Consider the following 57,671-nt stretch of genomic DNA (forward strand, 5'->3'; position numbering starts at 1 on the left):
TCGAGCGCGATGACGTCCCAGTCGCCCGCGAGCAGTCGTGCCAGCGCCACCCGGCAGCGGATGGGCTTCGGCGGGTCGGCCGCGAACACCGCGGTGATGCTGTCGAGGCTCGGCATCCGCTCGGCGATGATCGCCTGCGTCGGCGACGACGCCTGGGGCGCGCAGGCGATCGCCGGACTGGCGGCCGAGGGCGTGGATGCCGCCCTCGTGCGGCGCTGCGCCACCGAGCCCACCTCGCTGAACGTGATCACGGTCACCCCCGACGGCGAGCGGACCATGTTCGCGTACCGCGGGGCGAGCGCCGAGCTGGGTCCGGACGCGGTGCCGGCGGATCTCCGCGGCGCGAGGCACCTGCACATCTCGGGTTACGCCCTGCTCGCGGATCCGCAGCGCTCCGCTGCGATCGCGGCCGCGCAGCACGCCCGTCGCGCGGGTATGACGGTGTCGCTGGACGTCCCTGTCGACCCGGTGAACGCGGTGCCCGAGGTGCTGCTGGGCTTCCTCTCTTCGGTCGACGTCGTGATCGTCGGAGCAGGCGACGCGCGCCGGCTCACCGCGGAGCCCGACGACGAGCGGGCGGCGGATGCGATCGCGAGCCGCGGTCCGGCGACCGTGGCGCTGACCGGCGGCGCGGCCGGATCCCTGCTCCGCACCGACGCGGGGTTCGTACGCGCGCCGGTGCCCGAGGTGAAGGCTGTCGACACGACGGGGGCGGGCGACTCGTTCGGCGCCGGCATCATCTTCGGAGTGGTGCGCGGCATGCACGATGCGATGGGGATCGCCGCGCTCGCGAACGCGTGCGGGGCCGCGGCGGTCGGTGTTCCCGGCGCCGGTGCGGGGCTGCCCGGAGCCGACGGCATCCTCGCGGCTGTGTCGGGGCTGCCCGAGCAGCTGAGAGCCGAGCTCACCTCGGTCCTCGCCGCGCAGTAGACCTCGGCACGGGTACATCACGGCACGGGGCGTCCTCAGCCCGCGCGGCCTAGAATCTCCTGGTGCCCACCCCCAAGATCGTGCTGTTCTACGCGTTCGCGCCGCTCGCCGACCCGGATGCCATCCGGCTGTGGCAGCGCGACCTCGGCGAGGCGCTGCGCCTGCGCGGCCGCATCATCATCTCGAAGGACGGCATCAACGGCACGCTCGGCGGTGATCTTCCCGCGCTGAAGAAATGGGTGCGCCGGTTCCGCGACCACGCGGCGTTCAAGGACGCCGACATCAAGTGGAGCGAGGGCACAGGGATCGACGCCGACGGCTTCAGCGTCGACTTCCCGAGGCTCAGCGTGAAGGTGCGGGACGAGATCGTCTCGTTCGGCGCCCCCGGCGAGCTGCGGGTCGACGAGCACGGCGTGGTCGGCGGCGGCGAGCGGCTCACCCCGGCGCAGCTGCACGAGCTGATGGACGAGCGCGGCGACGAGGTGGTCTTCTTCGACGGGCGCAATGCGCTCGAGGCGGAGATCGGCCGGTTCCGGAACGCGATCGTGCCCGACACCGAGACCACCCGCGACTTCGTGCGCCTGCTGGACTCCGGGGAGTACGACGACCTGAAGGGCAAGCCGGTCGTCACCTACTGCACCGGCGGAATCCGCTGCGAGGTGCTGTCCAGCCTGATGGTGTCGCGCGGCTTCGGAGAGGTGTACCAGCTCGAGGGCGGCATCGTCCGCTATGGCGAGGCCTACGGCGACGACGGGCTGTGGGAGGGCTCGCTGTACGTGTTCGACAAGCGCGGCTCGGTCGACTTCTCCGACCACGCCGCGATCATCGGCGAATGCGTCGGGTGCGGGGCATCCACCAGTCGCACGGCGAACTGCCCGGACGCGTCGTGCCGTCGGCAGTTCGTGGTCTGCGCGGACTGCGGTGCCGTGCCCTGCTCCGAGCACGCAGCCGCAGCCCCGCTCAGCGCCTCCGCGTGAACAGCGACGCGGGCAGCAGCCTGGCCAGCACGCGCTGACGCGAGTCGACGCTCACCGCCAGCTGCGCGAGCACGATCTTCAGCGGGTTCGCCAGATTCCCGGCATCCGGCCTCGACTGCGCGTAGCTGATGTGCTCGACCGCCCGCACCAGCGGCGCGAGGGCCGCAGGGTCCACCCCGCGGGTCATGGCGAGCACGTCGGCGCGCACGCGCGCGGTCTGCGCCGCGGGCGCCGCCAGCCCCAGATCCACGAGCGTGTCGCTCAGCTCCCGCCACGCGGCCATCGCATCCCCGCCCCGCGCCTGTCCCACGCGTGCGGCGCGGCGCAGCTCGCGCACCAGCATCGGCAGCAGCAGCACGATCAGGATGCCGAACACGGTCAGCGTCACCGGGGTCGGATCCAGCCTCTGCAGCGGGACCGCCCCGGACGAACCGGGGTCCCGCTCCTCGGCCGGGCCGCCGGTCGGGGTAGGGGTGGCGCCGGATGTCGGCCCGGCGCTCGGCTGCGGCGCATCGGGTCCTTCGCCGCTGCCGCCACCCGCCGAGTCGGACTGGAAGTCGGTGGGGACGCCGAGCGTCGCAGTGGGCTCGAAGGGCACCCAGCCGATGCCGCCGAAATGCACCTCAGGCCAGGAGTGCAGCTGGTCGCTCGAGACCGAGTAGACGATGTCATCGCCGCGCCTCTCGTCGGTCGTCGTGCCCGGCAGGTAGCCGACCACGATGCGCACTGGCATGCCGAGTGACGAGGCCATCAGTGCGAAGGCGCCGGCGAAGTGGATGCAGTAGCCGGTGCGCTTCTCGAGGAAGGTCGCCACGGCATCCGCTCCCGTGCCGTCGAAGCCCTCGGTCACGGGCGCCTCGAGCGAGTAGGTGAAGTCGGTGCGGAACCAGTCCTGCAGGGCGACCAGCCTGTCGTAGTCGGTGTCGGCGTCCGCGGTGACCTGATGGGCGAGCTGCGAGATGATCGGCGGGAGGTCCGCGGGGAGATCTGCCATGGGACCGGTCGCCGAGGATGCGCGGATCTGCTCCAGTGTGGGCGCGGCGGTCGCGACCTGCACGGTGTAGTCGGCGCCGGCGGCGTCCTGCGTGCGGCTGACGACGGTGCGGTTCCCGGGCATCGCCGACCAGCCGCTGCCGACGTCGGTCACCCGCTGCGGGGCGTACGGCACGGGCAGACGGTCGCTGGAGACGCCGGTCACCCGGATGGACACGGTGGTGTCGACCGTCTTGATCGGGTCCGCCCAGTCGCGCTCGCCGAATCCGTCGCCCAGCGGCACCCGGTCGCCGCTGTCCGGCCGCCACACGTCGCCGTCGAAGCGGGACAGCGTCGCCATGCGCAGGTACGGCGGCAGTGCGGCCGAGGTCACCAGGGTCAGCGCCTCGATTCCCTCCGGGCGGCGCAGATCCTCGCCGAGCCGCAGGTCGGCGTTGACCGTCAGCATCGGCCCGGTGCCGGGAAGAGCGGATGCCACCGGTAGGACCGGCGCGAGCACGAGCGCGAGCACCACTGCGACGACGCCCGCCGAGGTGGCCACCGAGTAGGAGACGCCCTGCGGCGCGCGCCGGTCGTGGCTGGCGCCGAACCGCAGCAGCAGCAGGGTGACGATGGCCTGCATCAGGAACCAGGCGATGTTCACGGAGCCGAAGGAGATCAGCATCGGCATGACGCCGACCACCGAGGTGAACAGCACGGCCAGCATGACCTGCCGGTGCGCGACCAGCTGGTCGAGCAGGATCACGACCACCGCGAAGGCCAGGCCCAGCAGGGTCGCCATCGGCATGGACGCCGCGATCGGGGCGACGCCGTTCATGATCTCGTCGACGCTCTGCTGCAGCCGCAGCCCGATCAGGCGCACGGACTGGTCGGTGGGGATGAGACCCATCAGGGCGGTCTCGCCGGCGAGCATGGCGGTGAGCGCCACGACCGCCGCGATGATCTGCGCGACCAGAACGACGACGGCGCGGAGGCCGGGGCGCACGCGCACGGTCGCGAGGCGCAGGAGGACGCCCGTGAGCACGATCACGACGATGAGCGCGCCGAGCACGAACGTCCACACACCGGGAAGCACGGCGCCGGTGTACGACCACACCGTGACGAAGGCGGCCAGCGCCGTCAGCGCGCCCGCGCCGGCTGGGCTGACCGGTCGGCGCTCGGAGTCGCGTTCCCGGGTCCGGTCAGACATGCGGCACCGCCTGGAAGGGGAGGACGGATGCCCAGGTGTCGGCGAGGTCCACGGCCGAAGACGGCAGCGGGGCGGGACGCCAGCCGTGCTCGCGCACGGTGGACATCGCGTCGTCGGAGGCCTCGGCCGCGAACAGCAGCGGGGCGGCCGCGCCGGCGGTGCTGAGCTTCTCGGCGTCCTCGTCGGGCAGGCGCCCGGTGATCAGCACGAGCGGGCCGGGGGGAGTGCTGCCGACCACCGACCGCAGATCGTGGGTCTCGCCGCGCGGGGCGACCATCGCGAGGGCGATCATGAGATCGTCGCGGTCCTCCTCGTGGCCGCGCAGCGCTCCCAGCGCGTTGCCGGAGCTGTCGACCACGTCGACGCTGTAGCCGTCCTGCGCCAGGCGCAGTGCGACGGAGGCGCACAGCGTGACCGCGCTCTCGAACAGCGGATCGGGCTCGTCGCCCGGTCGGTCCCAGCGGTCGGCCGCGCGGTCGAGCACGACCATGGCATCCGGGCTCGCCTCTTCCTCCTCCTGCCGCACCATCAGGGATCCGCGGTGCGCGGTGGCCCGCCAGTGGATGCGGCGACGCGAGTCGCCGGCGGAGTACGGGCGGGGGATGAGGTTGTCGGCGCCCTGCCCGATCCGCGTGGAACGGGTCTGGGCCGTACCTCCGGCCGCGCCCACCTTGGTGGGCAGGGGGTCGAGCGCGACGGTCTGCGGGATGACGGTGATCGTGCGCGTGTCGCCGAAGGCCTGCTCGCGCTGCGCGAGGCCGAACGGGTCGGTGGTGCGCAGCATCAGCGGGCCGAGCACGGAGATCCCGCGGCGGACGCCCTCCAGGTCGTAGCGCAGGGCGTCCTGCGGGTAGGCGCCGGTCGCCTCGCCGCGCACCGCGGGCGGGAGCGTGTCGCGCCAGATGCCGTTGGGGACGCCGAAGGCCCACAGATCGAAGCGCACCTGCACCCGGGAGGTCTCGCCGACAGCGAGCAGGTCGGTGGAGATCTGCCGGCGCACCTCGCCGCGCCGCCGCGGCACGCGCACGATCATCAGGCAGATCAGCGGCAGCGCCACGAGCAGCACGCCGAGGTAGAGCAGGGGTCGCGCGGAGACGATGTTCGCCGCGATCATCAGCAGGATGCCCGAGAGCAGGCATCCCCACCCCCGACCGGTCAGCGGACGGCGCTTCATGGGGCTCAGCGGCGTGCGCCGGCGAAGGGCACCGGCACGCGGGAGATGATCTGGGTCAGCGCGGCCTCGACCGGCTGGGTGCCTGCGCGGTGCACGCCGCGGGCGGCGAGCAGGCGGTGCGCGAACACCGGGATCACGAGGTCGGCGATGTCGTCGGGCACGACGAACTCGCGCCCGTCGAGCGCGGCGCGCACCTTCGCGGCGCGCACCAGCTGCAGCGTCGCACGGGGGCTCGCGCCCAGGTGCAGGCCCGGGTCCTGACGGGTTGCCTGCGCGAGCGCGACCGCGTACTCCTCGAGGGATTCGGCCACGTGCACGCGCCGCGTCCAGGCGATCAGGGCGCCGATGGTGGCGGCATCCGTCACGGGCGAGATCGCGGCGAGCGGGTTGGAGGTCTCGCGCTGACGCAGCATCTGCGTCTCGGCAGCGGCATCCGGGTAGCCCATCGAGATGCGCATCATGAACCGGTCGCGCTGGGCCTCGGGCAGCGGGTAGGTGCCCTCCATCTCGAGCGGGTTCTGCGTCGCGACGACGAGGAACGGCGCGGGCAGGTGATGGGTGGAGCCGTCGACGGTGACCTGCCCCTCCTCCATGGCCTCGAGCAAGGCGGACTGGGTCTTGGGCGATGCGCGGTTGATCTCGTCGGCGATCACGATGTTGGCGAACACGGCGCCGCGCTTGAACTCGAACTCGCGCGCCACCGGGTCGTACACGGCGACGCCGGTCACGTCGCCGGGGAGCAGATCGGGGGTGAACTGGATGCGGCGGACCGTCGCGTCCACGCTGGCCGCGAGGGCCCGCGCGAGCATGGTCTTGCCGACGCCAGGGACGTCTTCGATGAGCAGGTGGCCCTCGGCGAACAGGCAGGTCAGCGCACTGCGCACGGCCTCAGGCTTGCCGTCGATGACGGAGGAGACCGAGGCGATGATCTGCGAGGTGTGCTCGGCGAACCGCTCGGCGGTGATCTGGGCGGTGCTCTGCTCGGTCATCTGCTCTGGCATGCGGTGGCTCCCCTGCGCGACGGTGCGAACTCTGATCGTAACGCGGGGAGGTGAACGGGGGGAGCGTTCAGCCCCACAGAACCGTGCGCGGTACCTCGTCCAGCCGGCCGGGCTGGGCGCGGGCGGCGCGCAGGGTCACCAGGCCCGCCTCGCCCTGCAGCTCGATGAGCTCGCAGGGGCCGAGCGCCTGGGCCCACAGGTCGCGGAAGTGCTCGGCATCCGCTCGTCGCCGGGCGATCTGCGTCGGGACCGGAAGGAGCGCCGGGGAGCGGCGGCCGGGGAGGCGCAGCAGGAAGCGCGGCGTGCGCACCGGGCCGAACAGCTCCTGCACGGCATCGGCCAGCATCCGCCGGGTGCGAGCCTCACCCTGGAAGGCCAGCCGCAGACGTGAGGAGCCGTCGAGAAGGCGCTGCAGCTCGACCTCGATGGCGCCCTCCGGCAGCGGCGGGATGCGACCGGCATCCTGCAGCGCCTGGCCGACCGCCTGCGCCGCCGCGCGATACGCCTGTGCGGGATCGAGCCGCTGCCGCACCGCCCTCGTGATCGCGCCCAGCCGAAGGCTGGCGGGGAAGAGCGCGCCGAGCACGGCGCCGATGCCGAACGCGAGCGGCGGATCCCAGCCCAGGAAGCCGCTGGCCATGCCGACCGCGCCGCCTCCGATCAGCGCGCTGTACAGCAGCGATCCGCTCGCGCCCGCGGCCACCGCGGGCAGGGTCTGCACCAGTTCGGAGCGACGGATGCTGCGCATGGCCACGACGTCGCGCTCCCTCGCCTCATACGGCTCGCCGACGCGCCAGTCCGCGAGCGTCTGCGCGCGCGACCGCATCCCGGACTTCACAACCTCGTTCAACTGCGCGATCGTGGTGGTGGTGTCCTTCGCGACGATGCGATCGAGAAGCGCCTGGGCAGGGGCATCCAGCGCGGCACCGAGACCGGTGATCACGCGGGTGTGGTCGTCGGCGCTCAGACCCCACAGGTGATCGTGGCGGCGGCGCAGCCGGTTCAGCTCGGCGGCGTCATCCAGTTCCACGTGCGGAGGGATCAGGCAGACGACCGACCAGTTGTGGGCGACCTTCCCGGGCCAGGCCGGGTCCAGGCGCAGCGTGCGTCCGCGCAACTGCTGCGTCCCGACGCTCGTCGCCACGCTGGTCAGATCGATCAGCGTGTTCACGGCCGGGCAGTCCCAGCCCTCGCCGAGCAGTCCGCGCGTGCCCACCAGCAGCCGGACCGTGCCGCCCGTCACGAGCCGCGACACGGCGGCGACCAGACGCCCGCCGCCGAAGCCGGGCACGCGTAGCACCCGGGTGGGGCCGAAGCCGTCCTCGACCTCGACCGCGGCGCCGAGCATCACCCGCAGCGCGCGGGCGATGCGCTCGGCGTCCGCGGCGGTCGTGCGCAGGTGCTGAGCCGTGAGCAGCACCGGCGTGAGCGCGGCGGTCTCCGGCTCGGATGCGAGCAGATCGAACACGCGCAGAGCGCCGGGCGCAGCATCCCCGGTGAGGCCGCGATTGTCGCCGGACTCCACCACATCCGTCACGACCACCGCGCGGATGCGCTCGCCGTCGGGGGAGCGCAGCTCGTCCCGCAGGATGTCGACCGCCGTGTGGTCCTTCGCGACCGACGTCGACAGCGTGGCCTCGAGCGGGTTGCGTCCTCGGCGGATGCCGCGATCCGTCAGATGCAGCCCGAAGTCGGCCAGTGCGCCCTTCACGTACCGCCACTGATCGCGCGCGGCGGGGTCGGGCAGCAGCCGCGTGAGGGCGAAGCGGGACAGCACCAGCAGCAGATCGTCCGTGCTCGCCCGGCCGAACAGCCGCGGATCCAGGAACGCGACGAGCGGATGCTCGGGTGCGATCGCCCTCAGCACGGCGCCGCAGGTGCGGGCGAGGGCGAAATCGTCGCTGAGGGCGCGGTCGATGCCGCGGCGGGCGGTCTCCTCCGGCGGGAGCGGATGCTGATCGGCATCCGTCTCCGCTTCCTGCACGGGCGCGGGAGGCTGCAGCTGCCGCTGGAGGTAGGCGATGCCGTCGGCAGAGGCGAGCACCTGCACCATGAGCTCGTGCAGCCGCGCCTCGCTCTGGCGGATGAAGAGCGCCTCCTGCGGGACGGGCTCGGTGAACCGGACGTGCGACCGGTACGGCGCGAGGTGCCCCTCCTTCACGACCGCCGGGGTCGGCACCTCGTAGTCGACCTCCCCGAGCAGGCCGGTGTAGTTCTCGAAGCCGGTCCCGTCATCGGGGGAGGGGAGCGTCGCGGTCAGCCCGATCAGCAGGCCGGTCCCGCCGCGCTCGCGGATCCGCGCCCGCAGATAGGCGACGACGATGGCCCAGTGATCCAGCAGGTGGTGGCACTCGTCGAGCACGATCGTGTCGACGCCGGCCTCGACGATGCGCTCGATCAGCCTCAGCGCGTTCGGATGCAGCACGCGGGCGAGCAGGTCCGGTCGCGCCTGCGCGAAGCGGCGGCGGAGCGACGCTGCGCGCTTGCGGATGCCGCGCAGGTACTGCGCCCGGTTGTCGACTGCGATCGTGGCCAGCCAGGTCTCGGCATCCGCGTCCGTGCGTCCCGCCGCGGTCAGTTCGTCCGCCCACTGCGCCCGGGCGAGGTCGTCGAAAGGCGAGCTGTCGCCGGTGACGCTCAGCAGCTGATAGGTGAGCACCGTGAGATCGGCGAGGGATGCCGGATCGTCGCCGACCCGGGAGGCGTCGGCGGTGAGGGTGCGGGCGGTCCGCAGCCACTGCTCTCGGATCGTGACGGTGGGGGCGAGCACCAGCGTACGGTGCTGCTCGCGCGCGGCCAGCAGCAGGCCGAGCAGCGTCTTGCCGGAGCCGGGCGGCGCGACGATGTGCATCGCGCCGTCGGCCGGAGAGGGCGGGATCTGCGCCAGCACCTCGGACTGGTAGGTGCGCAGCCCGCCGTCGTACCGCCAGTCGGCGAGCGGTCCGGGCTGCGGTGTCATCGTGATCGAGCGTAGCGGGGAGCCCCGGCCCGCTCGGACCTAGGGCTGTCCAAGGCGGCCCTCCCCGTCGGGTAGACTCGTGGACGGCTCTCCGCGTGACGGCATCCAGGCCAATTCCCCCAGGACGGAAACGTAGCAAGGGTAACCGGGCTCTGTCGGGTGCGCGGAGGGTCTTTTCTTTTGTCCGGGCGCATGCTTCGCGGGTACAAGTACCTGATCAAGTGCGGTATATTTCCCCGTCGACGTGTTGATCTCAACAGCCGATCCTGCGCTCCTCATGGCTCACGGGGGCGACCGCAGCTTCTTATATGGCGCATCAGGCGATGTTGTGACATATGGATTCTCTGTGTTCTGGGATCTTGTTGGGAGTGTCTCGCCGCCGATAGCTTGCGGCCATGATCTCTCGTTTCGTGCGTGCTTCCGTCGCGCTCTCATGCGCTGCAGCCGTGGTGTGGGCCGGTGCTGTTCCCGCTGCAGCGTCGTCTGCCGTACCGGCTTCTGGCGGTCTGGTGTCGACGGTCGTGCAGTCGGCCGCAGCGGCACAGGCCAAGGCTGATGCTGCGGTGTCAGCCGCACAGCAGCAGGCGGCGGAATCGGGCGCACCGGTTGTCGTCGAGGAGCTGACCAGCCCGACCGAGCTGACGACGGCGATGCCGGACGGATCCACGCAACTCGAGCAGTGGACCGTCCCGGTGAGAGTCCCCCGCGAGGGCGGCTGGGTGCCGGTTGACACCACGCTGCAACGAGAGGGCGACTGGTATTCGCCGGCGGCCTCGGTGTCGGGTGTGCGGTTCTCCGCCGGCGGCTCAGGTGCTCTCTCGCAGACGCAGACTGCGTCAGGTGAGTGGATCTCGGAGACCTGGACGCACGGCGATCTTCCGGCACCGACGATCGAGGGAGATACGGCGACATATGCCGAGGTGTTGCCGGGCGTTGATCTCAAGCTGACTGCGACGGCGTCCGGTATGGCTTCGGTGTACGTCGTCAAGTCGGAGCAGGCGGCACGCAGCAGCGAGCTGAGCGAGTTGGGCGTTGCGGTCGAGGGCGCCACGCTCAGCACTCCGGAACGAGGGCTGGTGAAGGCGCGCGCCGCGGACGGCTCATCGCTGCTGGCGAACCAGCCCTTGTGGTGGGACTCGTCCGGAGGCGGCACGTTCGATGCTCCAGGCGCGGGGATGCCCCCGACGCCGGTGGAGCACGCGGTGACCGCTGATGAGGTGACTCTTGACGTGGGTGCTTCGGTGGATGCGCAGCTGAAGCGCGAAGGATCGGTGACGTATCCGATCTTCGTGGATCCCGACTGGGCACCGGGGATGACGGCGTCGTGGGACACCGACAGGGCATACCCGAACGCTCGGCATCTGACGACGGATCCGCTGTACGTCGGAAATTACAGCACGTGGCACTCGGACATGTTCTTCCGATTCCCGATCGGATCGGTTGCCGGCAAGCAGATCCTGAACGCCGTGCTCGGCACTACTCTGACGAATGTTGCTGCGTGCCCGCCGGGCCCGATCAGCAGTCATTACATCAACTACACCAGCATCCCGAATCCCGGCTTCACGTGGAACGAAGAGTCGGCGATGAAGGCGTCCGGTCAGATGGCCTGGTCGGGACCGATGCAGAGCTGGACGGGGCCGAGCACGTGCGGTGCGAAGTGGGAAAGCGTCGGATGGACGGTGACGACGGCGATCACGACTCAGCTCGCGGCGTCGAAGCCCAGCGTGGACATCGCGTTCACGGGCAACAACTCGACCTCGAGGAAGCATTTCGCGAAGGCGGCTTCGCTGACGATCTCCTACAACACGCCTCCGAGCACTCCCACAGGTGCGAAGTTCTCCTCGCCGGATCGGCCGTGCGGCACCGCAGCTGCTCCGGCGATGATCGGGCAGACCGATGTCACTGTGGTCGTGGATCAGCGCGATCCGGACGGCGGTAACGTCGACGTCAACTTCGACCTGGTCGAGGCGGCGAACCTCGGTGTGGTGGTTCAGCACACCACCGGCGGACTCGCCGCGCAGGGGCTGAAGTACGGGACGTTCACGGGGCTGACGAACGGCAAGACGTATGCCTGGCGCGCCCGCGGCAGCGATTGGCTGATCGACGGAGTCGGCTACAGCCCGTGGTGCTACTTCACCGTCGACACGACGCCGCCCGCTTTTCCCGCGGTCAGCGTCCCTTCCAGCGGTTTGACGGTGGGCGGGACGTCGTCCGCCACGATCACAGTCAACCCGTCGGATGGCGTGGACTTCGTCGCCTACACCGTGAATGCGGCTCCGATCTCAGAAGCGTTCGTCTTCGACAGATTCGCCAGCCGGCCGACGTGCGGGGCTGTGCTGGGGTTGGTGCACATCGCGTGCCCGTCGGCGACGGGGACTGTGTCCGTGCCGTTCTCCCCTGCTGACAGCGCTTCGACGATCTGGGCGGTGTCCTATGACAAGGCGGGCAATCCGTCAGTCGTCCCCGGACAACCGTCGTCTGAAGCCGGGCGGCGCGGAGTGGGCGTGCAGGTCACGGCATCGAACAGCGGGGCCGTGAGCTTCGCTGCGGGTCATGTGTGGCGTACGCAATCGCAGCCATCGCCGTTGGGTGCGTCGATCCCGGATTCCCACGCGTCGTCTCCGGTACCGCTGACCCTCGGCCGAGACACCATCCGGACGCTGAAGGCCAACCCGGTTTCGCCGGGCAGTTCCCTGCTCAAATCCGTTCTCGGGTTCGCGGACCCGGCAACGACCGGGCTCACGGGACCCGACTTCAGTGCGTCGTCGTCTGCGGTGTCTGCCTTCGCGGGCTCCTATTCGGTGGCGGCATGGCTGAAGCCGGGGGCGTCGGGAACGGGTACTGCAGTGTCGATGGGCGCCGGCTCCGCATCGCGGATCGCTGTCACCGCCGGGAACTGGGAGTTCTGCGCTGCGACATCGACGGGTTCCAGCTGCGTGAGCGCAGCTCGCCCGACGGGTGATCAGTGGGTGCATGTGGCGGGTGTGGCTGACGTCGTCAACGGTCAGCTGCGCCTCTATCTCGATGGTGCGCTGGCTGCGACGGCACCTCGCCCGGATACCGCTCAGAACTTGGGCAGCAGCGTGGTCGATGTCGGGGTCGCCCGCAGTGCGGGCGCAGTCGCGGCCCGATGGCCAGGGCAGCTCGCCGATGTCGCCGTCTTCGGCGGCGTCCCCACTTCAAGCCAGCTGGCAGCGCTCCGGCTGGGCACGGACCCCGCACAAGGATGACGCAGATGGTCGGTTCTTCACGCTCAAGGCGTTCGAGTCAGCAGCGGATCTCGGTCGCAGTTCTCGCGACGGCCACTCTCGTCATTTCGCTCCTGACGGCGACGGTGCCGGCCGAAGCGGCATCCCGTTCAGGCTTCCCCGACGCGCCGAAAGACCCGGTCGTGAAGGGGCAGCTGGCATCAGCTCTGCCAGCCTCGGAAAAGAGCAAGGCGAGCCCGTCGCCTGTGCTGCCCGGTCTCCCGGAGGCGACCTTCACCGTGCCTGTCACGGAGAACGGATCGGGGACGAAGGAATCCAAAGCCACGGGCATCGACGTGCGCCTGCCGAAAGGACAGAAGAACGCGGCCACAGCGGACAAGTACGAGATCCAGGTTCTCGGCGCCAAGCGGCGCGCGCAGATCGGGGCATCCGGGCTGGCTATCCAGGTTGCCCCGTCGTCGCCTTCGAAGGGGCAGGTCGAGCTTTCGGTGGCTGAAGCCGCGGTGCGCGGCCTGTTCGGCGGCGACTACGCTTCCCGGCTGAAGTGGGTGATGGTCCCCGAAGCGAGCGTCGACTCCACGAAGCTCGATGACGCCGAGACGGTCGCCCCGACGCGCACCGCCGACGCCCTGACCTTCGCGGTCCCCAGTGCGGAGACGATGGTGCTCGCCGCGGTGTCCTCGGCCTCCAGCTCCGACGGGTCGGGCACCTACGCCGCCACTCCGCTCAAGCCGGCCAGCACCTGGGATGTGTCAGCCCAGACCGGCGCCTTCTCATGGAGTTACCCGATCGCGGTGCCCCCGGCTCCTGCCGGAGCATCCCCAGCGGTTTCGCTCACCTACAACTCGCAGCTGGTGGACGGCTCGACGTCTTCGACGAACAATCAGACGTCGGCCATCGGTGAGGGCTGGACGCTCTCGGGTAGCGGCTTCATCGAGCGCCGCTACGTCCCCTGTCGCTCCGAACAGGCTCCGGGAACTCCGGTGGCGGGATCGAACGATCTGTGCTGGTCGACGGACAATGCGACGATCTCGTTCGGGTCGCGGTCCGGAACCATCGTGAGGGACACGACGACAGGGAAGTGGCGGCTGGAGGGAGACGACAACTCTCGCGTCGAGAAGCTGGCCGGCACGGCGCAGGGGTGCGCTGCCAACGGCACCTACAACACCGAGTGCTGGCGTCTGACGACGACGGACGGAACCCAGTACTTCTTCGGCCTGAACCGCCTCCCCGGCTGGACCGCGGGCAAGGCGGAGACGAAGTCAGCATGGACGGTTCCCGTCTTCGGCAATGACGCTGCTGACCCCTGTCATGCTGCGACATTCGCCGCATCTTCGTGCCAGCAGGGCTGGCGCTGGAACCTCGACTACGTCGTCGACGTCAACGGCAATGCTCAGGCGTTGTACTACGCGCCCGAGACGAACAAGTACCGCCTCAACAACACCACGATCACCGGTTACGTGCGAGGCGGTCAGCTGGCACGCATCGAGTACGGGATGACTTCCGCCGGGGTGTATGCGCCCAATGCCGCGACCGGACGCGTGATCTTCGACTACGACGCGAAGGGACGCTGCAACGCGGCAGCGGCATCCTGTGCGACGCTCCCTCTGGGCGGAGACGTCACGACGCCCGCGACGACGAGCGTCTACCCGGATGTCCCGTTCGATCTGAACTGCACGACGGGCACGTGCACAGGGATGACCGGTCCCTCGTTCTGGAGCACCGCGCGACTGTCGAAGATCACGACGCAGGTGTTCACGGCCGGTGCGTACAAGGACGCCGACTCGTTTGCGCTCACGCATCTGTTCCCCGACCCGGGCGACGGCGAGTCTCCGGCACTGTGGCTGGACCGCATCACCCGGACTGCGACGGCGGGACAGACGGCGATCACGGAGCAGCCGACCATCTTCCAGCGCGTCCCGATGCAGAACCGGGTGTGGGTGGTCGATGGACTGGCACCCCTGGACAAGTTCCGCGTCTCCAGCGTGCAGCTGCCCACGGGCGCACGGATCTCGGTGAACTACTCGGGCCAGGAGTGCACGCCCGCGATGGCGCCCGCGATCCTCGCGTCGCTCTGGAGCAATGACAAGCGCTGCTTCCCGATGTGGTGGACTCCCGATCTGGATATCCCGACCACAGCCCGACAGGACCTATTTCACAAGTACGTGGTCACGTCCATGATCGAGGATCCGTACACCGGGGGAGCCGGCTCGCCGGCGGTGCAGACCTCGTACGTGTACACGGGCAAGCCCGCGTGGCGGTACGTCGATGATCGTCTGATCCCCGCCGATCGGCGCACCTGGTCGGACTACGCCGGATACGACAAGGTGGAGATCCGGGTCGGCGATCCCGCGACGCCGGCGCAGCAGGAGACCACGCAGTATCTCTTCTATCGGGGCCTCAACGGCGACCGCGCCAATGCGTCGGGCGGCGCCAAGTCCGTCACCGTGACCGGAACGACCATCGCCGACGACCGATGGTTCGCGGGTCAGGTGCGCTCCGCGAAGACGCTGAACGGCGTCGGCGGAGCGGCGGTGTCCGAGACGGTCACCACGCCGTGGGCATCCGCTGTCACCGCGAACGATGGTGTTCACACTGCTCGCGTGCTCGGCACGAGCAGAGAAGACACGATCGCGCCGGTATCGACCGGCGGAACGCGCACGTCCAGCATGATCTACACGCTCACCTCCCGAGGATTCGTGAGCGCCGTTGAGGCGTCCGCCGGTGCGGGGCAGCAGGCGACCTGCACGAAGACCGACTATGCCGCAGACAATGCCACCGCGTGGATCATCGGTCTGCCGAGCACGGTCACGAAGTACGGCGTCACATGCGGTGCTGTGTCGACGGCGCCGATCCCTGCGAGCGTGCTCTCGTATCAGCGCACGTCCTACGACGGAGGAGCCGTGGGAGCGGCGCCGATCAAGGGCGCTGTCTCCGAGACTTCCGAGGCTTCGGGCTTCACCGGCACGTCTCTCAGCACTGCCCAATGGGTGATCACTGGACAGTTCTCATACGACGCGCGCGGTCGCGTCACCAGTGCCAAGAACGCAGCGGGGCAGATCACGCAGACGGCGTACACCCCCTCGGCCACCGCTGCAGCCGGGTCCGGGCCGCTCACCTCGACGACGGTCACCAACCCGGCCGGGTGGACCTCGAGCGCGACGGTCGATCCGTACCGTGGCCAGCCGTTGACCGCGGTGGATGAGAACGGCAAGGCGACCACCACCGAGTACGATGCGCTCGGCCGGTTGACGAAGGTGTGGCTCACTGACCGGCCCAAGGCGTCGTTCCCGACCTCGCCGTCGATCGCGTACGAGTACACGGTGTCTGCGACGGCACCGTCGAGCGTGAAGCAGACGACACTGACGGCGACGAGCACTATCAGCAGTTTCGCGCTGGTCGATGGCCTCGGCCGGCCGCTTCAGTCTCAGGCTCCGGCGCCCGGTGGTGGCGCGGTGATCACTGACACCGTGTATGACAAGGTGGGGCGCACCGCGGCGGTCAACGACAAGTACTGGGCGCCGACGGTCACTCCCGGGACGACGTTGTTCATTCCGTCGAGCACGTCGCAGATCCCGGCTCGGAGCGAGACGGTCTATGACGGCGCTGGTCGGGTCACGGCGACCCTGCTGCGCTCCACAGGCACGGAGCTGCGCCGGACGACGACGTCGTATCCGGGTGCGGATCGTGTCGATGTGACGCCTCCCAGCGGGGGTGTGCCCACGTCGACGTGGACAGATGCGTGGGGGCGCACGACGCGGGTCTCTCAGTGGCACGGGGCCATCGGCGGCGCGGGTGTCGGATCGACGTCGCTCGCGTATGAGTACAACGGGCGTGATCAGCTCACGCGCATGGTCGACGATGCCGGAAACGCGTGGACGTGGACGTTCGATCTGCGAGGACGTCAGACTGCGAGTGTCGACCCGGATGCGGGCGCCGCGAGCCGCACCTATGACGCACTCGGGAACGTCGTGACCAGCACGGATGCCCGCAGCAAGACGCTGGCGTACACCTACGACGTGCTGAACCGGAAGACGACAGAGCGGTCTGGTTCGGTGACGGGCACGGTGCTCGCATCCTGGGCGTACGACACCCTTGCCAAAGGGCAGGTGACCTCGTCCTCGAGGTTCGTGGACGGTAAGGAGTACAAGACACAGGTCACCGGGTACGACGACGCCTATCGCCCGACCGGGTCCAGCGTGAGCATCCCGACAGGGGCGCCCGCGTTCGGCGGTACGACGTACGCAACCGAGAGCTATTACAACCAGGATGGCTCGATCAACGCGCAGGTTCTGCCCGCCATCGCCGGCCTCCCCTACGAGGAGATGTACAGCTCGTACGACACCCTCGGGAACCAGAACAGCCTCGCCGGTGCATCCATCTACTCCAGCCAGGTCAGCTACCTCGCCAGCGGCCAGCCCGGCCAGATCGTGCGGCCAGGTACGGCGTGGAGTGCGCTCACGTTGACGTATGAGGCGGGCACGCGGGAGCTGAAGTCGCTGGAGGAGACCACCAGGCGCAATGGGACGGTCTTCACTCGTGAGGCGTTGCGTGAGTACTCGCGTAACACGGCGGGGGTGATCACGAAGGCGGTCACCAGCGCTGATGGGCAGCCGACCGATACGCAGTGCTTCACCTATGACGCTCTGCAGGCGTTGACGGCGGCATGGTCGCCGGCGGGGGATTGCACGGCGGGGCCGGGCGGGAGCCTGGGTGGGCCTGCCCCGTATTCGGTGACGTACACGGTGGACAAGACCACGGGGAACCGGACCGGGAGCACGGTGCGGGTCGGCCTGGCCGGCACGCCGACGACCTCGGTGTTCTCGTATCCGGCGGCGGGGCAGGCGCGCCCGCACGCGGTGTCGCAGGTGCAGGCGACGACCGGGTCTTCGACGATGACGACCGCGTTCCAGTACGACGCATCGGGCGGGATGAGCAAGCGCGGCGCCCAGGTGCTCGGGTATGACGACTCCGGTCGGCTCGCCTCGGTCGTGGACGGGTCGAGTGCGGAGAAGAGCATCTACACCGCTGATGGTGACCTGCTGCTGCGGTACGGCGGCAGTGACGGTGCGTCCCTGTTCCTGGGATCGACCATCGTTCGCGATGTGGCCGGGGTGAAGTCGGGTGTGCGGTCGTATGCGATCGCGGGGTTGACGGTCGCGGAGCGGACCTCGGGGTCCGGGGGTGAGTTGTGGTGGCTCTCTCCGGATCCGGTGGGGACGGTGGGGATGCAGATCAACGCCGCCACGGGTGCGGTGACGCGTCGGTGGATGGACCCGTACGGGGTGCCGCGGGGCGGGTCGTCGACGTGGTCGTCGAACCTCGGGTACCTGAATGCGCCTCGCAGCGCGACCGGTCTGACTCAGTTGGGTGCGCGGGCGTATGACCCCGGGTTGGGCCGGTTCGTGAGCGTGGACCCGGTGCTGGATGCGGGAGACCCGCGTGGGGTGGGGGCGTACGCGTACTCGCTGAACTCCCCGGTTTCGTACTCCGACCCGACCGGGTTGTTCCGGACGGTGGAATCCGCCGACGGCACCCAACACATCACCCCTGCCGTGAGCCGGGCCGCTGGTGTCAGCAACAAAGCCAAAAGCACGCGGGCAGGTAAGAGCAGCGCAGGGAACAAGGGGCGCGGCGGCTTCCAGATCGCACCAGCAGCCCCCGGCAACACCCCAGCATCCACCGGCGGAGTCAGCGCATTCGACCCGCCACTCACGCCTGGGGACCAAGGATGGAGCGATGCGCTCGAGAGTGCGAAGGAGACCTGCAGCGACTTCGACGAGTCCACGCCGTGCGGATTCGACTGGATGACAGAGCAAGCCAGCAACACGTATGATCTTGTTTCGGAAATTGTTCCATTATTCCGGATGCTGAGAGGTGCAACTTTTGGTCTTCCCGCTTCAGGCGGGTCAAAGAAGCCCAGATTCCTCACCACACGGATGGGGGTCACAATTGATCGCAACAGTATCAACTCTTCGATAAGTGTGCAACGTCAAAACAGGCATGTCATCGATGCGAAGGAATATGGAGGCGGGAGTTATTTCAAGTCAGTTGATGACGCCCAACGCGTCCTAGACGATTTCCATAGTGGTCGGGCTCAAGTGCTGGGAGTCAAGAAGAATGGCGATATTGTTGTGAAGACTTCGAGCGTTACGGGGTACAACAACAACCCTCGTGCGGGATTCGTCGACCAGGCCACAGATGTCTTCTTCATCAAAGGAACCCGCTCCCCAAGCGTGGTCCCGTACACTCCAGGATGGACGCCGTGAGTAAGAGTCAGATTGTGGTTCCCGATAGCGCGCCGAAAGTCGAGAACTACGTTATGGTGCAAGCTGTGCAAGCATCCCTAGGTGGGATTCCGGAACACGCGCTAGCTGTCGGCGTTTCGACTGATGGTGTTCAGATTGTTCTCCACTTTCAACTCTCGTTGTTGACTGAAAGTGATATGGAGGATATGGAGGATATGGTCAGCGAGCTCGGCGGCCTATTCGATCATGTTGACGTTGACCTGAGTTACGAGATTCGTGAGGAGAGGAGGATTTCGCATTCCGATGGTGTGTGCTGGATATTTCTCGCGCGTCATTGACTTCTGCGGTCTTCACTCGTGAGGCGTTGCGTGAGTACTCGCGTAACACGGCGGGGGTGATCACGAAGGCGGTGGCGAGCGCTGATGGGCAGCCGACCGATACGCAGTGCTTCACTTATGACGCGTTGCAGGCGTTGACGGGGGCGTGGTCGCCGGCGGGGGATTGCACGGCGGGGCCGGGCGGCAGCTTGGGTGGGCCTGCCCCGTATTCGGCGACGTACACGGTGGACAAGACCACGGGGAACCGGACGGGGAGCACGGTGCGGGTCGGCCTGGCCGGTACTCCGACGACCTCGGTGTTCTCGTATCCGGCGGCGGGGCAGGCCCGCCCGCACGCGGTGTCGCAGGTGCAGGCCACCACGGGGAGTTCGACGGTGACGACCGCGTTCCAGTACGACGCATCGGGCGGGATGAGCAAGCGCGGCGGGCAGGTGCTCGGGTATGACGACTCAGGTCGGCTTGCCTCGGTGGTGGACGGGTCGAGTGCGGAGAAGAGCATCTACACCGCGGACGGTGATCTGCTGCTGCGGTACGGCGGCAGTGACGGGGCATCATTGTTCCTGGGATCCACAATCGTTCGCGATGTGGCCGGGGTGAAGTCGGGGGTGCGGTCGTACGCGATCGCGGGTCTCACGATCGCGGAGCGGACCTCGGGAACCGGGGGCGGGCTGTGGTGGCTCTCTCCGGACCCCGTGGGGACGGTGGGGATGCAGATCAACGCCGCGTCGGGTGCGGTGACGCGTCGGTGGATGGACCCGTATGGGGTGTCCCGGGGCGGGTCGTTGACGTGGTCGTCGAACCTCGGCTACCTGAATGCACCTCGCAGCGCGACCGGGCTGACGCAGCTGGGAGCGCGGGCATACGACGCGGGGCTGGGCCGGTTCGTGAGTGTGGACCCGGTGCTGGATGCGGGAGACCCGCGCGGTGTGAGCGCGTACGCGTACTCACTGAACTCACCGATCTCGTACTCCGACCCGACCGGGTTGTTCCGGACGGTGGAATCCGCCGACGGCACACAACGCATCAGCCCCGCCGTGAGCCGGGCCACCGGTGCCAGCAACAAGGCCAAGAGTTCGGGTGCAGGTTGGGTGCGGACGCCGATCAAGGTGCCTTCGGCGGGGAACCTGGGCAAGGTGCCGACCAATCATCCTCCGGCCAACGTGTGGTGGGACCCGTTCTCCTGGGACCAGGACACGTGGCATCAGGTCGGGGCTGCGGCCTCGGGTATCGCCGTATCCGTCGGAATAGGCGCCGCTCTTGCAGGCACGATTGTGTGCGGCGCCTTGACCGCGGGAATGTGCGCCATCCTGGTCGGATCGATCGCAGGATCGGCAGGCGGCGTCCTGACCTACGAACTCACTACCAAAGTCGAAGACCGCACCCTCACTGGATTCGCGACCGCCGCTGACCACGGAGCCACCTTCGGCGCCCTCGGCGCAGGAGCCGGAGTCATAGCGGGCAAGGGTGTCGGCGCGCTACTCGCCAAACGCGCGGGAGTAGGAACAGCCGAAGCTTCCGAAGCACTTCTGGGTAAACTCCCGGGGTTGCCGTCAACCGCACCTAAGCCGCTCGGACTCGGGTCGACTGGTAGAACGGCTCCGAGTAATCTGACTGAACAGTTGGCTATGACGGAAGTCCGTTCCGCTCCCGGAGGGGCTCCGATCCAGAGGATTATCCTCAAAGACATGAGGTGGCCCGCGGAGGATGGTTGGGTGAAAATGCAACAGAGCGTCAATGGCGTGACTGTTCACTATGTCCGCAACACGGTGACCGGTGCCGTCGATGATTTCAAGTTTGTGGGTTGATGATGAGGGCTTTGTGTATCGAAAATGACCCACAGAATGTTGCGGAGCAGCAGAAAAGCCGTAGCTCAAGATTTGAAACTACATTTCCGCTAACAGTTGGTCGGTTCTATGTAGTCGTGGGGATGGTCCTGTCCGAGGGGACTCTATATTTTCTAGTTTCAGACGACCTTAATCGACCCTGCTTTGCGTATGCTGGCTTCTTTGATCTATTCGATTCTCCCATACCTGCAGACTGGAAGTTTAAGCTTGAGCCAGGAATAAGTTTGGATGGAACAGAGCTTTGGAAGCATCCAACGATGGGAGTATGGGGTTTTGACTGCTTTGTGAATGATTTGAACTACGTCGAGAGTTTAGTCAACCTTGACCGCGATGCCTTGCGAATATTTGCGGAAGAAGTTGAGAAGGGATAGATCAATCCAGACGGGACGACTGGAAAGGTCCACATCAGGCTATGAAAGGCGCGATCGGACCCTGGCGGAAGATCTGCTCGCGAGGGCCGCGGAGGATTGGGTGTCGGCGGCAGAAGTCATAGATATGGCTCGTGAATCTGGCCTGACAGAGCCTGCGGACCTGCGAGACCTCTCGGTGGGCTTGATCGCACGGCTCCTGATACAGGAATTCTTGCTGGTCGGTGATCTCTCAGATGACGGGCACGTTCCATGGCCGTTGGCGCCAGCTGAGGCGGTAGCACGGATAGCAGCCGAATGGGCGAACGCGGAGGACCCGTTCGTAATGCCGGGGCAAGTATTTTGGCTTGATACGACGGCAAGCGGCCAGCAGCTCGGCGAAGCAGTCTGGCTGCGTGAGGAAGGTCGGTGACTGCTGTGTCGGCGGATCTGAGTGACGCAGTGGTCACCCCGTTCATGGTGGAGCTCACGCTTGCGGATGGAACTCTGATCCAGATTGAGTCTCGATGGTCACTGTGGGAATCAGGGCGCAACGTCGTGGATGGGCGAATCAAGGATTTCGAGGCCACAAAAGGGCATATTCTTGCCTTGGTCGGAACTGTGGTAGTGGGAATCCTTGTCGAGGAGCAAGCCGGAAGCATGACGATTCAGTTCGAGAATGGCATGCTCTTGGAGGTTCTCGCTGATCCTCATTTTGAAGCATGGAACCTGCGTCGAAAGGACGGGATGCTGTTGGTTTCGCTCCCAGGTGGAGGGGTGAATAGATGGCGGCCGAAAGAGTGACCGAGATTGAAGAGAATCATGGGTGCACAGAAGCACGCACAGCTGTTTTAGTTGCGCAAATAGTTCGTCGCGAGTTGGATGACGACTATGTGGGTCTCTGGGTCCTCCCGTGGCACATCAGGCGTATTATCCCGAGTGTCGACGACGCTGAGGTGCAGAGGATCTCTGCTGCGATTCTGGAAGCCTTGATGGCAGATAATGCCGTACTCGGAGAGTTGGACTCCGAAGCGGGGGTCTTTATTCCCTGGTCAGTAACAGGTGCCGTTGAACGCGCGATGACTGCTTGGCGAAGCCTTGATCGAGATCCGACGATAGGTGAGGTTGCATGGCTGGGGCTATCGGATTAGCGATCCGGGCGGGAATTTCTCGTTTGAATCTATCGACTGGACGTCAAGAGTCCTGGCCGTCGCCATGGAGGGGGTCGGCGCCGTGAACAGCAAACGGGACCAGTTCCTGACTCACAAAGCCGCTGTGTGGCGAGATCGATCAGACTTTGTCATCCACGCCGCGCTCCCAGATGATGGGGCGCTCGAACAGCTGTGGGTGAGAAGAGTCAGTGAAGATGAGTTTGAGCTCTGCTGTATCCCCTTCTTCATATATGACGTCGCGCTTGGTGATGTAGTTCAGACCGTCGCGCAAGGTGGGATGAAATACATCTTTGATCATGTTGTGACGAAATCTGGTAGGTATGTCTTCCGGGCATTCTTTGAGCGTAAGCAATATCGATATCGAGATTCCGTTATTGGCGACCTCGTCGGAATCGGCTCACTCTTCGAGTGGTCGTCACCGAGTCTCGTCGCGATTGATGTCCACGAGAATGCGGCGCAAGAAGTGGCTGACTATCTTCATCGAAAAGAACAATCGGGGCATCTGATGTACGAGACTGGTAAGACCGGGTTGCGCTAGCTTCGGTGATGGTATGCGTGAGTTGGTTATCGGTTGTACACGCAGCACGCGGGTTCACGAACTCTCTCGGTCAGAAGACGAAGCTGACCCAGTACCTGTCCGGAACGCCTATCGGCACCGGCCAGTCCACCACGTATGCGTATGACGGTGGTGGCCGGATGACGAAGATGACCGATCCTACGGGCAACAAGTGGACATGGTCCTTCGACACGCTCGGTCACCGCACGGGTCAGTCCGATCCGGATTCGGGGGCTTCTACGGCGACGTACGATCTGGCCGGGAACATGACGTCGGCGACGGATGCTCGTGGGGTGACGGTGACGACCACCAACGAGGCGGAGCGGGACCGCAAGCGCAGCGGCTGCACCCGCGGCCGCAGCCCAATCAGAGGCTGTGGTGGCAGCCACGTTGAAGGATGCATTGCGGCGCATCAAGTTGGATCATGTCTTCGAACCAAAACACAATTTTGCCCCGCTTGTGGAGCAATATGGTTCGCGGGAGAATGCCATGGAGCAAATCGTGCGGAGCCTGACGGGAGCCGAGTTGCCGGAGAAGGGTGTGCTCGAGGTTAGTCGGACGGTTGGTGATCAAACGGTGATAATCAGAGGCGCCGTGGTCGACGGGATGACACGGATAGGAACAGCATTTATGCCATGAATGATCAGCCGCTATCAAAGAATATCTTGCAGTTGATTTCTGCAGTGACTGTTCAGCTTCCGGAGCAAGTTCGTCAAATAATTGTTGATCAGATCCATGAAGCCACTGTGCTTAATGAGGTGCCGGGTCGGGTTATCAATTTTGCAATACCGCAGAACGTCGTGAAGACATCGCTGCCAGATGGCCCAATGTATCCAATCCCGGCAGTAATTGGAAGTGGCGGCGAAGTCGAAGGAGAACTAATCCTGTGGATCAAGGACGGTTACGCCGTTGGCTTGGAGCATCCGTGGTTTACGGATGAGCCCCCCGAAACATGGCCCGACGTTGCGCGCATCAGTTTCAGCTAGTCCAGACGCAGCGGGACGGTGTTCACTCGTGTGAAGCGCCCTGGGTCTGATGGAGACTCGCGCTATTTGATTCCGACCAGCAGATTGCGGTCGTTGGGGACAGCATAGAACGCGGCCTCGAACTCGGCGGGCGGGACGTCACCGAGGTAGCCGTGGAGGCGCTCGGTGTTGTGCCAGTGCACCCATCCGAGGGTGGCGAGCTCGAGGTCTTCGACCGTCTTCCACGGCCCTGGCCGGGCCGGTCCGCGGACGGGTTCTGCCTTGTAGTAGCCGTTCACCGTCTCGGCGAGGGCGTTGTCATAGCTGTCGCCAACGGTCCCAATCGACGGCGTGGCACCGATCTCTGCGAGGCGTTCGCCATAGCGAATCGAGGTGAATTGAGAGCCGGCGTCGCTGTGACACCGCAGAGCCTCGTGCCGGGCGCCGCGGGACCAGCGGGCCATCTCGACCGCGTCGAGGACGATCTCGGTTCGCATGTGCGACGCGACCCGCCAACCCACGATCATCCTGCTGAACGCGTCGATGATGAAGCACACGTAGGCGACGCCGGTCCAGGTCGGCACAAATGTCAGGTCGGTGACCCAGAGCCGGTTCGGGGCGCTCGCGGTGAACTCCCGCTTCACCAGGTCCGGGTGCCGCGCCGACGCCGGATCCGGCCTCGTCGTCTTGACCCGCTTCGAACGCCTCGCGCCCTCGATCCCCGCGGCGCGCATCAGCCTGGCGGTCTGGTCTCGGCCGATCATGATCCCCGCGCGGCGGGCAGCCCTCCAGAGCTTGCGGACCCCATAAACGCGGTAGTTGGACTCCCAGAGTTCGACCAGTTGCGGGACCAATGCTTCGTCCCGCAGCGCGCGAGCGGAGGGCGGGCGGGTCTTGGCGGCATAGTAACTACTCGGAGCCACCTGCAGCAGCCTGCAGATGAGCTCGACTCCGAGCCGGCGACCGTCCACAAGATCGTCCTTGTTCGCGTCGAGGAACGCGACTACTTCCGGTAGTGGCGGTCGAGCTCCGCCCCGAAGAAAGACGCCGCCCGCTTCAGCACCTCGTTGGCCCGCCGCAACTCCCGGTTCTCCTGCTCGAGCTCACGCATCCGCTGCGCCTCCGCGCTGCTCACGCCGGCAGTGACGCCGTCGTCGACGTCGGCCTGCTTCACCCACATCCGCACGGACTCAACACCGTAACCGAGTTGCGTCGCGACGCGCTGGACCGTCCCTTGCGTGACACCGAGCTCAGCGCGCAGCGTCCTCACCATCCGCACCGCGGCGGCCTTCTCCTCGACCGAGTACCGACGCGTCGTCGGCTTCCCATTCGCCAGTTCCTTCGGCATAACTCCATCCTCGTTTCCAAAGTCAGGAGCCTCCAACAAACTCAGGGCGCTTCACTCGGACGTATGACCCGGTGTTGGGGAAGTTCCTCTCCGTCGATCCGGTGATCGATACGAACCTGCCCCAGCAGAACACTGGATACACGTACTCCGGCAACAACCCCACCACCTACTCGGACCCCACCGGCCTGCAATTCAACATCATCGCCAACGAAGCCACCGGTGGACGGCTGCCAACGAAGACATCAGCCAAGGGGCAGAAATCGGTGCCCAAGAAGGCTGCGGCAGGCGCGGCGGAGGATCAGGAACTGAGCACAATTGGAGACATCGATGGACAGTTCAACTGAGAATTGCGACGCGATGATCACAGGGCGGCAAGCCTTCCTGGCGATGGCTGACTTCGTGTGGGAATTCGGTCAGCGGGCCGGTGACGACTTGCTCACCCTCATTGGAGACATCAGCCCTCTACCTGACGGAGCGTTCATGGATCCGGCGGCATGGACGGATTGGCTCGCGAGCGTCGAGAGGATCAAGTCTGGGCTGCCGCCTCGCGGCTAACGCGGTCAGCTCACACAGCGTACGTTCGTGACCGTGCCGAAGACGTTCGCCGATGCGCCGGCGTTCGCGGTCGCCACGACGGTGGTTCCGTTGCGCGCCTGCAGGTAGCCGGAGGAACGGGCATCCGCGATCGACCGAACTGTGAACGCGCTGATCGTGAATGTGCTGCAGGTCGACCAGCTGAGCTTCGATCCGCTGAGGTTCGCCCCAGAGAAGGCACAGACGCTGCCTGTCGCACAGGAGCCGACGGAGAAGACACCAGCGGCTTCTGCCGACGTCATCTCCATCCCGATGCTCGGCCAGACGGCGTGGTCTGCATCGACCAGCACGCCGCCGGGAACGGCATCCATCACCGCCGCGACATCGTCGCGGGCGACCTGAGCCTCCGAGGCGGAAGCCGACGGCGCCGACAACACCACGGCGATGATGATCATGGCGCCCGTGGCCAGACTCGCTCCCCAACGCTTCATGTCACTGCCTCTCACTTCGGATCCCACATCCGGTACTCGACCACGGTACCCGCCGGAATCGACTTGTCAGCGTCAGCCCGCTGCGTCTCGACTCCGACGATACGCCCGGTCTTCGCGGAGATCAGCACGGTGTGCGTCAGTCCGCTGGTTGACGAATCGACTCGCAGTCCCGTCACCGTGCGACCGAGCCGGTCGACGGTGCTCCCGAGCGACTGCGCGTCGCCCTTCCTGTCGATCATCTCCAGCAGCAGTGCTTCCTGCGCATCGCTCAGGGTCCAGTAGTCCATCACCGTCACCATCGACTCCACCAGTTGACCGGTGGTCGGACTCTCTGGCAAGCCGAACATCGTCAGCAGATCACTCACCCCTGACTCGGTCGCAGGGGGCGAGTCGGCACTCGGCACTCCGAACTCTCCAGGAGCGTAGTCCTGCTCAGAGACGACCTTCGTCGTGGGTGCCACGCGGCCTACATCACCGTCGACGGGATCCTCTGTTCGCCCCTCGACGATCGACGATCGTCCGGACAGGTCGGCGTTCCATTGGAGGTTGACGACCTGCGGGATCACGGGCCCCATCAGCTTGCCGTCTTCGATGCTGATCGCCCACGAGATTGTTCGGACCGATCTGCTCGGTTCGGCGACACCGTCGGGCTCTGACAATCGGGCGATCGCATCGCTGATCACCTGGTGTTCGGTAGCAGGGGAATGGAAGGTCAGGGGCGTCGGTGTTGATGCTTCTGCGGCGGGCGTCAGGAGCACAGACGATACGGCGACGGCCGCGACGATCGCCAACGATGCCAGGGAAGCGGCCCAGACCAGGCGGACGCGGCGCCGCCGCCGAACTCGAGCACGTCGCTCAGCAGCATCCTTCGAAGCGGTCCGTTCGCCTTGGAGGCGCTCCCCGAGCGCCATCAAGAATGCAGGTGGCTCGGCGTCCACAGGCGTGCGGGCGGTGTCCATCTCGCGCAGCCAGCGCGCGACGAGATCGTCCTGAGAGTCAGAAGACACGCTGATCACCCACTTTCAGCCCGATTCCGGCCGCGATGAGGAGGTGCTGGAGCTTCCGGTGGACGCGCTCGTGCCGCTTGCGCACGGCCGCCTGCTTGATGCCGAGTTTTTCCGCCGTCTCTCCAGCGGAGCATCCGTCGAGGTCCATGAGCTCGACCAGCTCCCGCTCGGCAGGAGTGAGGGCGCTCAGCACGCGTTTCAGATCGATCCGCAGATCCATGTCGGGGTACCGTTCGGAGTCGCTCATCGCACGGTTGACGAGATCGTTCCACGCGGCCTTTCGAGTGCGTTCACGACGATCACGATCCTTGAAGCGGTTGTCGATGATGCCGACGAGGTATCGCTCGTTGACGAAGCCGCCGGAGTGGATGACCTGCCACGCGCGGGTGAAGGCGTCGCTGACGGCATCCTCCGCATCATGCGGATCCTCGTAGAAGCGCTCGGCATGACGGAGTACGCGGGTGCCGGATTCGCGAACCAGACTGTCGAACACAGCCTTGTACAAGTCAGGGGATTGCCGGCTCAACCAACCTCACCCCACTTTCCTCACGCACGCTGGGCTGTCGACGCCGAATCGAATCCTCCCACACCGGGTGGCTTCGGAGCATCCGTATCGATGCCGTCCTCGGTTCGCTCACCGGTTCTCCTGGGAGGATCGTCGTGTGACAGCATCCGCTCCTCCCGTCGCGCGCTCGCCGAAGGCGACGCGCTTCCTCGCCCCGATCGGCCTGCTCGCCCTGATGTGGGCGATCCAGCTCGCGGATGCCGTGCTGCCGGGCACCTTCGTCGGCTGGGGGCTGCGGTCGTGGGACCTCGGCAGCCTGCAGGGTCTCGTGCTGGGCCCGCTGCTGCACGCGAGCTGGGCGCATCTGATCGGCAACTCCGTGCCGTTCCTCATCCTCGGATGCCTCGTCGCCGTCGAGGGCGCGAGGCGGTTCTGGCTGGTGACGGCGGTCGTCGCGCTGGTCGGAGGCGCGGGGACCTGGCTGCTCAACGCTCCGGGGACGCTCACGGTCGGGGCATCCGTGCTGGTGTTCGGCTACTTCGGTTATGTGGTCCTGCGCGTCATCGCACCGGGCCGTCTGGCCCATCGCATCGCGTACGCGGGCATCGCGCTGATCGTCATCGTGCTCTACGGCACCACGGTGCTGACCGGCATCTTCAGCGCCGGGCCCGGCATCTCCTGGCAGGCGCACCTGTTCGGCGCGATCGGCGGCGGGCTCGTCGCACTCACCGGCAGGCGGAGGGAACCGGCCGCGTGAGCCAGCGCCGATCCCGCGCCACCGTGCTGCGGCGCCGCGCTCGTCGTCGCCGCGAGCGGAAGCGGATGCTGCGGATCGCCGCGATCACGATCTCCGTCGCTCTGGCCATCTCCGCCGTGTTCGCCGGGGTGGGGCTGCTCACCGCCCCGCGGGGCGAGCGGTACTGCGCCGAACGGCCGCAGACGTTCCCCGATCAGGGGGTGGCCGGTTGGAGCGGGGACCAGCTCGTGAACGCGGCGATCATCGTGGGCGCCGCACGCGATCTGGGCTTCGGGCGCGACGGCCAGGTGCTGGGCGTCATGGCGGCGATGGGGGAGAGCTCGCTGCACAACATCGGCTACGGCGACTGGGAGACCTCGGGCGTCAGGAATCCCGACGGCAGCCGTACCTCCAGCATCGGGCTGTTCCAGCAGCAGAAGTGGTGGGGGAGCGTCGAGGAGCGGATGGACCCCGCGACCGCCGCGTCGAAGTTCTACGTGCGTCTGGGGAAGGTAGCGGGCTGGCAGCAGATGCCGCCTTCGCACGCGATCCACCGGGTGCAGATCAACGCCGACCAGGAGCACTACGCGCGCTTCCAGGACGACGCGACGGCAGTGGTGGATGCCCTGTCGGGGCCGTGCCCGGGGTAGGAGCCTCGCGATCCCGGTCGGGCCTCGCGGTCCTCGGACAGACCTCGCGTCCCTTGTCAGAAGGGCGATCCGGCGTCCTCCAGTGTCAGGGGCGTGTCCGGCCAGATACTCCGAAGCGAGTCGGTCGGGACGAACATCACGCGCGGCCGTTCGACGTCGTGGTGGGTGCGGCCGTCGGGGTCTGTCCACTGCACGGTCCGGTCAGGGGTCTGGCGCGCGGTCCAGCGGGCGAAGTCGGGGAGGTCCGGATGCTCGAGCGCGTGGTGGGTCCGGCAGAAGTGGGCGAGGTTGTCGATCGACGTCGAACCGCCGAGCGCCCAGTCCTCGTTGTGATCCCGCTCGCACCGGTGGATCGGCTGGCGGCAGCCGGGGAACCGGCAGTGCTGGTCCCTCGCGCGCAGGAACCTGACCATCGGTTCGGTCGGGGTGTAGGTGTCGGTCCGGGTGACGAATCCTTCGGAGTCGAGGAACAGCCGGGTCCACCCCTTCGTGCTGCCGGCGAGGGTTCGAGCGACCTCGGGGCGGATCGGCCCGTGCCCGTCCAGCTCGCCGGGCCGGTCATCCAGGCCGATCAGGGTCGTGGCGGACACGGTGACCTGGAGGGTCGCCCGGATGCCGTCCAGCCCCGCCCCGTGCGCCTCCGACGGGTCGCCGGCCAGGAGAAGGTCGGTGAGCAGGTCGGCGCGCAGCTGATCGAAGGTGCGGGATTCGTCGGGGAGGCGGGTGATGCAGGGACTGTCCGGATCGAGTTGCGGATCCGTCCAGTAGTCCAGGTCCGGTTCAGGCGGCGGACCGCCGGGATCAGGATCGTCATCGTCAGCCCAGAAGCCATCCGCGTCCAGATGACGGGCGATCAGCTCCCGGAAGGCGGCTTCGGTTTCGGCATCCGCGTCACTGAGGGAGGAGTCCGCGGCCGCAGCATCGGCGCCGTGGCTCATGGGGCCGTCAGTGGACCGTTCGCGGGTGGTTTCCTGCCCCTCAACTCCGGCCGCGGCGGCGTCTGACTCAGCGGCGGCGATGCGGGCGATCTCCTCGAACAGGGCCTGCTCGGAACGCTCGGCGCTGGCCCATTCGGCTTCCCACGCCGCCCATTGCGCCTCGGTCGGTTCCTCAGGCGGCAGGTCACGGTCTTCGGGGTGACCGCACAGGTGCTGGGCCATCTTGGTGAGCCGGTCGTGGATCGCGACGGCGAGATGCTCGGGAAGCACGGCCTGCAGCAGTGCGAGGCCGTCGCCGACGGACCGGACGGTGACGGTCCGTTCGGAGAACGCCCTCTGCTGCTGCTCGGTGACGGTCAGCCCGGCCAGTGCCGCGGCGACCTGCCGAGCATGCGCTCTGGTGCGCGCCGCGGTGTCGCGTTCGGCGACCTCCAGACACGCCTGCTCGTACAGCGCGAGCGTGTCGGGGGTGGTCTCGCCGGTGTCGATCGCTTCACGCACCGGCTGCGATTCGCGGATGATCTCGCGGACATGCGACGGCGTGACTCTCCCGTCGGCGAACGCGGCGCGCACGGCAGGGAACCGGTGCAGCATCCGCGCGTCGGTGAATGCGAACTCCATCGACCCCTTCGACAGGTGCCCGGTGGCCGCGAACTGCGCCAGCATCGACCTCTCTATGGATCGCGCGTGCACGGGCTCCACCTGGAGCTCCTGCTCGAACAGCTCCCATCGGTCCGCGAGGATCTCCGCCGCCTCGGCCTGCAGCCGGGCGATCTCCCGCTGCTTCGACGCCCACGCATCCAGCAGCGCGACCCGCTGCCGGTGGAGTGCATCGAAGTCCTGGGCCATGCTCACAGTGTAGTATATATGTTCGAGAATTGGAAGGGGAATCAGGACTTGCTTTTCCGATGTGAACTGGATCTTTCCGGCTTTCGGTCTTGCTGGGATGACCGGCGGGGCGCGACCGCCGGAACGCGCCGACCGCAACGGGCCCTCGCTAGGCTGAGGGCATGTCGCCGGCAGCCGCAGTCATCACGGTCTCGGACCGCTCCGCCCGTGGTGAGCGCGCAGATGCATCCGGGCCCATCGGGGTCGCAGCGCTCCGCGCGGCCGGTTTCGACTGCGACGACGCGATCGTCATCCCGGACGGCGCCGACGAGGTCGAGCGCGCACTGCACGAGGCGGTGCAGCGCGGCATCCGCCTGATCGTCACGACAGGCGGCACCGGCATCGGCCCGCGTGACCGCACCCCCGAGGGAACCGCCCGCGTGCTCGACCGCGAGCTGCCGGGCATCGCCGAGGAGCTGCGCCGCCGAGGCGCAGCCGAGAAGCCTGCGGCCCTGCTCTCCCGCGGACTCGCAGGCGTCGCCGGGAACGCGCTCATCGTCAACCTCCCCGGTTCCACCGCAGCCGTCACCGACGGCATCCGACTCGTGCTCGAGATCGCGCGCCACGCGCTCGGGCAGCTCGAAGGGGAGGACCATCGATGACCATCCGCCTCGCGCAGATCAGCACCGAGCCGCTCGACGTCGACGCCCACCGTGCCGCCGTCGACGACCCCCGCATGGGCGCCGAGATCACCTTCGTGGGCCGCGTCCGCGACAACGACGAGGACGCCGCGACCCCCGTCGTCGCACTGGAGTACTCGGCCCACCCCGACGCCGAGAAGACCCTGCGCGCGCTCATCGCCGACGCCGTCGGCGAGACGGATGCCATCGTCGCCGCCAGCCACCGCATCGGGCGCCTGGAGGTCGGCGAGGCCGCTGTCGTGGTGTCGGTCGTATCGGGCCATCGCGGTGTCGCCTACGAGGTGTCCCGCGCGCTGATCGAGGCCATCAAGCACAGTCTTCCCATCTGGAAGCGGCAGATCGAAGCCGACGGCGCCACCGTCTGGAAGGGGCTCGGCGGCTGACCCTTCTGCAGGAGGTGCTCAGCCGCCGGCGAACGGCGGCAGCACGTCGACCACCGCGTCGGCGGTCAGCGGCCACGACTCGTCGACGCGCGCGCCGTCGACCAGCACGGAGCAGCGCGGCAGGATCTCCGCGAGCGCCGGGTGATCGTCGCGCAGACGCGCGGTCAGGGCGGCCAGCGTCGCGGCATCCACGATCAGCTCGGAGCTGCCGACGGCCTCCTCGGCCGCGGCGAAGAACCGCACCCTGACCACGTCAGGCCTGCCAGTCGCCGGCGAGCCTCGACACGTCCGCCACGGCCGCGCGGATGTCGTCCGGCGAGCCGCCACGGCGACCCGCGACCAGTCCCGCCACGAAGGCGCTGAACGGCGCGGCCGGCCGTGCGACGCCGTTCGCGACGTCCTTCGCCAGGTCGAGGATCAGCGAGATCGGCACGTCGTCGGCGCTCAGATCGAAGTGTTCCCGCAGGGCATCCGCCCAGTCGTCCAGCGCCTCGGGTGGCAGATGCTCGCTCATGGATGCTCCTTCGTCAGCTGCTCGTAATCCTCCCACGTGTCCACATCCAGGGCCGCGGCGCCCGGGTCGGCGAGGAGCTTCACGGACAGGCCCGCGAGCAGCGCGCGCACGGGTCGGTCGCGCCCGCCGTCCGGCAGAGCGGATGCCGCACTCACCAGCGCCGGCGTGCGATACACACCCGTGAGCCACTGCGCCCGCCCGGTTGCGTCGACCAGGCACGCGCCGTCGGTCTCCGGTGCGAGATGAGGGATGCCGGCGAGCAGCCGGGCGACGGCGAGATCCGGATGCGGGAGGTCGCAGGCCAGCAGAATCGTCCACGCCGTGGCATCCGCGCCCGGAGCCCCCAGCGCGGTCACGACCGCGGCCGCCGGTCCCGAGAAGGGCGGGTCCTCCCGCATCCAGCGCACGGCGTCCTGCGAAGCTCTGGATGCCGCCGGTTCCGGCCCCACGACGATCACCGGCGATGCGCCGACGGAGACCACCGCGTCGATGGCCCGATCGCGCATGCTCACCCCGTCGACGAGCAGGCCCGGCTTGTCGATGCCGCCCATGCGCGAGGCGCGACCGCCGGCCAGCAGCGCCGCCCCGAACCGCACGACCATGATCAGGCGGGCTCGCCCGGCCGGCGCCAGTCGCCGGACTTGCCGCCGGTCTTCGCCACGATGCGCACGTTCGCGATCGAGGTGCCCTTGTCGAGCCCCTTCACCATGTCGACCACGGTGAGCGCGGCGACCGAGACGGCCGTCAGCGCCTCCATCTCCACGCCGGTGCGGTCGGCCGTGCGCACGGTCGCCTCCACCTCAACGCCCTCGTCGGTGATCCGCAGGTCCACCACCGCGCCGTGCACGCCGATCACGTGCGCCAGTGGCAGCAGCTCGGGAGTGCGCTTGGCCCCGGCGATGCCCGCGATGCGCGCCACAGCCAGCACGTCGCCCTTCGGCACAGTGTCATCCCGCAGCGCCGCCACGACGTGCGGGGCGCAGTGCACGAACCCGCGCGCTGTCGCCGAGCGCACCGTCGGCTGCTTCTCGGTGACATCCACCATCCGGGCGTGACCAGAGGAATCCAGGTGCGTGAAGCTCATGGCACCAGCATGACATCGACGACGTCGCCGATCCCGACGCGGTCGACGTCGGCGGGGACGATCGCGTAGGCCTCCGCACGCCCCAGGCTCGCAGCCAGGTGGGACCCGCCGGACGACGCCGGCGCCACCCCGTCGCTCGTGACGAGCACCGGGCGGTACTGGCGGCGGCCGGGAGGGGTGCGCCACGCCTCGACGACCGGCAGCCGCACGATCAGGCGGTCCAGGTCGGCGGCGCCCTGCAGCGCCCGCAGCGCGGGTCGCACGAACACCTCGAACGACACGGCGACGCTCACCGGGTTGCCGGGCAGACCGAACAGCAGCGGTCCGCCGTCGTCCGAGCCGTCGCCGAAACCCTGCGGCTTGCCCGGCTGCATGGCGACCTTGTCGAACCGCATCCGGGCGACGCTCTTGACCACCTCGTACGCGCCCTCGCTGACGCCCCCGGAGGTGATCACGACATCCGCGCCGAGGGCCGCGGCATCCGCCAGCGCGGCGCGCAGGCCGTCGCCGTCGTCGCTGACCGACGTCATCAGCACAACCTCGGCGCCGTTCTCGCGGCACAGTCCGTCCAGCAGCGTGCCGTTGGACTCCGGGATCTGCCCGCGCTCCAGCGGCGCACCCGGTGGACGCAGCTCGTCACCGGTCGAGATCACCGCGACGCGCGGCACGCGCGAGACGACGACCTCGTGCACGCCGGCCGCGGCGATCCCCGCCAGCTGCCGGCCGCCCAGCTCGGCGCCGGCAGGCAGGATCACGTCGCCCGCACGGCAGTCCTCGCCCTGCGGCCGGATGTGCGCCCCGCGGGCGCGCGGGGCGGCGAGCACCCGGATGCTTCCCAGCGAGTCCGCAAGGCCACCGGCGGTGTCCTCGAAGGGCACGATCGCGTCGGCGTCGTGCGGCACCGGGGCCCCGGTCATGATCCGCACGGCCTGACCGGGCCCGAACGACGGGTCCTCGGCGCTGCCGGCCGGCACGTCGGCGACAACCTCGAGGTCCACGGGCGCGTCTGCTGCGGCATCCGCCACATCGTCGAACCGCACCGCGAAACCGTCCATCGCGGAATTGTCGAACAGGGGCAGGTCCATGGCCGAGCGCACCGGCTCCCGCAGGATGCGTCCGAGCGCCCCCGGCAGCGGCATCCGCACGGCCTCGAGGGGCCGCACGGCCGCGAGGATCCGCGCGCGATGCTCCTCCACGGTGATCAGGTGCGAGGTCATGCCGGCTGCCTCCTGCGCTCGTACCCGTCCATGCCGCCGCGCAGCACCACGGCGTCGACGCCCCGCCCGCGCAGCGCCTGCGCGGCGCGTCGTGCGCGAGCGCCCACCTGGCACACCATCACGACCTCGCTGCCGGCCAGCTCGGCCGCCGTGGAGTCGAGCGACCCCAGCAGGGTCGCCAGCGGCACGTGCCTCGCGCCGGGGAGCATCCCGCGGGCGACCTCCTCGGCCTCGCGCACGTCGATCACGACGGCCCCGTCGGCCGGGTGGTCGACCTCGTCAACGGCGTCGGACGGGGGAGCGGATGCCGTCGCGCGCGACGCCTGCAGCGGTGCCTCGCGCACGCTGCCCGCCAGGGCGTCGATCATCGCGATCCGTCCCAGCAGCGGCCGTCCGATGCCGGTGATCAGCTTGAGCGCCTCGGATGCCATCATCGAGCCCGCCTGGATGCACAGCGGGCCGAAGACGCCCACGGCCGAGCACGCCGGCGCCTCACTGCCCGGCGGGTACAGGTCGTGCAGCCGGACCGCATCGGCGGGCACGGGAGGTGCCGACCAGAACACCGTCACGAGGCCCGCGAACTCCTGCACGGTGCCCCACACCAGCGGCACCGCCAGCCGCTCGCAGGCGGCGGCGACGACCTCGCGGCTCTCGAACGAATCCGTGCCGTCCAGCACCAGGTCGACGCCGGAGATCAGTTCGGCCGCGTTCTCGTGCGTGAGCCGGGTGGTCACCACCCTGACCTCGGTCTCGGACAGGTCGGCGGCGACGCGCACCACGCTGTCGGTCTTGGGTCGGCCGACGTCCTGCAGTCGGTGGATCACCTGCCGCTGCAGGTTGGACAGCTCGACGTCGTCGTCGTCGAACACCACGACGGTGCCGACTCCGGCGGCCGACAGCGCCAGCACGACCGGCGCACCCAGGCCGCCCGCGCCGATGACGCCGACACTGGCCGCGGCGATGCGGCGCTGTCCGTCGGAGCCCAGCCCGGCAAGGCGCTGATGCCGCGCTGTGCGCAGCTGCTCCCGGCTGCTGAGCGCATCGACGGGTTCGACCAGCGGGGGGAGGGACATGCCTTCAGGGTAGTCCTCGCCTCGCGAACGGGTCCTTCCGCAGATACGGAGAATACCCGGGTGATCATCCGCATGCGCGGTGATAGCCTGCGATCATGTCCGCAAGCTACAAGATCGCGCAGGCAGCGGATCTGCTCGGGGTCAGCGACGACACGGTGCGCCGCTGGGTGGATCAGGGCGTGCTGTCGGTCACCGACGCCAGCCCGGCCGAGATCCCGGGCGACGCGCTCGCCCGGCACGCGATCGCCCTGGCGAAGTCGGCGGAGGACCCCACCGGCGTGCGCTCCAGCGCGCGCAACCGCTTCACCGGGCTGGTCACCAACGTCGTGATGGACACCGTCGCCGCCCAGGTGGAGATCCAGGCAGGTCCCCACCGGGTCGTCTCGCTGATGACCTCCGAAGCCGTGCGGGAGCTGGGACTCGAGGTCGGCTCGCTCGCCGTCGCCGTGGTCAAGGCGACGACGGTCATCGTCGAGACCCCGCGCTGATCCCGCATGCACCGGAGGAGAACTGCCATGCGCCGCATCCCGATCATCGCCGTCGCCGCCACGGCCGTCGCCCTGCTGCTCGGCGGCTGCGCGTCCACGGCATCCCCCGGGGCGAGCCCCACGGGCAGCACCGGTGCGTCGAACGCGTCCGGCGGAGGCGTCGCGCCGAAGGACGCGCCCTCGCCCGCGGATGCCGACGTGCTCACCGGCGAGCTTTCGGTGTCGGCCGCAGCCTCGCTGAAGGGCGCCTTCGACGAGGCGATCGGGCAGTTCGAGAAGCTCTTCCCCGGCGTGCACGTCACCGTGACCTACGACGGCTCCAGCACCCTCGCGACCCAGATCGACGGCGGTGCGAGGGTCGACGTGTTCGCCTCCGCCGACGAGGCGAACATGGCCAGGGTCACCGGCGCCGGCCTGGCATCCGATCCGACGGTGTTCGCGCGCAACACGCTGGTGGTGGTGACGCCGAAGGCGAATCCGGCCGGCATCAAGACGCTGGCGGATCTCGCGAAGCCCGGCGTGAAGGTCGTGCTCTGCGCACCCGAGGTGCCGTGCGGAGCAGCGTCGAGGAAGCTCCTCAGCGCGCAGGGCGTCGCGCTCACCCCGGTCAGTCAGGAGCAGAACGTCACGGCCGTGCTCACCAAGGTGCGCAGCGACGAGGCCGACGCGGGGCTCGTCTACAAGACGGATGCCGCTGCTGCCGCCGACGTGCGCTCGTTCACCCCGTCCGGCGCGGATCGGGTCGTGAACGCGTACCCGATCGTGGCGCTGAAGGATGCCCCGAACCCGGAGGCCGCGATGACGTTCGTGTCGTTCATCACCGGCGAGCAGGGGCAGGGCATCCTGGCGTCGTTCGGCTTCGACGGCCCGTGATGGCGAGCAGCCGCCCGCAGACGACCGGCGCCCGAGGCCACGCCCCGCGGGCGCTGATCGTGCCGGCGGTGCTCGGGATCGTGTTCCTGGTGCTGCCGCTGGCGGCGCTCGTCGGCCGCGTCCAGTGGGGGACCCTGTGGCAGGACGTGACCTCGGTCGAGGCGCTCAGTGCGCTGCGGCTCTCGCTGGGCACCGGGCTCGTGGCCACCGCGATCTGCCTGCTGATCGGCATCCCGCTGGCCCTGACCATCGCCCGGGCCGCCCCGCGCACCGCAGCCGTGCTGCGCGCGGTCGTCACCGTGCCGCTGGTGCTGCCGCCGATGGTCGGCGGTCTGGCGCTGCTGTTCCTGTTCGGCCGTTCCGGCTGGCTGGGCTGGACCGGATGGCAGGTGCCGTTCACGACCCCGGCCGTCGTGCTCGCTCAGGTGTTCGTCGCGCTCCCGTTCCTCGTGCTGGCGCTGGAGGGTGCCGTCCGCACATCGGGCGTGGAGTACGAGCGCACGGCGGCCGGGCTCGGGGCAGGCAGCTGGACGATCCTGTGGCGGGTCACGCTGCCGCTGGCGGGTCCCGGACTGCTGTCGGGAACCGTGCTGTGCTTCGCGCGGGCGGCAGGCGAGTTCGGCGCGACGGCGCTGTTCGCAGGCAACGCGCCCGGCGTGACGCAGACCATGCCGCTGGCGATCTACACGGCGTTCAATGGCGCCGGGGTCAGCCAGGGCAGCGCCATCGCCCTGTCGCTGATGCTGCTGGTCACCTCGGTGGCGGTGCTGCTGCTGGTGCGCGGCTGGCGGCCCGGCGGGGAAGCCGCCGTCGCGGAGGAGCTGCGATGAACGCGGATGCCACCGCCCTGCCCGCTGCGCTCGACGCCCACGTCCGAGTCGAGCGGGGCCCTTTCGTCCTGGATGCGCGGCTGACCGCGGCCGCCGGGGAGACGCTCGCCGTGATGGGCCCGTCGGGTGCGGGCAAGTCGACCCTCCTGGGCGCGATCGCCGGCTTCGCCCCGCTGACGGCGGGCGCCGTGCGGCTGGGAGGCAGGACCGTGCAGGACGCCGCCGGCGTCGACGTGCCGCCGCGCGAACGCGGCGTGATCCTGCTCGGCCAGCAGGCGCGTCTGTTCCCGCACCTGAGCGCGCGCGACAACATCGTCTTCGGGCTGTGTGCGCACGGGACGCGGAGAGCGGATGCCAGGGTGCGCGCCGACGCCTGGCTCGAGCGCGTCGGGCTGCCCGGCTTGGGCGATCGGCGCCCCGCACGGCTTTCGGGTGGACAGCAGCAGCGCGTCGCGCTCGCGCGGGCGCTCGCGGTGTCGCCGCGCGTGCTGCTGCTCGACGAGCCGCTGACCTCCCTCGATCCCGCCACCGCCGACGGCATCCGCTCCCTGCTTCGCGACGAGCTCGCCGCCACCGGCACCACCGCCGTGCTGGCCACGCACGACGCGACGGATGCCCGCGCCCTCGCCGACCGGCTGATCGTGCTCGAGCACGGCGGCGTCACCGCCGAGGGTCCACCCGATGCGGTCCTCGGCGCACCTGCGACGCCCTTCCTCGCCGCGGTCGCGTCGACACTGCCCGGGGCGGCCGGGCCCTGGCAGGCGCGCGTCGACGGCATCGAGACGGTCGCCGAGGGCATCCGCGCTCGCGCCCGCACTGCCGACGGCGACCTCGTCGAGCTGATCCTCCCGGCGGGTTCCCCCGTCGCGCCCGGCTCGACCGTCAGCATCCGGCCGCCGGCCTGACGACTGCAGGCCCGAACCGACCCCGGCTCCCGGCCGGGGGAGTACCGTGGCGGACAGTCAGGACGCACACCGGGAGGCCGCGATGGGCAGGATCACCACCCGCAAGAAGGTCGTTCGCATCACCGCCGCGACCGAAGACGCCGACGGCGCGGCCGTGCGCCGGCTCGACACGCTCGCCGTCGAGGAGCCGCTGGAGATCCGCGTGTCCGGCGCACCGCTCACGGTCACCATGCGCACGCCGGGACACGACGTCGAGCTCGCCGCCGGCTTCCTCGTCTCCGAGGGAGTGATCCGCCACCGCGACCAGTTCGCCTCCGCGATCCACTGCGGCGGACCGGGCACCGGCGGCTCCGCCGCAGCGCCGGGAGCCTATGCCCTCGGCGCGTCTGCGGCCGACGGCGGCAACACGTACAACGTCCTCGACGTGAGCCTGGCCCCCGGCACCCCGCTGCCCGACCCCTCACGGGCGCGGCACTCGTACACGACCAGCGCCTGCGGCGTGTGCGGTGCGGCGTCCATCGAGCAGGTCGCGACCGCCTCGGCCTTCGACGTCTCCGCGGATCCGCTGCAGGTGGATGCCGCGACCCTCGCCGACCTGCCGAACGCGCTGCGCTCGCGTCAGGAGGCCTTCGAGAAGACCGGCGGACTTCACGCCGCCGGACTGTACGACGCCGCCTCCGGCGAGCTGCTGGTCGTGAGGGAGGACGTCGGGCGGCACAACGCCGTCGACAAGGTGATCGGATGGGCGGTGCTGAACGGGCGCCTGCCGCTGACCGGAACCGTGCTGCAGGTGTCGGGACGGGCGAGCTTCGAGCTGGTGCAGAAGGCGGTCATGGCCGGCATCCCGATGCTGTCGGCCGTCTCGGCGCCGTCGTCGCTGGCCGTCGAGATGGCCGAGTCCACCGGCCTCACCCTGGTCGGCTTCTTGCGCGGGGCGAGCATGAACGTCTACTCCCGGCCCGAGCGCGTGCGGGAGGCCGTGCCCGCGGCCGTGTGACCCGCGGCTCTTGTGCGGATCGGATGTCACTGATAGGCCAGGTGAGACAGGTGGAGGAGCGTGTGATGGCAGCCAAGGCCCCGATCCAGGACATCGACGATGACGCGAGGGACATGGAGGTCGGCCCGCCCAAGGAATGGGCCGCGGGAGTGCCGGGCGTGCTGCACTCGATGGTGCCGGGGATCAGGGAGATGGGCGCGAGGCGTGCGCTCACCCTGCTCACCGACATGAACCAGAAGGACGGCTTCGACTGCATGAGCTGCGCGTGGGCCGATCCCGACCACCGCAAGACGTTCGAGTTCTGCGAGAACGGGGCGAAGGCGGTCACCTGGGAGGCCACGCCGGTCACGATCCCCACCGCGTTCTGGGCGCAGAACTCCATCAGCAGCCTGCTCTCCAAGTCGGAGTACTGGCTGGGCATGCAGGGCCGGCTGATCGAACCCGTGTACAAGCCGCAGGGCGAGGATCACTACCGGCCGATCTCCTGGGACGACGCGTTCACCCTGATCGCCGACCGGCTGAAGGCCCTGGACTCGCCCGACGAGGCCACCTTCTACACCAGCGGCCGCACCGCCAATGAGACCGCGTTCATCTACCAGCTGATGGCGCGCACGCTGGGCACCAACAACCTCCCGGACTGCTCGAACATGTGCCACGAGTCCACCGGCACGGCGCTGGGCGAGGTGATCGGCATCGGCAAGAGCACGATCTCCTACGACGACTTCGGCAAGGCCGACCTCATCATCGTGATGGGTCAGAACCCCGGCACCAACCATCCGCGCATGCTCACCGCGCTGGAGGAGGCCAAGGACAACGGCGCGAAGATCGTCGCCGTCAACACGCTGCACGAGGCGGGACTCACCCGCTACAAGAACCCGCAGCGCGTGCGCGGCATCATCGGCCGCGGCACGGGCCTGGCCGATCAGTACCTGCTCATCCGTGCGGGCGGCGACGGCTGGCTGATGAAGGCCCTCTCGAAGCGGGTCCTGGAGGCGGAGGACGCCGCACCGGGGACGGTGCTCGACCACGCGTTCCTCGACGAGCACTGCCAGGGACTGGAGGAGTTCCGCGAGCACCTCAGGAGCCTCGACGAGGACATGGTGCTGCGGGCCACCGGCCTCTCCCGGGCCGAGATCGACGAGCTCGCCGACCGCTATCTGCACTCCGAGCGGGTCATCATCACCTGGGCGATGGGGCTCACCCAGCACCGGGACGCGGTGAGGATCCTGAAGGAGGTCATGAACCTGCTGCTCCTGCGCGGGAACATCGGCAAGCCCGGCGCCGGGGCCTCGCCGATCCGCGGCCACAGCAACGTGCAGGGCGATCGCACCATGGGCATCTGGGAGCAGATGCCGGAGAGCTTCCTCGCAGCCCTGGACCGGGAGTTCGGCATCACGGTGCCGCGCGAGCACGGCTACGACGTGGTCAAGTCGGTGCAGGCGATGCGCGAGGGCAGGACCAAGGTGTGGATGGCCATGGGCGGCAACATGGTCTCGGCGGTCTCCGACACGCACGCCGCCGAGGAGGGTTTCCGAAACGTCGGACTGAACGTGCAGGTCTCCACCAAGCTCAACCGCAGCCACCTCACCGTCGGGGACGAGGCGATCATCCTGCCGGTGCTCGGACGCACCGAGATCGACCGGCAGGCGGCCGGCGAGCAGTCGCTGTCGGTGGAGGACTCGGTGTGCGCGATCCACGCCACCCGCGGCAGGGTCGAGCCGATCTCCGATCAGCTCAAGTCCGAGGTGTCGGTGGTCGTCGGCATCGCGCGGGCGCTGTGGGGCGACGACGGGCCGATCGACTGGGCCGGATTCGAGAAGGACTACGACCGGATCCGCGACCACATCGAGCACGTCGTCCCCGGGTTCGACGACTTCAACGCGCGGCTGCGCGAGGAGCACGGCTTCATCCTTCCGCACGGACCGCGCGACTCCCGCACCTTCCCCACGGCGACCGGCAGGGCGATGATCACCGTCAACGAGCTGGAGTACCTGGAGCGCCCTCCCGGCCGGCTCCTGCTGCAGTCGATGCGCGCGCACGACCAGTTCAACACCACGATCTACGGTCTCGACGACCGTTACCGCGGCATCAGGAAGAGCCGCCGCGTGATCTTCGTGAACCCCGACGACCTCAGGGAGCTCGGCATCGCCGACGGGCAGATCGTCGACGTGCACAGCGAGTACGAGGACGGAGTCGACCGCGTGGTCCACGAGTTCAAGGCGGTCTCCTATCCGACCTCGCGCGGGTGCGCGGCGACCTACTTCCCGGAGGGGAACCCGCTGGTGCCGCTGGGGCTGACGGCGCTCGGCAGCAACACGCCCGCGTCGAAGGGCGTGGTCGTCCGGCTGGAGCCCGTCACCCGCTGAGCGGTCCGATCCGGCCGCGGGCACGGACGCGACGACTACGGTGGAGGACATGGCACTGCAGCTCGGACCACGACTGCGGGACACCCGCGGGCGGATGCTGCGCGACCTCCGCATCTCCGTCACCGACCGCTGCAACTTCCGCTGCGTGTACTGCATGCCCAAGGAGGTCTTCGGGCGCGACCACGACTTCCTGCCGCACGCCATGCTGCTGAGCTTCGAGGAGATCGTGCGCGTCGCCCGGGCAGGCGTCGCGCACGGCGTGCACAAGCTGCGGCTGACCGGTGGCGAGCCCCTGCTGCGCCGCGACATCGAGAAGCTGATCGCGATGCTGGCCGAGCTGCGCACCCCCGAGGGGGAGCGCCTCGACATCGCCCTGACCACCAACGGCTCGGCCCTCGCGCACAAGGCGCAGGCGCTGCGGGATGCCGGGCTGAATCGCGTCACGGTCTCGCTGGACTCCCTCGACGACGCGACCTTCCGCGCCATGAACGACATCGACTTCCCGCTGGAGCGCGTGCTCGACGGCATCCGCGCGGCCGAGGAGGCCGGCTTCGACGCCATTAAGGTCAACACCGTGGTCAAGCGCGGCGCGAACGAGGACGACGTGCTCGGCATCGCCGAGAGCTTCCGCGGCACCGGAGTGACCGTGCGCTTCATCGAGTTCATGGACGTGGGCACCACCAACGGCTGGAACCTCGACCAGGTGGTGTCCTCGGCCGAGATCGTCGAGCGGATCGACGCCGTGCATCCGCTCGAACCGCTGCAGCCCGCCTACCCCGGTGAGACCGCGACGCGCTGGCGCTACCGCGACGGGGCGGGCGAGATCGGCGCGATCTCCAGCGTCACGGCCCCGTTCTGCGGCGACTGCACCCGCGCGCGCATCTCCGCCGACGGCAAGCTGTTCACCTGCCTGTTCGCCTCCCGCGGGCACGACCTGCGCGCGCTGCTGCGCGGCGGATGCTCGGATGCCGAGCTGGAGGCCGCCCTGGCGCAGATCTGGGGTGCACGCGACGACCGCTACTCCGAGCTGCGCTCCGCCGACACACCCGCGGAGCGCATCGAGATGTCGTACATCGGCGGATGAGCGCGGAGCTGCTGATCGACCGGCGCGGCGACGCGCTGACGTACCGCGTGCCGGACGACGGGGTCGAGCTCGCGCACGGCACGGTCGACGGGATCGGCGGGGCGCTCGCGCACATCGTCCACACCGTGCGTCCGCCGGTGCGCCCGGGGGAGGCGGCGCCGACGGTGCTCAGCATCCGGCACCGCACCGAGCAGACCCTCGCCGACACGGACGCCGCGGTCGCGGCGATCCTGCGGATCTGCGCGGAAAAGGGTCCGGCGATGGGGGAGACCCCGCGGGTGGTTCTCGCTACGCTTGAGGGGAGCGCCACACCGGATCCGAGCGCCATGGCCGCCGAAGCACCCGTGCCCGACAACTGCACCGTCCCCAGGAGTCCCATCGTGTCCGAAGACCTGCCCGATCTGCGCCGCGCTGCGGGCGTGCTGTTCGACCTCGACGGCGTGCTCACCCCGACCGCCGAAGTGCACATGCGCGCCTGGCAGGCCGTGTTCGACGAGGTGCTGACCCGCTGGGGCGTCACCGAGCCGTACACGGACGCCGACTACTTCGCCTATGTCGACGGCAAGAAGCGCTACGACGGCGTGGCCAGCCTGCTGCGCAGCCGCAACATCGAGATCCCGTGGGGCGAGGTGACCGATCCGCCCGAGGCCGAGACCATCTGCGGCGTCGGCAACCGCAAGAACGCCGCGTTCGCCGCGGCCCTGCGCAGTGAGGGCATCGCGCCGTACCCCGGTTCGCTCGCGCTGCTGGAGCAGCTCCGCGCGGCCGAGGTGCCGATGGGCGTGGTGTCCAGCTCGAAGAACGCGGCGGAGGTGCTGGCATCCGCCGGCATCCGCGACTTCTTCCGCATCGTCGTCGACGGCGTCGTCGCCGAGCACGAGCACCTCGCGTCCAAGCCCGCGCCCGACATGTTCCGCGAGGGCGCCAGGATGCTGGGAGTCGACCCCTCCGAGGCGATCGCCGTGGAGGATGCGGTCTCGGGCGTGGCATCCGCGGCATCGGCCGGCTACGCGACGGTCGTCGGCGTCGACCGCGGCGCAGGCGCCGACGCGCTGCGCGAGGCCGGCGCCACCTGTATCGTCGATGATCTTGCGCGTCTGCTCGACGGCGACAAGCACTGAACCCCTCACCCTTCAGATTCCCTTCGGAGAACGCATGATCGACCGCGAACGCCACCCCGTGGATCCCTGGCGCCTGATCGAGACCAGCTACGACGACGACGGCGTGTCCGAGACGATCTTCTCGGTCGGCAACGGCTACCTCGGTCTGCGCGGCAACCACATCGAGGGTCGCGGCGCGCACGAGCACGGCACGTTCATCAACGGCCTGCACGAGACCTGGCCGATCCGGCACGCCGAGCAGGCGTACGGGTTCGCCGAGGTGGGGCAGACGATCGTCAACGCCCCCGACGCCAAGGTCATGCGCGTCTACATCGACGATGAGCCGCTCTCCTTCGACGAGGCCGAGATCCACGAGTACTCCCGGGTCCTCGACATGCGCACGGGCGTCCTGTCGCGCACGGTCGTGTGGGTCACGCCGTCCGGCAAGCGCGTGCGCATGCGGGACGAGCGCATCGTCAGCTTCGACGAGCGGCACCTGGCGGTGCTGCGGCTCGAGGTCGTGGTGGAGAACGCCGACGCCCCGGTCACGATCAGCTGCCAGCTGCTGAACCGTCAGGACGGCGCCGGCATCTACGCAGGCGACCCGATGGCGTCGAAGTCCGAGGGCAAGGCCGGTTTCGACCCGCGCAAGGCGGAGAAGATCACCGAGCGCGTGCTGCAGCCGGTGGAGTACTGGCAGGACGGGCTGCGCTCCGCGCTGTCGTACCGGGTGAACGATTCGGGCATGAGCGTCGCGGTCGTCGCCGACCACGTGGTCGAGACCGAGAACGACTACAGCGCCCGGACGCTCATCGAGCCCGACATCGCGAAGAACGTGTTCCGCGTGCAGGCGAAGGCCGGTGTGCCGATCCGGATCAGCAAGATCGTCAGCTATCACAGCTCGCGGGGCGTGCCGCCGCGTGAGCTCGTCGACCGCTGCCGCCGCTCGCTGGACCGCGTGGGCGTGGAGGGCGTCGACGCCCTGTTCCGCGCCCAGGAGGCGTGGCTCGCGGCGTTCTGGGAGCGCTCCGACGTGCGCATCGCCAGCCACGACGACCTGCAGCAGGCCACCCGGTGGTGCCTGTTCCAGCTCGCGCAGGCGGCGTCCCGCGCCGACGGCACCGGTGTCCCCGCCAAGGGGCTGACCGGCTCGGGCTACAGCGGCCACTACTTCTGGGACACCGAGATCTACGTCCTGCCGTTCCTCACCTACACGTCGCCGCAGTGGGCGAAGAACGCGCTGCGCGCCCGGGTGCTCATGCTGCCCGCCGCCCGCCGTCGTGCCGCCCAGCTCAACGAGGCGGGCGCCCTGTTCCCGTGGCGCACGATCAACGGCGAGGAGGCGTCGGCGTACTACGCCGCAGGCACCGCGCAGTACCACATCAACGCCGACGTCAGCTATGCGCTCGGCAAGTACGTGCGCGCCACCGGCGACGAGGAGTTCCTGCGCCGGGAGGGCGCCGACATCGCGGTCGAGACCGCGCGGCTGTGGGCGACCCTGGGCTTCTGGCGCGGCACCAACGGCCACTCGACGTTCCACATCCACGGCGTCACCGGTCCGGACGAGTACACCACGGTCGTCAACGACAACCTGTTCACGAACGTGATGGCGCGGTACAACCTGCGGCTGGCCGCACGAGTGGTGCGCGAGATGGCCGAGCAGGACCCGGCCGCCTACGCCGCACTGGTCGAGCGCACCGGTCTGGATGCCGGGGAGCGGGAGGCCTGGGATCGGGCGGCCGAGGCGATCCACATCCCGTTCAGCGAAGCGCTGCGCATCCACCCCCAGGACTCGCTGTTCCTGGAGCGCGAGGTGTGGGACCTGGAGGGCACCTCGCCTGACCAGCGCCCGCTGCTGCTGCACTACCACCCGCTGGTGATCTACCGGTTCCAGGTGCTCAAGCAGGCGGATGTCGTGCTGGCGCTGTTCCTGCAGGGCAACCACTTCACCGACGAGGAGAAGCTTGCCGACTTCGACTACTACGACCCGCTGACCACCGGCGACTCGACCCTGTCGGCCGTGGTGCAGTCGATCATGGCGGCGGAGGTCGGATACCAGGATCTCGCGCGCGAGTACTTCGAGCAGGCGCTGTTCGTCGACTTGGGCAACCTGCACCACAACTCGTCGGACGGCGTGCACGTGGCATCCGCCGGCGGTGTGTGGACCGCGCTGGTCAGCGGCTTCGGCGGCATGCGCGACCACGACGGGCTGCTGAGCTTCGACCCGCGCCTGCCGGCCGACTGGCCCGAGCTGTCGTACGCGCTGCAGTGGCACGGCTCGCAGCTGCAGGTGACCGTGACACGAGAGGCGCTGCGGCTCGAGGTGCGCTCGGGCGATCCGGTGGACTTCAGCGTGCGCGGGGTCGCGTACCGGGCATCCGTCGCCGAGCCGGCCGTGGTGGCGCTGGCGGGTCAGGGTCCCGTGCGGCCCGGCCGCCCGACGCTGCGCCAGTTCGAGGACGCCCGGCGCGACGACGGCACGCTCATGCAGCCGACCGTGCCCGTGACCACCACGTCGATTCCGGTCATCGGGGTGTTCGAGGACTAGGGATGACGGTCGCCGTCATCGTGCTGGGACTGATCCCGGCGCTCATCGTGCTGGTCCTCGCGGTCCTCGCGCGGGTGGCGTCGAACCGGGCACCGGCGTCGCCGGGGCCGCAGTTCGCGCCCCTCGTCGGCGCGACGGTGCTCGACGACGCGCTGCTGCTGGATGCCGATCGCAGAGCGGCCGCCGCGATGCTCGTCGACATGGCGGTGGGCAGGCGCATCCGGCTTCTCGCGGAGGAGCCGGACGGCACCGGCCGGCGCGCACGCCGGCGCACCCCGGTGGGCGTCGAGATCGTCGAGGGCGCGGAGTTCAGCGCCGATGAGCTGAAGCTGCTGGAGGCCGTGCTGGGCGACGGCGCAGGCCGGGAGCGGGTGCGGCGTCTCTCGTCGAGCGGACGCGCGCTCGCCCACCGGGTGCGGGCGGTGCTCGACGGCGCGCGGGAGCGGCTGGAGGATGCCGGACTGCTCCGGCCCGGCCGACGGCACTGGCCCGTCGCGCTGCTGCGCGCCGCCGCGGTGCTCCTGCTGCTGTGGAACGGCTTCCTGCTGATCGCCGCGCTGGCCGAGGGACCGGTGGCGGCGTCGATCCTGCTGGGGTGCGGGATGCTGGTCTGCCTGGTAGCGCTGGTGGTCGTGCCGCGGGCATGGCGGACGTTCCTGCCGGCGTCCGAGCCGGCGCGGGCGCACCTCGCCGGCCTGCGCGAGTACATGGCGCTCGCCGAGGCCGAGCCTCTGCGGTTCCTGCAGTCGACGGAGGGGGCGCTGCTCTCCGGCGACGTGTCGCCCGATGCCGCAGCGCAGCGTCTGCAGCGGTTCCTGCTCAACGAGCGGCTGCTTCCGTACGCCGTGCTGTTCGGCATGGAGCGCTCCTGGGCGCAGCTGGTGCGGGTGCAGTCCGACGGGCTGCCCGCGGTGGAGGGCGTCGGCGATGTGCTCGAGGCGACCGCCCTGGTGCTGCAGGTGATCGAGCTGATCGGCGGCGCGGTGCAGCTCGTCGGCGCGGTCATCGACCTGGGCGACGCGGTCGGCGGCGTGGCGGAGCTGGCCGGGGGCCTGCTGGACGCGTGAGCGGCCGAGCGAGTGTCCCAGGCACGCCGTAGGCTGGACGGGTGACGACAGCCCTCTACCGCCGCTACCGGCCCGAGACCTTCGCGGAGATGATCGGGCAGTCCCAGGTGACCGATCCGCTCATGACCGCTCTGCGCGGCGACCGGGTCGGACACGCCTACCTGTTCTCCGGTCCGCGCGGCTGCGGCAAGACCACGTCGGCGCGCATCCTCGCGCGCTGCCTGAACTGCGCCGAGGGCCCCACCGACACCCCGTGCGGTGTGTGCCCGAGCTGCGTGGAGCTGTCCCGCAACGGCGGCGGTTCGCTGGACGTCGTCGAGATCGACGCCGCCAGCCACAACGGCGTCGACGACGCCCGCGACCTGCGCGAGCGGGCCACCTTCGCGCCCAGCCGCGACAGGTACAAGATCTTCATCCTCGACGAGGCGCACATGGTCACGCCGCAGGGATTCAACGCCCTGCTGAAGCTGGTCGAGGAGCCGCCCGCGCACGTGAAGTTCATCTTCGCGACCACCGAGCCCGAGAAGGTGCTCGGCACCATCCGCTCCCGCACGCACCACTACCCGTTCCGGCTCGTGCCGCCGGCGGCGATGATCGAGTACGTCGAGAAGCTGTGCGTCGAGGAGGGCGTGCAGGTCGAGCCGGGCGTGCTGGGGCTGGTCGTCCGCGCCGGTGGCGGTTCGCCGCGTGACACCCTCTCGCTGCTGGATCAGCTGATCGCGGGATCCGACGGGGGCAACGTGACCTACGAGCGCGCGGTCGCGCTGCTCGGCTACACGCACGCGGCTCTGCTCGACGAGATCGTCGAGGCGCTCGCCGCGGGCGATGCGGCGGCGGCCTTCCCCGCCGTGGACCGCGTCGTGCAGACGGGCCAGGACCCGCGCCGCTTCGTCGACGACCTGCTCGAGCGCCTGCGCGACCTGATCGTCATCGCCGCGGTCGGCGACGGCGCCTCGGCAGTGCTGCGCGGGCTGCCCGCCGACGAGATGCAGCGGATGGTCGCGCAGGCCGCGAGCTTCGGCGCCGCCCGTCTGTCGCGCACCGCCGATCTGGTGAGCCAGGCGCTCGATGACATGACCGGGGCGACCTCGCCGCGCCTGCACCTGGAACTGCTGGTCGCTCGCGTGCTGGCGGGATCGCCCGCGGATGCTGCGGGCCAGGTGGCGGCGGTGCAGTCGACCGCGCCTCGGGCCGTGGCTCCGGCCGCCGGTGCGCCGGCGCCGGTCGCTTCCGCTTCCGCTGGTTCCGCCTCGGGTCCTGCGGCGGCGGGCTCTGCCCCGTCCTCGTCGGTTCAGACCGGTTCCGCCGCGGCTCCTTCGGACGTGGCCGCGTCCGGCGCTCCCGCGTCGGTGACGCCCGCATCCGGATCCGCCGCCGCGACGCCGGATTCCGAAGAGCCCGGCTCCTCGACGGCCGCGGATGCTTCGTCCGACGAAGCCGCTGCGACGGCGGAAACCACCGGGACCGCCGAGTCCGAGCCGGCGGACGGCGCCGCCCCGACGTCTCCGGACTCCGAGTCGGAGTCCATGACCTCGGATGCGGAGCCGGAGGTCTCGGTTCCGACGGGCCCCGTCACGTTCGACCGCATCTCCGCCGCGTGGTCGGCGGTGCTGGACCGCCTCGCGTCGGCGAGCCGCTCGTCCTGGCTGGTGGCCACCGGCACCCAGCCGCTCGCCTACGATCCCGACAGCGGTGTGCTGACGCTCGGCTTCGCGAGCGCGGCCGATGTGCCGAAGTTCAAGGGCACGAAGCCCGGGCAGGGGCCCTCCGACCACCTGCGCACGGCCATCGAGCAGGAGCTCGGCATCACCGTGAGGTACCTGCCCGCTCCGCTGCCGCCGTCCGGCGGCGGGTCGGCTCCCCGTCCTGCTCCGCCCGCGCCCGCACCTCAGCAGCCGGTCGGCGGCGACGATGCGCCCGCGGCCGGCTGGGCCAACCCGATGAGCGCCCCCGAGTCGATCGATGACTCCGCGCGCGGCGGCGGTTCCGGAGTCGGCTCCCCGGCGGCATCCGGCGGACGTGCGCCCGCGGCATCCGCGTCGTCCCGCTCCGCGGCGGCCGCAGTGACGGAATGGGCCGTCGCGCCGATCCCGACCTCCGCCCCCGAGACGCCCGCCGGAGCCGTGCTCACGGCACCGGCACCCGCAGCGCCGGTGTCCACCGCGCCGACAACAACCGTGCAGCAGCAGTTCCCGGTGGATGAGGAGCCGGCCGATGCCGAGGCATCGGGATCCGCCCCGCAGCCGCCGGTCGACGGCGCGATCGACTCGCCGCCCGAGGTGGACTACCCACCGTTCGACGATGCGCCTCCGTACGACGACGAGCCGCCCTACGACCCCGCCTACGACGGCCCGCAGGACGATCCGCGGGCATCCGCCTCCTACGGTCGCGGACCGGCGGCACCGGCCAGGGCCATGTCCGCGCCCTCTGCCCCAGCGCAGGCGGTCACCGCCCCCACGAAGCCCGCACCGGCGTCCTCTGCGGCCGAGCCCCGCGCGGCGGCACCTGTCGTCTCCCGTGTCGCGCCCGTCGCCGGCGGTGTCGAGCGACGGGGAGAGGCCGTGATCCGCCAGGTGCTCGGAGCCCGCTTCCTGCGTGAAGAGCCCTACCAGCCCCCGACGAGGTTCAACTGATGTACGACGGCATCGTCCAGGAGCTGATCGACGAGTTCGGCCGGCTCCCCGGCATCGGCCCGAAGTCCGCGCAGCGCATCGCGTTCCACATCCTGCAGACCCCGTCCTTCGACGTCGCGCGTCTGTCGGAGCTGCTCACCGAGGTGCGCGCCCGCGTGCGCTTCTGCGAGGTGTGCGGCAACGTGTCCGAGCAGGACCGTTGCGCCATCTGCCGCGATCCTCGCCGCAACGCCGAGCTGATCTGCGTGGTCGAGGACGCCAAGGACGTCGCGGCCATCGAGCGCACCCGCGAGTTCCGCGGGCTGTACCACGTGCTCGGCGGCGCGATCAGCCCCATCGCGGGCGTCGGCCCCGATGACCTGCGCATCGCCCAGCTGATGACCCGTCTCGCCGACGGCACCGTGCAGGAGGTCATCCTCGCCACGAACCCCAACCTCGAGGGCGAGGCGACCGCCAGCTACCTCAGCCGGCTGCTGACCAGCATGGAGATCACCGTCTCGCGGCTGGCATCCGGCCTGCCCGTCGGCGGCGACCTGGAGTACGCGGACGAGGTGACGCTGGGACGGGCCTTCGAGGGCCGTCGACGCCTGTGAACGCGCAGGCGGGATTCACCCGGAAGGGGTGGATCCTGTTCGCCGTCATGGCGTTCGTGTGGGGCATCACCTACCTGTTCATCAAGGAGGCGGTCGAGACCTTCGGACCGCCGGCGGTGGTCGCCGGACGCACGCTGCTGGGCGGCCTCGTGCTGCTCCCGTTCGCGATCCGCAGCGGCGCGCTGAAGGCGGCCTGGAAGCACTGGCCGTGGGTGCTCGTGTTCGGTCTGCTGGAGATGGGCGGGCCCTTCCTGCTCCTCAGCCATGCCGAGACGCAACTGCCTTCGGGCCTCACCGGGCTCCTGGTCGCGACGGTGCCGCTGTTCGCGGTGATCATCGCCCTGCTGCGCGGCGACAGGTCCGCGCTCGCGCCGATCCGGCTGGGCGGTCTGCTCGTCGGGTTCGCCGGCGTGGTCGTGGTCGTCGCGGGACCCGGTCTGTTCCCGCACGAGCCGGCCAGCATGATCGCCATCGGCGAGATCCTGCTCACCGCCGTGATGTATGCGATCGCACCGTTCGTCATCGCGTACAAGCTCTCCGACGTCCCCTCGATCGGCACGATCACGCTGGCGCTGTTCGCGATCGGGCTGGCGTATCTGCCGGCGGCGCTGCTCACGCCGCACGAGCCGCCGACCGTTCGCTCTGCGGGCTCGCTGCTGCTGCTCGGAGTGATCTGCACCGCGCTCGCGTTCGTCGCCTTCTTCGCGCTGATCCGCGAGGTCGGCCCGGTGCGCGCCCCGCTGTTCACCTACATCAACCCGATCGTCGCGATCGTGCTCGGCACGGTGCTCGTCGCAGAGCCGGTCACCCCTGGTCTGCTGATCGGCTTCCCGATCATCCTGATCGGATGCTGGTTCGCCGCCACCGGCGGACGGCTGAAGCCCCGGGCATCCGAGGCCGCGCCTGCGGCCGTCGAGTAGCCGACCGCTGTCACATGCGCGGGACGGCATGGAGCCGATCCGTACAATGATCCTGGGCGGTTCCGCCCACCGTCCCCGGGAGTGATCGTGGCCCTGATCGTGCAGAAGTACGGCGGTTCGTCCGTCGCCGACGCAGAGAGCATCAAGCGCGTCGCCAAGCGCATCGTCGACACCCGTCGCGCCGGCCACGACGTCGTCGTCGCGGTGAGCGCCATGGGCGACACCACCGACGAGATGCTGGATCTCGCGCACGAGGTGGCGCCGATCCCCGCCCCGCGCGAACTGGACATGCTGCTCTCCAGCGGTGAGCGCATCTCGATGGCGCTGCTGGCGATGGCCATCCACTCGATGGGCTTCGAGGCGCGCTCGTTCACCGGCAGCCAGGCCGGCATGATCACCGACTCGCACCACGGCAAGGCGCGCATCGTCGACGTCACCCCCGTGCGCCTGCGCGAGGCGCTGGACGAGGGGGCGATCGTCATCGTCGCCGGCTTCCAGGGCTTCAACCGCGACACCCGCGACATCACCACGCTCGGCCGCGGCGGCTCCGACACGACCGCGGTCGCACTGGCCGCTGCGCTGAAGGCCGACGTCTGCGAGATCTACAGCGACGTCGACGGCATCTACACGGCAGACCCGCGCGTCATCCCGCGCGCCGCCAAGCTCGACCACATCTCCAGCGAGGAGATGCTCGAGCTCGCCGCGAACGGCGCGAAGGTGCTGTACATCCGGGCCGTCGAGTACGCGCGCCGTCACGGCGTGCTCATCCACGCACGATCCACGTTCTCGTCCGCCGAGGGCACCTACGTTCTGGGCGAGGGCATGAAGAACCCCCGCGAATCCGAGGGAGCAGCCATGGAAGAACCCATCGTCGCCGGCGTCGCCACCGACCTCAGCCAGGCCAAGATCACCGTCGCCGGCGTGCCGGACGTTCCCGGCAAGGCCGCCGAGATCTTCAAGATCGTCTCCAAGTCGGGCGCCAACGTCGACATGATCGTGCAGAACGTGTCGGCCGCATCGACGGGCCGCACCGACATCTCCTTCACGCTGTCCAAGGCCGACGCCGCAGGCACCATCAAGGCGCTCGCGGCCGAGCAGGCCGCGGTCGGCTTCGAGAACCTGCTGCACGACGACCAGATCGGCAAGCTCTCGGTCGTCGGCGCGGGCATGCGCACGCACTCGGGCGTCTCCGAGATCCTCTTCGACGCGCTCAGCCGCGGCGGCGTGAACATCGAGATGATCTCCACCTCCGAGATCCGCATCTCGGTCGTGGTGCGCGGATCCGACCTGGCCCAGGCGGCGCGGGCCGTGCACACCGCCTACGGTCTGGACAGCGAGATCGAGGCCGTCGTCCACGCCGGCACCGGCCGCTGACGTCCGACGTGCGACGGCGCCGGCCCGATACGATCGTCGGATGACGACGGATGCCGGGGCGAAGACCGAATCGGACGCAGGAGATCTCACGATCCGCGACCTCGAGCCGGCCGATCGCGACGCCTGGGCCGTGCTGTTCCGCGGCTACCGCGACTTCTACGATCTCGAGCACGACGACGCCGTCATCGACACGGTCTGGAACTGGCTGCAGGATCCCGGCCACGAGCTGAACGCGCTGCTCGCGCTGCGGGACGGCACGCCGATCGGCATCGCGCACTGGCGTCGTTTCGTCCGCCCGTCGCGCGGCGCGACGGCCATCTTCCTGGACGACCTCTTCGTCTCGCCCGGGGTGCGCGGCGGGGGAGTGGGCCGCGCGCTGCTGAGCCGGCTGCACGAGATCGCCCGCGAGGAGGGCCTGATCGAGGTGCGCTGGATCACTTCGTACACCAACACCGACGCGCAGCGCCTGTACGACCGGGTCGCCCTCCGCGCTCCGTTCCACACGTACATCGACCAGGTCTGACCCGAACCTCCGCCTGTCACGACCGGTCCCGTCGCCATCGCGAGCGGGTAGACTCGCCGCAACCCTGACATCGGCGCCGGGCGCAGCATCCTCACCCGGGGCTGAGCCTGGCGCACCGTCTCCACGCCAAGGACTGCTCATGACCCGCATCTCAGACTCAGGTTTCTCGATCGCCATCGTCGGCGCGACCGGACAGGTCGGCACCGTCATGCGCGAGATCCTCGCCGAGCGCTCGTTCCCGATCCGCGAACTGCGGCTGTTCGCCTCCGCCCGCTCGGCCGGGACGAGCATCGACTTCGGCGGCACCGACGTGATCGTCGAGGACGTGGAGACCGCGGATGCCTCGGGCATCGACATCGCGCTGTTCTCGGCGGGCGCGACCGCCAGCCGCGCCTACGCGCCGAAGTTCGCCGCCGCCGGCGCCGTCGTGGTCGACAACTCCAGCGCGTGGCGGATGGACCCGGAGGTCCCGCTGGTCGTCAGCGAGGTCAACCCGGATGCCATGGACGAGCGCCCCAAGGGCATCATCGCCAACCCGAACTGCACCACGATGGCCGCGATGCCCGTCATGAAGGCGCTGCACGCCGAAGCCGGTCTCGAGCGACTGATCGTCAGCACCTACCAGGCCGTCTCCGGCTCCGGACTCGCCGGCGCCCAGGAGCTGCTCGGCCAGGTGGAGGGCGTGCTCGCCCAGGGCGACACCCTGCGGCTCGTGCACGACGGCTCCTCCGTCGACTTCCCGCAGCCGGAGAAGTACGTGGCGCCGATCGCCTTCGACGTCATCCCGCTGGCCGGCTCCATCGTCGACGACGGCGACAACGAGACCGACGAGGAGAAGAAGCTCCGCAACGAGAGCCGCAAGATCCTCGGCCTCCCCGATCTGCGCGTCGCAGGCACCTGCGTGCGGGTGCCCGTGTTCACCGGCCACTCGCTCTCGATCCACGCCGAGTTCGCGAACGACATCACCCCGGAGCGCGCCTACGAGATCCTCGCCGCAGCCCCGGGCGTCGTCGTCGACGAGGTGCCGACCCCGCTGCAGGCGGCGGGCAAGGACCCGAGCTTCGTCGGCCGCATCCGCGCCGACCAGTCCGCGCCCGAGGGCAAGGGACTCGTGCTGTTCATCAGCAACGACAACCTGCGCAAGGGCGCCGCGCTGAACGCCGTGCAGATCGCGGAGGAGCTCGCGAAGCGGCTGGTCCCGGCATCCGCCTGAGCCGTCGCGCGGAAATCGGGACGGATGCCGACGGCTAGACTTATCGGGTGACTGAAACCGTCGATGTCGTTCTGATCGGTGGGGGCATCATGTCCGCCACTCTGGGTACCCTGCTGCACGAACTGCAGCCGGACTGGAAGATCGTCGCCTATGAGCGACTCAGCGACGTCGCCGAGGAGAGCTCGCACGCGTTCAACAACGCGGGCACCGGCCACGCCGCGCTCTGCGAGCTGAACTACACGCCGGAGGCGGCCGACGGCAGCGTCGACGTCAGCAAGGCGGTCTCGATCAACGAGCAGTTCCAGCTCAGCCGGCAGTTCTGGTCCAGCCTGGTCGACCGCGGCGTGCTCAGCGAGCCCGACACGTTCATCAACCCGACTCCGCACATGACCTTCGTGCGCGGAGAGAAGAACGTCTCCTTCCTGAAGACGCGCTACGAGGCACTGTCGAAGCAGACGCTGTTCGCCGACATGGAATACAGCGAGGACTCCCGCGTCATCAACAAGTGGGCGCCGCTGCTCATGGAGAAGCGGCTCACCGCCGACGCGCCCTTCGCCGCGACACGCGTCACGGGCGGCACCGACGTCGACTTCGGCGCCCTGACCCACCAGCTCTTCGACCACCTGAAGAGCTCCGGCGTGCAGGTGCTCCCCAATCACGAGGTGCGCTCGCTCAAGAAGCAGAAGGACGGCACGTGGCTGGTGAAGAACCGCCAGACGGTCGGCCGCACCCCCAGCCAGGTCAAGGCGCGCTTCGTGTTCGTCGGCGCCGGCGGCTGGGCCCTCAAGCTTCTGCAGAACAGCGGCATCCCCGAGATCAAGGGCTACGGATGCTTCCCGATCGGCGGCCAGTGGCTGATGACCACCAAGCCCGAGATCGTCGCCAAGCACCAGGCCAAGGTGTACTCCAAGGCGACCGTCGGCGCCCCGCCGATGTCCGTTCCGCACCTGGACACGCGTGTCGTCGACGGTGAGACCTCGGTGCTGTTCGGGCCGTTCGCCACGTTCAGCCCGAAGTTCCTGAAGAACGGCTCGAACTGGGACATCGTCACGCAGGTGCGTCCGTCGAACCTGTTCAGCATGCTGAAGGTCGCGGTCACCAACTTCGACCTCATCAAGTACCTGGTGACCGAGCTGCTCAAGAACCACAGCCGCAAGGTCGACGACCTGCGAGAGCTCATGCCTGACGCCAAGGACGAGGACTGGACGCTGCGTCAGGCCGGTCAGCGCGCCCAGGTCATGCACAACGGCAACCTGCAGTTCGGCACCGAGGTGATCACCTCGGCGGACGGCTCGATCTCGGGTCTGCTGGGCGCATCGCCGGGCGCGTCCACGGCCGTGCCGATCATGCTGGGCCTGCTCAAGCGCTGCTTCGCCGAGGAGTATGCGGGCTGGGAGCCCCGGCTGCGCGAGCTGATCCCCACGCTGGGGGAGAAGCTGAACGACCAGCCCGAGCTGGCGGAGAAGACGTTCGCGGAGACCTCGGCGACCCTGTCGCTGCAGAGCTGACGGAACCACCGTGGCGAAGCTGTACTTCCGCTACGGCGCGATGAACTCGGGCAAGTCGACGGCTCTGCTGCAGGCGGCCTACAACTACGAGGAGCGCGGGCAGCGGGTGCTGCTCGCCAAGCCCGAGATCGACACCAAGGGGGCCTCGCAGATCGAGAGCCGCCTCGGCATGACGCGTGAGGTCGACTTCCTGATCGGATCCGAGGACGACGCCCGTGCGCTGTTCGCGGTGCATCGGCAGCGGATCCGCGACGAGGTCGACGAGGAGCTGCTCCCCGCGGCGCCCGCCGACGTGGCGTGCCTGCTGATCGACGAGGCCCAGTTCCTCACGCCCGAGCAGATCGACGATCTGTTCCGGATCGCGGTGCTGGACGGCATCCCCGTTCTCGCCTACGGCATCCGCAACGACTTCCGCACGCATGCGTTCCCGGGCTCCGCCCGGCTGCTGGCGATCGCTCACACGCTCGAGGAGCTGAAGACGATCTGCCGCTGCGGCCGCAAGGCCGTGTTCAACGGGCGCAAGGTGGACGACCGGTTCGTGTTCGACGGCGACCAGGTCGCGATCGACGGCGTCGCCGTGACCTACGAGTCGCTGTGCGGCAACTGCTACCTCGAGGAGTCCGGGGGAGTGCTGGGCTGACGCCCGGAGGCCGATCACCGGCCGCATCGGACCGCCGAGCGCTGGGCCGCTGAAACTGCTGGCTTTCCACGCACGCAGATGCCACCATCGGAACGTGT

At 69.1% G+C, this 57,671-nt stretch carries 48 protein-coding genes, 1 other RNA gene, 1 pseudogene and 1 other annotated feature (1 of these 51 running past the window's edge); of the genes and pseudogenes, 35 read left to right on the plus strand and 15 right to left on the minus strand.

The features are described 5' to 3' along the window. Together ACTJJ4_RS17795 and trhO are read left to right on the plus strand one after the other, a co-directional pair. The coding region (locus ACTJJ4_RS17795; protein ID WP_440944563.1) for a carbohydrate kinase family protein at positions 1 to 930 on the plus strand (930 nt) is incomplete at its 5' end. Positions 931 to 992: 62 nt separating this feature from the next. Further along, positions 993 to 1,907 (plus strand): oxygen-dependent tRNA uridine(34) hydroxylase TrhO, encoded by a 915-nt coding sequence (trhO, locus tag ACTJJ4_RS17800; RefSeq protein WP_440944564.1) that lies wholly within the window; start codon positions 993 to 995, stop codon positions 1,905 to 1,907. On the opposite strand, the gene ACTJJ4_RS17805 is transcribed toward trhO, so the two are convergent. The 4 genes from ACTJJ4_RS17805 to ACTJJ4_RS17820 form a co-directional block, all read right to left on the minus strand. Next, positions 1,891 to 4,089 (minus strand): transglutaminase TgpA family protein, encoded by a 2,199-nt coding sequence (locus ACTJJ4_RS17805; RefSeq protein ID WP_440944565.1) that lies wholly within the window; start codon positions 4,087 to 4,089, stop codon positions 1,891 to 1,893. The genes trhO and ACTJJ4_RS17805 overlap by 17 nt on opposite strands. Next, the gene (locus ACTJJ4_RS17810) at positions 4,082 to 5,263 is read right to left on the minus strand and encodes a DUF58 domain-containing protein (protein ID WP_440944566.1); all 1,182 of its coding nucleotides are present in this window, start codon (positions 5,261 to 5,263) and stop codon (positions 4,082 to 4,084) included. The genes ACTJJ4_RS17805 and ACTJJ4_RS17810 overlap by 8 nt, the downstream gene beginning before the upstream one ends. Before the next feature lie 5 nt (positions 5,264 to 5,268). Continuing rightward, positions 5,269 to 6,264, minus strand: a complete 996-nt coding sequence (locus ACTJJ4_RS17815) for an AAA family ATPase (protein ID WP_440944567.1) — start codon at positions 6,262 to 6,264, stop codon at positions 5,269 to 5,271. A gap of 67 nt (positions 6,265 to 6,331) precedes the next feature. Next, positions 6,332 to 9,223 carry a DEAD/DEAH box helicase family protein gene (locus tag ACTJJ4_RS17820; RefSeq protein ID WP_440944568.1) on the minus strand — a complete coding sequence of 964 codons (2,892 nt, stop codon included), beginning with the start codon at positions 9,221 to 9,223 and terminating at the stop codon, positions 6,332 to 6,334. Between the two features lie 82 nt (positions 9,224 to 9,305). On the opposite strand from ACTJJ4_RS17820, the gene ffs reads away from it, so the two are divergent. The 9 genes from ffs to ACTJJ4_RS17865 all read left to right on the plus strand — a co-directional run bounded on the left by ffs (position 9,306) and on the right by ACTJJ4_RS17865 (position 23,923). After that, positions 9,306 to 9,402: signal recognition particle sRNA small type (gene ffs, locus ACTJJ4_RS17825), an RNA gene on the plus strand. Positions 9,403 to 9,618: 216 nt separating this feature from the next. Then, positions 9,619 to 12,453: a LamG domain-containing protein gene (locus ACTJJ4_RS17830; RefSeq protein WP_440944569.1), complete on the plus strand. Its 2,835-nt coding sequence runs from the start codon at positions 9,619 to 9,621 to the stop codon at positions 12,451 to 12,453. 5 nt (positions 12,454 to 12,458) lie between these two features. Then, positions 12,459 to 18,701: an RHS repeat domain-containing protein gene (locus ACTJJ4_RS17835; RefSeq protein WP_440944570.1), complete on the plus strand. Its 6,243-nt coding sequence runs from the start codon at positions 12,459 to 12,461 to the stop codon at positions 18,699 to 18,701. After that, positions 18,698 to 19,018 carry a hypothetical protein gene (locus tag ACTJJ4_RS17840; RefSeq protein ID WP_440944571.1) on the plus strand — a complete coding sequence of 107 codons (321 nt, stop codon included), beginning with the start codon at positions 18,698 to 18,700 and terminating at the stop codon, positions 19,016 to 19,018. The genes ACTJJ4_RS17835 and ACTJJ4_RS17840 overlap by 4 nt, the downstream gene beginning before the upstream one ends. Before the next feature lie 56 nt (positions 19,019 to 19,074). Then, entirely contained in the window at positions 19,075 to 20,823 is a 1,749-nt protein-coding gene (locus tag ACTJJ4_RS17845; protein ID WP_440944572.1) for an RHS repeat-associated core domain-containing protein, read from the plus strand. A gap of 815 nt (positions 20,824 to 21,638) precedes the next feature. Further along, positions 21,639 to 22,013 (plus strand): DUF6188 family protein, encoded by a 375-nt coding sequence (locus tag ACTJJ4_RS17850; protein ID WP_440944573.1) that lies wholly within the window; start codon positions 21,639 to 21,641, stop codon positions 22,011 to 22,013. A 315-nt stretch (positions 22,014 to 22,328) separates the two neighbouring features. Further along, entirely contained in the window at positions 22,329 to 22,919 is a 591-nt protein-coding gene (locus ACTJJ4_RS17855) for a DUF4265 domain-containing protein (protein WP_440944574.1), read from the plus strand. 396 nt (positions 22,920 to 23,315) lie between these two features. Next, positions 23,316 to 23,576 (plus strand): hypothetical protein, encoded by a 261-nt coding sequence (locus tag ACTJJ4_RS17860; RefSeq protein WP_440944575.1) that lies wholly within the window; start codon positions 23,316 to 23,318, stop codon positions 23,574 to 23,576. Further along, positions 23,573 to 23,923 (plus strand): hypothetical protein, encoded by a 351-nt coding sequence (locus ACTJJ4_RS17865; protein WP_440944576.1) that lies wholly within the window; start codon positions 23,573 to 23,575, stop codon positions 23,921 to 23,923. The genes ACTJJ4_RS17860 and ACTJJ4_RS17865 overlap by 4 nt, the downstream gene beginning before the upstream one ends. Before the next feature lie 62 nt (positions 23,924 to 23,985). Here the strand turns inward: ACTJJ4_RS17865 and ACTJJ4_RS17870 are convergent. After that, a protein-coding gene (locus ACTJJ4_RS17870) for an IS3 family transposase (RefSeq protein ID WP_440944577.1) occupies positions 23,986 to 25,250 on the minus strand; the annotation gives its coding sequence in 2 pieces (ribosomal slippage) (positions 23,986 to 24,947 and positions 24,947 to 25,250; 1,266 coding nt in all). Further along, positions 24,817 to 24,951 (minus strand) — a sequence feature (AL1L pseudoknot). Its footprint overlaps the gene before it by 135 nt. Positions 25,251 to 25,315: 65 nt before the next feature. On the opposite strand from ACTJJ4_RS17870, the pseudogene ACTJJ4_RS17875 reads away from it, so the two are divergent. Next, a pseudogene (locus tag ACTJJ4_RS17875) lies at positions 25,316 to 25,594 on the plus strand (hypothetical protein); the annotation flags it as partial. Between the two features lie 216 nt (positions 25,595 to 25,810). On the opposite strand, the gene ACTJJ4_RS17880 reads toward ACTJJ4_RS17875, so the two are convergent. The 3 genes from ACTJJ4_RS17880 to ACTJJ4_RS17890 are packed head-to-tail and all read right to left on the minus strand — an operon-like array spanning position 25,811 to position 27,808. Next, entirely contained in the window at positions 25,811 to 26,275 is a 465-nt protein-coding gene (locus ACTJJ4_RS17880) for a peptidase inhibitor family I36 protein (RefSeq protein WP_440944578.1), read from the minus strand. A gap of 11 nt (positions 26,276 to 26,286) precedes the next feature. Then, complete coding sequence (locus ACTJJ4_RS17885; protein WP_440944579.1) at positions 26,287 to 27,282, minus strand: hypothetical protein; 996 nt, start codon at positions 27,280 to 27,282, stop codon at positions 26,287 to 26,289. Then, entirely contained in the window at positions 27,272 to 27,808 is a 537-nt protein-coding gene (locus ACTJJ4_RS17890) for an RNA polymerase sigma factor (protein WP_440944580.1), read from the minus strand. Before ACTJJ4_RS17890 ends, ACTJJ4_RS17885 begins: the two co-directional genes overlap by 11 nt. A 136-nt stretch (positions 27,809 to 27,944) precedes the next feature. Here ACTJJ4_RS17890 and ACTJJ4_RS17895 point away from each other — a divergent pair, with 136 nt between their 5' ends. Next, a complete protein-coding gene (locus ACTJJ4_RS17895; protein ID WP_440944581.1) occupies positions 27,945 to 28,544 on the plus strand; it encodes a rhomboid family intramembrane serine protease in 600 nt (199 codons plus the stop codon). Beyond that, a complete protein-coding gene (locus ACTJJ4_RS17900) occupies positions 28,541 to 29,173 on the plus strand; it encodes a hypothetical protein (RefSeq protein WP_440944582.1) in 633 nt (210 codons plus the stop codon). Before ACTJJ4_RS17895 ends, ACTJJ4_RS17900 begins: the two co-directional genes overlap by 4 nt. 56 nt (positions 29,174 to 29,229) lie before the next feature. On the opposite strand, the gene ACTJJ4_RS17905 is transcribed toward ACTJJ4_RS17900, so the two are convergent. After that, complete coding sequence (locus ACTJJ4_RS17905) at positions 29,230 to 30,960, minus strand: HNH endonuclease signature motif containing protein (protein WP_440944583.1); 1,731 nt, start codon at positions 30,958 to 30,960, stop codon at positions 29,230 to 29,232. 161 nt (positions 30,961 to 31,121) lie between these two features. Between ACTJJ4_RS17905 and ACTJJ4_RS17910 the strand changes: the two genes are divergently transcribed. Together ACTJJ4_RS17910 and ACTJJ4_RS17915 are read left to right on the plus strand one after the other, a co-directional pair. After that, positions 31,122 to 31,601, plus strand: coding sequence for a MogA/MoaB family molybdenum cofactor biosynthesis protein (locus tag ACTJJ4_RS17910; protein WP_440944584.1), 480 nt, complete (start codon positions 31,122 to 31,124; stop codon positions 31,599 to 31,601). Further along, complete coding sequence (locus tag ACTJJ4_RS17915; RefSeq protein ID WP_440944585.1) at positions 31,598 to 32,023, plus strand: molybdenum cofactor biosynthesis protein MoaE; 426 nt, start codon at positions 31,598 to 31,600, stop codon at positions 32,021 to 32,023. Before ACTJJ4_RS17910 ends, ACTJJ4_RS17915 begins: the two co-directional genes overlap by 4 nt. 18 nt (positions 32,024 to 32,041) lie before the next feature. Here the strand turns inward: ACTJJ4_RS17915 and ACTJJ4_RS17920 are convergent, their stop codons facing one another. The 6 genes from ACTJJ4_RS17920 to ACTJJ4_RS17945 are packed head-to-tail and all read right to left on the minus strand — an operon-like array spanning position 32,042 to position 35,911. After that, positions 32,042 to 32,275: a MoaD/ThiS family protein gene (locus tag ACTJJ4_RS17920; protein ID WP_440944586.1), complete on the minus strand. Its 234-nt coding sequence runs from the start codon at positions 32,273 to 32,275 to the stop codon at positions 32,042 to 32,044. Between the two features lies 1 nt (position 32,276). After that, entirely contained in the window at positions 32,277 to 32,537 is a 261-nt protein-coding gene (locus tag ACTJJ4_RS17925) for a DUF6457 domain-containing protein (RefSeq protein WP_440944587.1), read from the minus strand. Next, complete coding sequence (gene mobA, locus ACTJJ4_RS17930) at positions 32,534 to 33,139, minus strand: molybdenum cofactor guanylyltransferase (protein ID WP_440944588.1); 606 nt, start codon at positions 33,137 to 33,139, stop codon at positions 32,534 to 32,536. Before mobA ends, ACTJJ4_RS17925 begins: the two co-directional genes overlap by 4 nt. Positions 33,140 to 33,141: 2 nt before the next feature. Continuing rightward, positions 33,142 to 33,621, minus strand: a complete 480-nt coding sequence (gene moaC / locus ACTJJ4_RS17935; protein WP_440944589.1) for a cyclic pyranopterin monophosphate synthase MoaC — start codon at positions 33,619 to 33,621, stop codon at positions 33,142 to 33,144. Further along, the gene (locus ACTJJ4_RS17940) at positions 33,618 to 34,838 is read right to left on the minus strand and encodes a molybdopterin molybdotransferase MoeA (protein ID WP_440944590.1); all 1,221 of its coding nucleotides are present in this window, start codon (positions 34,836 to 34,838) and stop codon (positions 33,618 to 33,620) included. Before ACTJJ4_RS17940 ends, moaC begins: the two co-directional genes overlap by 4 nt. Continuing rightward, entirely contained in the window at positions 34,835 to 35,911 is a 1,077-nt protein-coding gene (locus tag ACTJJ4_RS17945) for a ThiF family adenylyltransferase (RefSeq protein ID WP_440944591.1), read from the minus strand. Before ACTJJ4_RS17945 ends, ACTJJ4_RS17940 begins: the two co-directional genes overlap by 4 nt. Positions 35,912 to 36,006: 95 nt before the next feature. Between ACTJJ4_RS17945 and ACTJJ4_RS17950 the strand changes: the two genes are divergently transcribed. From ACTJJ4_RS17950 to ACTJJ4_RS18040, 19 genes are all read left to right on the plus strand, one after another. After that, positions 36,007 to 36,399: a TOBE domain-containing protein gene (locus ACTJJ4_RS17950; RefSeq protein WP_440944592.1), complete on the plus strand. Its 393-nt coding sequence runs from the start codon at positions 36,007 to 36,009 to the stop codon at positions 36,397 to 36,399. A gap of 27 nt (positions 36,400 to 36,426) precedes the next feature. Beyond that, positions 36,427 to 37,272, plus strand: coding sequence for a molybdate ABC transporter substrate-binding protein (gene modA, locus ACTJJ4_RS17955; RefSeq protein ID WP_440944593.1), 846 nt, complete (start codon positions 36,427 to 36,429; stop codon positions 37,270 to 37,272). Further along, positions 37,272 to 38,102: a molybdate ABC transporter permease subunit gene (modB, locus tag ACTJJ4_RS17960; RefSeq protein WP_440944594.1), complete on the plus strand. Its 831-nt coding sequence runs from the start codon at positions 37,272 to 37,274 to the stop codon at positions 38,100 to 38,102. Before modA ends, modB begins: the two co-directional genes overlap by 1 nt. After that, entirely contained in the window at positions 38,099 to 39,007 is a 909-nt protein-coding gene (locus tag ACTJJ4_RS17965; protein ID WP_440944595.1) for an ABC transporter ATP-binding protein, read from the plus strand. Before modB ends, ACTJJ4_RS17965 begins: the two co-directional genes overlap by 4 nt. Positions 39,008 to 39,089: 82 nt before the next feature. Further along, on the plus strand, positions 39,090 to 40,004 hold the full coding sequence (gene fdhD / locus ACTJJ4_RS17970) for a formate dehydrogenase accessory sulfurtransferase FdhD (RefSeq protein WP_440944629.1): 915 nt from the start codon (positions 39,090 to 39,092) through the stop codon (positions 40,002 to 40,004). Between the two features lie 65 nt (positions 40,005 to 40,069). After that, positions 40,070 to 42,370: an FdhF/YdeP family oxidoreductase gene (locus tag ACTJJ4_RS17975; protein WP_440944596.1), complete on the plus strand. Its 2,301-nt coding sequence runs from the start codon at positions 40,070 to 40,072 to the stop codon at positions 42,368 to 42,370. 49 nt (positions 42,371 to 42,419) lie between these two features. Then, positions 42,420 to 43,454, plus strand: a complete 1,035-nt coding sequence (gene moaA / locus ACTJJ4_RS17980) for a GTP 3',8-cyclase MoaA (RefSeq protein WP_440944597.1) — start codon at positions 42,420 to 42,422, stop codon at positions 43,452 to 43,454. Between the two features lie 380 nt (positions 43,455 to 43,834). Next, a complete protein-coding gene (locus tag ACTJJ4_RS17985) occupies positions 43,835 to 44,575 on the plus strand; it encodes an HAD family hydrolase (RefSeq protein WP_440944630.1) in 741 nt (246 codons plus the stop codon). A 34-nt stretch (positions 44,576 to 44,609) separates the two neighbouring features. Beyond that, a complete protein-coding gene (locus ACTJJ4_RS17990) occupies positions 44,610 to 47,102 on the plus strand; it encodes a glycoside hydrolase family 65 protein (protein ID WP_440944598.1) in 2,493 nt (830 codons plus the stop codon). 2 nt (positions 47,103 to 47,104) lie between these two features. Further along, complete coding sequence (locus ACTJJ4_RS17995; RefSeq protein ID WP_440944599.1) at positions 47,105 to 48,169, plus strand: hypothetical protein; 1,065 nt, start codon at positions 47,105 to 47,107, stop codon at positions 48,167 to 48,169. A 41-nt stretch (positions 48,170 to 48,210) separates the two neighbouring features. After that, positions 48,211 to 50,802, plus strand: coding sequence for a DNA polymerase III subunit gamma and tau (locus tag ACTJJ4_RS18000; RefSeq protein ID WP_440944600.1), 2,592 nt, complete (start codon positions 48,211 to 48,213; stop codon positions 50,800 to 50,802). After that, the gene (recR, locus tag ACTJJ4_RS18005) at positions 50,802 to 51,395 is read left to right on the plus strand and encodes a recombination mediator RecR (RefSeq protein WP_285636729.1); all 594 of its coding nucleotides are present in this window, start codon (positions 50,802 to 50,804) and stop codon (positions 51,393 to 51,395) included. Before ACTJJ4_RS18000 ends, recR begins: the two co-directional genes overlap by 1 nt. Further along, on the plus strand, positions 51,392 to 52,315 hold the full coding sequence (locus tag ACTJJ4_RS18010) for a DMT family transporter (protein ID WP_440944601.1): 924 nt from the start codon (positions 51,392 to 51,394) through the stop codon (positions 52,313 to 52,315). The genes recR and ACTJJ4_RS18010 overlap by 4 nt, the downstream gene beginning before the upstream one ends. 87 nt (positions 52,316 to 52,402) lie before the next feature. After that, a complete protein-coding gene (locus tag ACTJJ4_RS18015) occupies positions 52,403 to 53,689 on the plus strand; it encodes an aspartate kinase (RefSeq protein WP_440944602.1) in 1,287 nt (428 codons plus the stop codon). Between the two features lie 40 nt (positions 53,690 to 53,729). Next, positions 53,730 to 54,212: an N-acetyltransferase family protein gene (locus tag ACTJJ4_RS18020; protein WP_440944603.1), complete on the plus strand. Its 483-nt coding sequence runs from the start codon at positions 53,730 to 53,732 to the stop codon at positions 54,210 to 54,212. A 139-nt stretch (positions 54,213 to 54,351) separates the two neighbouring features. After that, on the plus strand, positions 54,352 to 55,425 hold the full coding sequence (locus ACTJJ4_RS18025; RefSeq protein WP_292704762.1) for an aspartate-semialdehyde dehydrogenase: 1,074 nt from the start codon (positions 54,352 to 54,354) through the stop codon (positions 55,423 to 55,425). 47 nt (positions 55,426 to 55,472) lie between these two features. Beyond that, the gene (gene mqo, locus ACTJJ4_RS18030) at positions 55,473 to 56,933 is read left to right on the plus strand and encodes a malate dehydrogenase (quinone) (protein ID WP_440944604.1); all 1,461 of its coding nucleotides are present in this window, start codon (positions 55,473 to 55,475) and stop codon (positions 56,931 to 56,933) included. Positions 56,934 to 56,943: 10 nt separating this feature from the next. Further along, positions 56,944 to 57,573 (plus strand): thymidine kinase, encoded by a 630-nt coding sequence (locus ACTJJ4_RS18035; RefSeq protein ID WP_440944605.1) that lies wholly within the window; start codon positions 56,944 to 56,946, stop codon positions 57,571 to 57,573. 94 nt (positions 57,574 to 57,667) lie between these two features. Continuing rightward, positions 57,668 to 57,671, plus strand: the beginning of a protein-coding gene (locus ACTJJ4_RS18040) for a hypothetical protein (protein ID WP_440944606.1). The gene runs 563 nt beyond the window's last position; only the first 4 of its 567 coding nucleotides appear in the window; it begins with the start codon at positions 57,668 to 57,670; its stop codon lies off the right edge, out of view.

Source organism: Microbacterium sp. 22195 (assembly GCF_052056515.1).
In the GTDB taxonomy this organism is placed as follows: domain Bacteria; phylum Actinomycetota; class Actinomycetes; order Actinomycetales; family Microbacteriaceae; genus Microbacterium.

Coding starts and splice junctions, on each gene's coding strand:
- moaA (WP_440944597.1), top strand. CDS start 42,420: ATGGCACTGCAGCTCGGACCACGACTGCGGGACACCCGCGGGCGGATG.
- ACTJJ4_RS17965 (WP_440944595.1), top strand. CDS start 38,099: ATGAACGCGGATGCCACCGCCCTGCCCGCTGCGCTCGACGCCCACGTC.
- ACTJJ4_RS17820 (WP_440944568.1), bottom strand. CDS start 9,223: ATGACACCGCAGCCCGGACCGCTCGCCGACTGGCGGTACGACGGCGGG.
- ACTJJ4_RS17925 (WP_440944587.1), bottom strand. CDS start 32,537: ATGAGCGAGCATCTGCCACCCGAGGCGCTGGACGACTGGGCGGATGCC.
- ACTJJ4_RS17950 (WP_440944592.1), top strand. CDS start 36,007: ATGTCCGCAAGCTACAAGATCGCGCAGGCAGCGGATCTGCTCGGGGTC.
- ACTJJ4_RS17835 (WP_440944570.1), top strand. CDS start 12,459: ATGGTCGGTTCTTCACGCTCAAGGCGTTCGAGTCAGCAGCGGATCTCG.
- moaC (WP_440944589.1), bottom strand. CDS start 33,621: ATGAGCTTCACGCACCTGGATTCCTCTGGTCACGCCCGGATGGTGGAT.
- recR (WP_285636729.1), top strand. CDS start 50,802: ATGTACGACGGCATCGTCCAGGAGCTGATCGACGAGTTCGGCCGGCTC.
- ACTJJ4_RS17990 (WP_440944598.1), top strand. CDS start 44,610: ATGATCGACCGCGAACGCCACCCCGTGGATCCCTGGCGCCTGATCGAG.
- ACTJJ4_RS17915 (WP_440944585.1), top strand. CDS start 31,598: ATGACCATCCGCCTCGCGCAGATCAGCACCGAGCCGCTCGACGTCGAC.
- ACTJJ4_RS17880 (WP_440944578.1), bottom strand. CDS start 26,275: ATGAAGCGTTGGGGAGCGAGTCTGGCCACGGGCGCCATGATCATCATC.
- ACTJJ4_RS17995 (WP_440944599.1), top strand. CDS start 47,105: ATGACGGTCGCCGTCATCGTGCTGGGACTGATCCCGGCGCTCATCGTG.
- fdhD (WP_440944629.1), top strand. CDS start 39,090: ATGGGCAGGATCACCACCCGCAAGAAGGTCGTTCGCATCACCGCCGCG.
- ACTJJ4_RS17815 (WP_440944567.1), bottom strand. CDS start 6,264: ATGCCAGAGCAGATGACCGAGCAGAGCACCGCCCAGATCACCGCCGAG.
- ACTJJ4_RS17975 (WP_440944596.1), top strand. CDS start 40,070: ATGGCAGCCAAGGCCCCGATCCAGGACATCGACGATGACGCGAGGGAC.
- ACTJJ4_RS17940 (WP_440944590.1), bottom strand. CDS start 34,838: ATGACCTCGCACCTGATCACCGTGGAGGAGCATCGCGCGCGGATCCTC.
- ACTJJ4_RS17910 (WP_440944584.1), top strand. CDS start 31,122: ATGTCGCCGGCAGCCGCAGTCATCACGGTCTCGGACCGCTCCGCCCGT.
- ACTJJ4_RS17810 (WP_440944566.1), bottom strand. CDS start 5,263: ATGAAGCGCCGTCCGCTGACCGGTCGGGGGTGGGGATGCCTGCTCTCG.
- mobA (WP_440944588.1), bottom strand. CDS start 33,139: ATGGTCGTGCGGTTCGGGGCGGCGCTGCTGGCCGGCGGTCGCGCCTCG.
- ACTJJ4_RS17905 (WP_440944583.1), bottom strand. CDS start 30,960: ATGGCCCAGGACTTCGATGCACTCCACCGGCAGCGGGTCGCGCTGCTG.
- ACTJJ4_RS17805 (WP_440944565.1), bottom strand. CDS start 4,089: ATGTCTGACCGGACCCGGGAACGCGACTCCGAGCGCCGACCGGTCAGC.
- modA (WP_440944593.1), top strand. CDS start 36,427: ATGCGCCGCATCCCGATCATCGCCGTCGCCGCCACGGCCGTCGCCCTG.
- ACTJJ4_RS17865 (WP_440944576.1), top strand. CDS start 23,573: ATGAATGATCAGCCGCTATCAAAGAATATCTTGCAGTTGATTTCTGCA.
- ACTJJ4_RS18025 (WP_292704762.1), top strand. CDS start 54,352: ATGACCCGCATCTCAGACTCAGGTTTCTCGATCGCCATCGTCGGCGCG.
- ACTJJ4_RS17830 (WP_440944569.1), top strand. CDS start 9,619: ATGATCTCTCGTTTCGTGCGTGCTTCCGTCGCGCTCTCATGCGCTGCA.
- ACTJJ4_RS18020 (WP_440944603.1), top strand. CDS start 53,730: ATGACGACGGATGCCGGGGCGAAGACCGAATCGGACGCAGGAGATCTC.
- modB (WP_440944594.1), top strand. CDS start 37,272: ATGGCGAGCAGCCGCCCGCAGACGACCGGCGCCCGAGGCCACGCCCCG.
- ACTJJ4_RS17945 (WP_440944591.1), bottom strand. CDS start 35,911: ATGTCCCTCCCCCCGCTGGTCGAACCCGTCGATGCGCTCAGCAGCCGG.